General features: G+C 60.6%; 50 protein-coding genes (1 of these 50 cut by a window edge). 37 read left to right on the top strand and 13 right to left on the bottom strand.

Annotated features, from left to right (window positions below; translation table 11 throughout):
* The 25 genes from CLG94_RS06370 to CLG94_RS06250 all read left to right on the top strand — a co-directional run.
* The coding region (locus tag CLG94_RS06370) for a sigma-54-dependent transcriptional regulator (protein ID WP_239993147.1) at nt 1-1,440 on the top strand (1,440 nt) is incomplete at its 5' end.
* A gap of 482 nt (nt 1,441-1,922) precedes the next feature.
* Nucleotides 1,923-3,428, top strand: a complete 1,506-nt coding sequence (locus CLG94_RS06365; protein ID WP_107562015.1) for a PAS domain-containing protein — start codon at nt 1,923-1,925, stop codon at nt 3,426-3,428.
* On the top strand, nt 3,421-3,795 hold the full coding sequence (locus CLG94_RS06360; RefSeq protein WP_107562014.1) for a response regulator: 375 nt from the start codon (nt 3,421-3,423) through the stop codon (nt 3,793-3,795). The genes CLG94_RS06365 and CLG94_RS06360 overlap by 8 nt, the downstream gene beginning before the upstream one ends.
* Before the next feature lie 61 nt (nt 3,796-3,856).
* Complete coding sequence (gene gvpA, locus CLG94_RS06355; protein ID WP_107562013.1) at nt 3,857-4,072, top strand: gas vesicle structural protein GvpA; 216 nt, start codon at nt 3,857-3,859, stop codon at nt 4,070-4,072.
* 136 nt (nt 4,073-4,208) lie between these two features.
* Complete coding sequence (locus CLG94_RS06350; RefSeq protein ID WP_107562012.1) at nt 4,209-4,703, top strand: hypothetical protein; 495 nt, start codon at nt 4,209-4,211, stop codon at nt 4,701-4,703.
* A gap of 61 nt (nt 4,704-4,764) precedes the next feature.
* Nucleotides 4,765-5,361, top strand: a complete 597-nt coding sequence (locus tag CLG94_RS06345) for a hypothetical protein (protein ID WP_133174653.1) — start codon at nt 4,765-4,767, stop codon at nt 5,359-5,361.
* Nucleotides 5,362-5,656: 295 nt separating this feature from the next.
* Complete coding sequence (gvpN, locus tag CLG94_RS06335) at nt 5,657-6,577, top strand: gas vesicle protein GvpN (RefSeq protein ID WP_107562009.1); 921 nt, start codon at nt 5,657-5,659, stop codon at nt 6,575-6,577.
* 15 nt (nt 6,578-6,592) lie between these two features.
* Nucleotides 6,593-6,760 (top strand): hypothetical protein, encoded by a 168-nt coding sequence (locus CLG94_RS13415; RefSeq protein WP_193450639.1) that lies wholly within the window; start codon nt 6,593-6,595, stop codon nt 6,758-6,760.
* Nucleotides 6,761-6,773: 13 nt separating this feature from the next.
* Entirely contained in the window at nt 6,774-7,094 is a 321-nt protein-coding gene (locus CLG94_RS06330) for a hypothetical protein (RefSeq protein WP_107562008.1), read from the top strand.
* 29 nt (nt 7,095-7,123) lie between these two features.
* Entirely contained in the window at nt 7,124-7,525 is a 402-nt protein-coding gene (locus tag CLG94_RS06325; RefSeq protein WP_239993146.1) for a hypothetical protein, read from the top strand.
* A 5-nt stretch (nt 7,526-7,530) separates the two neighbouring features.
* Complete coding sequence (locus tag CLG94_RS06320; protein WP_161954057.1) at nt 7,531-8,574, top strand: GvpL/GvpF family gas vesicle protein; 1,044 nt, start codon at nt 7,531-7,533, stop codon at nt 8,572-8,574.
* Entirely contained in the window at nt 8,567-9,319 is a 753-nt protein-coding gene (locus CLG94_RS06315) for a GvpL/GvpF family gas vesicle protein (protein ID WP_107562006.1), read from the top strand. The genes CLG94_RS06320 and CLG94_RS06315 overlap by 8 nt, the downstream gene beginning before the upstream one ends.
* A gap of 19 nt (nt 9,320-9,338) precedes the next feature.
* On the top strand, nt 9,339-10,082 hold the full coding sequence (locus CLG94_RS06310; protein WP_107562005.1) for a GvpL/GvpF family gas vesicle protein: 744 nt from the start codon (nt 9,339-9,341) through the stop codon (nt 10,080-10,082).
* An 11-nt stretch (nt 10,083-10,093) separates the two neighbouring features.
* Nucleotides 10,094-10,426, top strand: coding sequence for a gas vesicle protein GvpG (locus tag CLG94_RS06305; RefSeq protein ID WP_107562004.1), 333 nt, complete (start codon nt 10,094-10,096; stop codon nt 10,424-10,426).
* Nucleotides 10,410-10,625, top strand: a complete 216-nt coding sequence (locus tag CLG94_RS13875; protein WP_333783539.1) for a double zinc ribbon domain-containing protein — start codon at nt 10,410-10,412, stop codon at nt 10,623-10,625. Before CLG94_RS06305 ends, CLG94_RS13875 begins: the two co-directional genes overlap by 17 nt.
* A 9-nt stretch (nt 10,626-10,634) precedes the next feature.
* Nucleotides 10,635-10,928 (top strand): gas vesicle protein, encoded by a 294-nt coding sequence (locus CLG94_RS06295; RefSeq protein WP_107562002.1) that lies wholly within the window; start codon nt 10,635-10,637, stop codon nt 10,926-10,928.
* 16 nt (nt 10,929-10,944) lie between these two features.
* Entirely contained in the window at nt 10,945-11,460 is a 516-nt protein-coding gene (gene hsp20 / locus CLG94_RS06290) for an archaeal heat shock protein Hsp20 (protein ID WP_107562001.1), read from the top strand.
* Nucleotides 11,457-12,413: an ArsA family ATPase gene (locus CLG94_RS06285; RefSeq protein WP_107562000.1), complete on the top strand. Its 957-nt coding sequence runs from the start codon at nt 11,457-11,459 to the stop codon at nt 12,411-12,413. The genes hsp20 and CLG94_RS06285 overlap by 4 nt, the downstream gene beginning before the upstream one ends.
* Complete coding sequence (locus CLG94_RS06280) at nt 12,413-14,557, top strand: CDC48 family AAA ATPase (RefSeq protein ID WP_107561999.1); 2,145 nt, start codon at nt 12,413-12,415, stop codon at nt 14,555-14,557. The genes CLG94_RS06285 and CLG94_RS06280 overlap by 1 nt, the downstream gene beginning before the upstream one ends.
* Nucleotides 14,554-14,928: a response regulator gene (locus CLG94_RS06275; RefSeq protein WP_107561998.1), complete on the top strand. Its 375-nt coding sequence runs from the start codon at nt 14,554-14,556 to the stop codon at nt 14,926-14,928. Before CLG94_RS06280 ends, CLG94_RS06275 begins: the two co-directional genes overlap by 4 nt.
* 4 nt (nt 14,929-14,932) lie before the next feature.
* Nucleotides 14,933-15,547, top strand: coding sequence for a hypothetical protein (locus CLG94_RS06270; RefSeq protein ID WP_107561997.1), 615 nt, complete (start codon nt 14,933-14,935; stop codon nt 15,545-15,547).
* Nucleotides 15,547-16,350 (top strand): GvpL/GvpF family gas vesicle protein, encoded by an 804-nt coding sequence (locus tag CLG94_RS06265; RefSeq protein WP_107561996.1) that lies wholly within the window; start codon nt 15,547-15,549, stop codon nt 16,348-16,350. The genes CLG94_RS06270 and CLG94_RS06265 overlap by 1 nt, the downstream gene beginning before the upstream one ends.
* A complete protein-coding gene (locus CLG94_RS06260; protein ID WP_107561995.1) occupies nt 16,340-16,549 on the top strand; it encodes a gas vesicle protein in 210 nt (69 codons plus the stop codon). The genes CLG94_RS06265 and CLG94_RS06260 overlap by 11 nt, the downstream gene beginning before the upstream one ends.
* Nucleotides 16,550-16,552: 3 nt before the next feature.
* Complete coding sequence (locus CLG94_RS06255) at nt 16,553-17,281, top strand: GvpL/GvpF family gas vesicle protein (RefSeq protein ID WP_107561994.1); 729 nt, start codon at nt 16,553-16,555, stop codon at nt 17,279-17,281.
* Nucleotides 17,253-17,597: a gas vesicle protein K gene (locus CLG94_RS06250; RefSeq protein ID WP_107561993.1), complete on the top strand. Its 345-nt coding sequence runs from the start codon at nt 17,253-17,255 to the stop codon at nt 17,595-17,597. The genes CLG94_RS06255 and CLG94_RS06250 overlap by 29 nt, the downstream gene beginning before the upstream one ends.
* A 258-nt stretch (nt 17,598-17,855) precedes the next feature.
* Here CLG94_RS06250 and CLG94_RS06245 read toward each other — a convergent pair whose 3' ends face one another.
* The 10 genes from CLG94_RS06245 to CLG94_RS06200 form a co-directional block, all read right to left on the bottom strand.
* A complete protein-coding gene (locus CLG94_RS06245) occupies nt 17,856-18,680 on the bottom strand; it encodes a class I SAM-dependent methyltransferase (RefSeq protein ID WP_107561992.1) in 825 nt (274 codons plus the stop codon).
* A 167-nt stretch (nt 18,681-18,847) separates the two neighbouring features.
* The gene (locus tag CLG94_RS06240; protein WP_107561991.1) at nt 18,848-19,996 is read right to left on the bottom strand and encodes a multicopper oxidase domain-containing protein; all 1,149 of its coding nucleotides are present in this window, start codon (nt 19,994-19,996) and stop codon (nt 18,848-18,850) included.
* A 25-nt stretch (nt 19,997-20,021) separates the two neighbouring features.
* Nucleotides 20,022-20,522: an Aq_1264-related membrane protein gene (locus CLG94_RS06235; RefSeq protein ID WP_193450637.1), complete on the bottom strand. Its 501-nt coding sequence runs from the start codon at nt 20,520-20,522 to the stop codon at nt 20,022-20,024.
* Nucleotides 20,522-21,070, bottom strand: a complete 549-nt coding sequence (locus CLG94_RS06230) for an FMN-binding protein (protein WP_107561989.1) — start codon at nt 21,068-21,070, stop codon at nt 20,522-20,524. Before CLG94_RS06230 ends, CLG94_RS06235 begins: the two co-directional genes overlap by 1 nt.
* A 112-nt stretch (nt 21,071-21,182) precedes the next feature.
* Complete coding sequence (locus CLG94_RS06225) at nt 21,183-22,628, bottom strand: hypothetical protein (RefSeq protein ID WP_239993145.1); 1,446 nt, start codon at nt 22,626-22,628, stop codon at nt 21,183-21,185.
* Between the two features lie 44 nt (nt 22,629-22,672).
* Nucleotides 22,673-23,779, bottom strand: coding sequence for an FAD:protein FMN transferase (locus tag CLG94_RS06220; RefSeq protein WP_107561988.1), 1,107 nt, complete (start codon nt 23,777-23,779; stop codon nt 22,673-22,675).
* Nucleotides 23,780-24,304: 525 nt separating this feature from the next.
* On the bottom strand, nt 24,305-25,372 hold the full coding sequence (locus tag CLG94_RS06215; protein WP_432264759.1) for an ABC transporter ATP-binding protein: 1,068 nt from the start codon (nt 25,370-25,372) through the stop codon (nt 24,305-24,307).
* A gap of 116 nt (nt 25,373-25,488) precedes the next feature.
* Nucleotides 25,489-27,126 (bottom strand): ABC transporter permease, encoded by a 1,638-nt coding sequence (locus CLG94_RS06210; protein WP_107561987.1) that lies wholly within the window; start codon nt 27,124-27,126, stop codon nt 25,489-25,491.
* A gap of 286 nt (nt 27,127-27,412) precedes the next feature.
* Nucleotides 27,413-28,447, bottom strand: a complete 1,035-nt coding sequence (locus CLG94_RS06205) for an extracellular solute-binding protein (RefSeq protein ID WP_161954056.1) — start codon at nt 28,445-28,447, stop codon at nt 27,413-27,415.
* Nucleotides 28,448-28,536: 89 nt separating this feature from the next.
* Nucleotides 28,537-29,010, bottom strand: coding sequence for a Fur family transcriptional regulator (locus CLG94_RS06200; RefSeq protein WP_107561985.1), 474 nt, complete (start codon nt 29,008-29,010; stop codon nt 28,537-28,539).
* Between the two features lie 146 nt (nt 29,011-29,156).
* On the opposite strand from CLG94_RS06200, the gene CLG94_RS06195 reads away from it, so the two are divergent.
* On the top strand, nt 29,157-29,459 hold the full coding sequence (locus tag CLG94_RS06195) for a BrnT family toxin (protein WP_107561984.1): 303 nt from the start codon (nt 29,157-29,159) through the stop codon (nt 29,457-29,459).
* Nucleotides 29,456-29,743, top strand: a complete 288-nt coding sequence (locus CLG94_RS06190) for a BrnA antitoxin family protein (protein WP_107561983.1) — start codon at nt 29,456-29,458, stop codon at nt 29,741-29,743. The genes CLG94_RS06195 and CLG94_RS06190 overlap by 4 nt, the downstream gene beginning before the upstream one ends.
* Before the next feature lie 312 nt (nt 29,744-30,055).
* Here the strand turns inward: CLG94_RS06190 and CLG94_RS06185 are convergent, their stop codons facing one another.
* Both CLG94_RS06185 and CLG94_RS06180 read right to left on the bottom strand, forming a co-directional pair.
* Complete coding sequence (locus CLG94_RS06185; protein ID WP_107561982.1) at nt 30,056-30,865, bottom strand: GNAT family N-acetyltransferase; 810 nt, start codon at nt 30,863-30,865, stop codon at nt 30,056-30,058.
* 54 nt (nt 30,866-30,919) lie between these two features.
* Nucleotides 30,920-31,714: an alpha/beta fold hydrolase gene (locus tag CLG94_RS06180; RefSeq protein WP_107561981.1), complete on the bottom strand. Its 795-nt coding sequence runs from the start codon at nt 31,712-31,714 to the stop codon at nt 30,920-30,922.
* A 171-nt stretch (nt 31,715-31,885) separates the two neighbouring features.
* Between CLG94_RS06180 and CLG94_RS06175 the strand changes: the two genes are divergently transcribed.
* The 10 genes from CLG94_RS06175 to CLG94_RS06130 all read left to right on the top strand — a co-directional run bounded on the left by CLG94_RS06175 (nt 31,886) and on the right by CLG94_RS06130 (nt 42,317).
* Complete coding sequence (locus CLG94_RS06175) at nt 31,886-32,164, top strand: metal-sensitive transcriptional regulator (RefSeq protein ID WP_107562031.1); 279 nt, start codon at nt 31,886-31,888, stop codon at nt 32,162-32,164.
* A gap of 15 nt (nt 32,165-32,179) precedes the next feature.
* Nucleotides 32,180-33,373, top strand: coding sequence for a geranylgeranyl reductase family protein (locus CLG94_RS06170; RefSeq protein ID WP_161954055.1), 1,194 nt, complete (start codon nt 32,180-32,182; stop codon nt 33,371-33,373).
* Complete coding sequence (locus tag CLG94_RS06165; RefSeq protein WP_107561979.1) at nt 33,373-35,982, top strand: heavy metal translocating P-type ATPase; 2,610 nt, start codon at nt 33,373-33,375, stop codon at nt 35,980-35,982. The genes CLG94_RS06170 and CLG94_RS06165 overlap by 1 nt, the downstream gene beginning before the upstream one ends.
* Before the next feature lie 291 nt (nt 35,983-36,273).
* Complete coding sequence (locus tag CLG94_RS06160) at nt 36,274-36,711, top strand: CYCXC family (seleno)protein (RefSeq protein ID WP_267462327.1); 438 nt, start codon at nt 36,274-36,276, stop codon at nt 36,709-36,711.
* Nucleotides 36,712-36,725: 14 nt separating this feature from the next.
* Nucleotides 36,726-36,875 carry a YHS domain-containing protein gene (locus tag CLG94_RS06155; protein WP_107561977.1) on the top strand — a complete coding sequence of 50 codons (150 nt, stop codon included), beginning with the start codon at nt 36,726-36,728 and terminating at the stop codon, nt 36,873-36,875.
* A 320-nt stretch (nt 36,876-37,195) separates the two neighbouring features.
* Nucleotides 37,196-38,173, top strand: coding sequence for a S1C family serine protease (locus CLG94_RS06150; RefSeq protein ID WP_239993143.1), 978 nt, complete (start codon nt 37,196-37,198; stop codon nt 38,171-38,173).
* Nucleotides 38,170-38,640 (top strand): DUF192 domain-containing protein, encoded by a 471-nt coding sequence (locus CLG94_RS06145; protein WP_107561975.1) that lies wholly within the window; start codon nt 38,170-38,172, stop codon nt 38,638-38,640. The genes CLG94_RS06150 and CLG94_RS06145 overlap by 4 nt, the downstream gene beginning before the upstream one ends.
* A gap of 18 nt (nt 38,641-38,658) precedes the next feature.
* A complete protein-coding gene (locus CLG94_RS06140; protein ID WP_239993142.1) occupies nt 38,659-40,011 on the top strand; it encodes a M16 family metallopeptidase in 1,353 nt (450 codons plus the stop codon).
* 171 nt (nt 40,012-40,182) lie between these two features.
* Nucleotides 40,183-41,541: a M16 family metallopeptidase gene (locus CLG94_RS06135; RefSeq protein WP_107561974.1), complete on the top strand. Its 1,359-nt coding sequence runs from the start codon at nt 40,183-40,185 to the stop codon at nt 41,539-41,541.
* Nucleotides 41,542-41,567: 26 nt separating this feature from the next.
* Complete coding sequence (locus tag CLG94_RS06130) at nt 41,568-42,317, top strand: cytochrome c biogenesis CcdA family protein (protein WP_107561973.1); 750 nt, start codon at nt 41,568-41,570, stop codon at nt 42,315-42,317.
* A gap of 98 nt (nt 42,318-42,415) precedes the next feature.
* On the opposite strand, the gene hpnA is transcribed toward CLG94_RS06130, so the two are convergent.
* Nucleotides 42,416-42,734 carry the 3' end of a hopanoid-associated sugar epimerase gene (hpnA, locus tag CLG94_RS06125; RefSeq protein ID WP_107561972.1) on the bottom strand. The gene runs 674 nt beyond the window's last position, so only the last 319 of its 993 coding nucleotides appear in the window; its start codon lies beyond the right edge, outside the window; the stop codon is at nt 42,416-42,418.

Raw genomic sequence — 42,734 nt, 5'->3', positions numbered from 1 at the left:
GGGGGGGGGGGGGGGGGGGGGGGGGGGGGGGGGGTAACAGAGCGGTCGATGCCTAAGGTCCTGGTGGTGGATGACGAGCCCGACATGCGCTGGTTCCTCAGCGGTATTCTCGAAGCCGAGGGACTTGAAGTGGTTACGGCGGAGGACGGGGCGATCGCCCTGGAAAGGGTCCGGCAGGACGCGCCCTCAGCGATCCTCCTCGACCTCAAGATGCCGAATCTCGGAGGAATGGAGACCCTCGCGGAGATAAAGAAGATAGACCCTCACGTGCCGATAATCATCCTGACTGCCTGTGGGGAAATCTTCACAGCAGTGTCTGCCATGCGGCTCGGAGCCTACGACTACATCACCAAGCCGTTTCAAAACGATGATGTCATCCTCACCATACGACGGGCACTGGAGCAGCAGGCGCTCCTGGCCGAGGTGGAGTCGCTGCGGAATCAGCTCGCCAAGGGCGGTTCCCTCCGAGAGCTGATGGGCCCGAGTCAGCATGTCCAGCAAATCATCCAGCAGGTCAATCTGGTGGCCCGATCTCCCTTGACGATCCTGCTCCAGGGGGAGACGGGGACTGGCAAGGAGCTGCTGGCCCGGGCCATCCATCAGCAGAGCGCCCGCCACCAGCAACCCTTTATCGCCGTGGACTGCGGGGCCATCCCCGAGACCCTGATCGAGTCGGAGCTGTTCGGCCACGAGAAAGGCGCCTTCACCGGCGCGGATAGGAAGAAAGAGGGCCATTTTCAACTTGCCGAAGGAGGAAGCCTGTTCCTCGACGAGATCATCAACCTCCCCCTGAGTACCCAGTCAAAGCTCCTGCGGGTGCTCCAGGAGCGACAGGTGCAGCTCCTGGGAGGGAAACGCGCGCGCCCCGTGGACGTGCGCATCATCGCGGCCTCCAATGTCCCGCTGGAGAAAGAGATGCGAGCAGGCCGGTTCAGGCAAGACCTCTATTACCGCCTGAATGAATTCACGATCAGCCTGCCACCCCTTCGGGAGCGGCCGGAAGACATCCCCTACTTGGCCAAGCGCTTTTTTGAAGAAGCCAGTATGGAGTTCAAGCGGCCCGTCCGCGGGATATCGGACGAGGCAGCCCAGATCCTTCTCCAATATCCCTGGCCCGGTAACGTACGGGAGCTCAGGAACGTGATTCGCCAGGCTGTCCTGATGAGTCCGGGCCTCATTCGGCCGGAACACCTCCCGACCCTGGGCGCCAAAGACCCTGGTGCAGCTTCGGCCATAGAGCCTGGCCCCGTATCGGCGGGTCTCTCCTTAAAAGAGGCGAGCGATAAGGCCGCCGCCGAGGCGGAGCGGCAGGTGATCCACCAGGCCCTGCAAGCGACCCGTGGGAACAAGAGTGAGGCGGCCCGGCTCCTTCGGACCGACTACAAGACGCTTCACATCAAGATGAAGCGGTATGGCATTTCGGCTCCGGAGTTCCGGTAACCCCAGACTCTCCACTCCTCCTTGCTAATATCACGACATAAGTCTCGGGCGTTTTGTCATTCCGGACTTGATCCGGAATCCAGTCTTGCAGCGATGGATTCCCGCTCCCCGCTTAAAACATGCGGGGACAAGCTTCGCGGGAATGACGTCCATTGTTGCGATTTATGACGCGATATATAGCTCCTAGACTCACAGCCGATAGCTGACCGCTGAGCGCTCCGCTATGGCATCCATGCCATGGAGTCTCCGCCATAGCTCTGGCGTCCCCTCCAGACTCTCACCAGGTTGCTTGCCACACACTGCCTAACGCCCCTGCTAGGTATCCCCTTCATCTGGCGTCTCGTTGCGTTGGCTGCAACCAGTTGTTGTGCTCTCTCGAAGCAGGGTGCAGGGGGCCTCAGGTCTGGCACCACGCTTGCTAGTAATAGTAGTGGACGCAGTGGCAAGGCCAGGGCTTCTGTTCAGGGAAAAAGGAGTTCGCTGTGAAACCGCAGAATACGACCCTTTGTGAAATGACCGCCACGCAAGCTCCCGCCGCGAATCTGGAACAGGAGATCGTTGCTCACATTCCCTCCTCCATCCTGGTCATGGATACAGTCCTGAGGGTGATCTTTGCCAACGAAAACTTTCTTCTCAAAATGCGGAAGGAAGAGAGGGAGGTGCTGGGGAAGAGGCTCAACGAGATTTTTCCTCCTGCGATCCTCCACTACACCGACCTTGAGGGGCGGGCCCGGACAGTCTGCCTGACCGCGCAGCCTTTTGAGGGAGGCGAGATGGAGTATCGAGCTCCGGGACTGGCCGCCCGCATCTACTTTTATAGTCTGACACCCCTGAAGGACGAGGCGGGGCGAGTAGAAAGCGTCATGCTCTTCATGGACGACGTCACGGAGAAGAAGAGTCTGGGCAAGAGGGTTCGAGAAGTTGAGCGCCATTTGGCCAGCGTAGTGGAGAGCGCCAACGACCTGATTGTTTCCCTGGATTCGGCCGGCGCAGTGATGACCTGGAATAGCGCTGCTCAGCGGATCCTGGGTTTCTCCTCTCAGGAGGTGACCAAGAGGCAGTTCGCCGATTTCTTCACCGAGCCCGATCGGCCTCAGCTTCAGGCCCTCCTCATCCACCTCGCCAGGGAGGGGAAGTCCCAGGAGATGGAGACGGGGATACAGGCGAAGGGTGGCGAGAGGCGCCTCATCTCCTGGCGCTTTTCGGCTATGAAGGAGGAGGGCGGTCGGGTGGTGGCCCTGGTAGGGGTGGGGCGCGACCTGACAGAAAAGCAGCGCCTGGAGCTCCAATTGATCCAATCAGCCAAGATGGCCAGCCTCGGAGAGATGGCTGGCGGCATCGCCCACGAGATTCGGAATCCTTTGGCCATCACCGCTTCGGCTGCTCAGATTCTCCTGAAAAAGGGGAACGACCCCGAGCTTCTGCAGGAGTGCGCGGAGAAGATCCGCCTCGCCGCCGCTCGGGCCGCCGCCATCATCGAGACCCTCCTCAGGTTCGCTCGACCTTCACAGGGGCTGTCCGAGCTAGTGGATGTGAACAGCGCTGTCGAGGAAACGCTCTCCCTCATCGGTCATCAGATCTCGCTTCAGTCTATCGAGATCGTCAAGCAGTTGTCCCCGGCGCTTCCGAAGGTGAAGGGCAACAAGAATCAGCTCCAGCAGGCGTTCATGAATATCATCATGAACGCCTACTACGCTATGGAAGAGGGAGGGCGGCTCGCCATCGAGAGCCGACTTGCCCCGGCGACTCTGCCGCCGGCAATCGAGATCAGATTCGCAGACAGCGGGCGTGGCATCCCTGAGCAGCACCTTTCCCGCCTCTTCGATCCCTTCTTCACCACCATGCCAGTGGGGCAAGGGACGGGGCTGGGTCTCTCTATCGCCTACAGCCTCGTTCACCAGCATGGGGGAACGATCCGAGTCGAGAGCGAGGTAGGGAAGGGCTCGACGTTCACTGTCATCCTGCCTGCGGAGGGTTCAGATGCTTGAGGTCCTCGTCGTGGATGACGAAAAGGACATTTGTTGGGCCCTACAGATAGGCCTGAAGGACGAGGGGGTCCACATTACCCACGTCTACCGTGGGGAGGATGCGATGCGTCAGGTGCAAGGGCGGAGGTTTGACGCTGCCATCATCGACGTGAAACTCCCCGGCATGAGCGGTATCGAGGTCTCTCACGTCATCCGGCGGCTTGTTCCCCGGCTGCCAATCCTGATGATCTCGGGTTACCACTACGAGGAGGATCAGCCAATCGTGGAGGGGATAAGGAGAGGCGATTTCCAGGGCTTCATCAGCAAGCCCTTTGAACTCCATCACGTCACGACCCTCCTGAAGCGTGCCATCAGGGAGGGCGTATAGAGCCCTTTGCCAGAGCCGGTGAACGGTGGCAAGGGGAAAAACCGAAAGGAGGTGATTGACAATGGCAGTGGAGAAGGCAATCGCGTCGTCAAGTCTGGTTGAGGTGATCGATCGGATCCTGGACAAGGGTGTGGTCATCGATGCCTGGGTGCGCGTCTCCCTGGTTGGGATCGAGCTCCTGGCTATCGAGGCCCGGGTGGTGGTGGCCTCCGTCGAGACGTACCTGAAGTATGCTGAGGCCATCGGCCTGACCGCTACAGCGGCGGCACCGGCGTAAGGTCGGCCTGGAACCAGTGAGGGGTGTCTGCCGGGGCATCCTTGAGCGGACAACCGCAGAGAGTATGCCTCGCCAGGATCTCCCTCTAGTCCAACCTGAGGACACGTGGGGCGTGTTAACGCCCTGGGAGGGGAACATGGGATCGAAGAAAAAAGGAAAGAGAGCTCCTGAAAGGGTTCACTTCTTCCCCCAGGAGGGGATGACGCAAGAAGGGAGGGTCGGCACAATGACACTGGCCGAGGATATGCGGGATCTGGCCCAGGAGATCGTCAATTCGTTCGACACACGAGTGGCAAGGGTGGCGGCGCTGAGGGATGAGACCGCGGCAAAGCTGAAGGAGTTTCGCCACGACCTCAGGCGGAAGGCAGCGGACCTCAAGCGATTCCTCAGCACTTCCGAGTCTACCCGGCTGAGAGACTTCCGGGCGATGCACCAGGGTATTCGGGCTCGCCAGGAGGAGAGAAGTGGGGAAACCGCCGAACTCATGAATCGCTTCTACCGCGGGAGCGAGCAGCGGGCCCAGGAGGTCGGAGGCATGCTGGCTGGCTTTCGCCGGGAGCAGGAGGCCATGGCTGGTCATTGGCGGAATATGACCGCCACGATGGCGGGGAAGCGCGCCGGCGGCAGATGAGAGGGAAGAGTTGAGAGGAAAGAGAAGCGTTCAGGTAAGCCCGATGGGAAGGGGGGAGGAGATGGCGCTCCTGGCCCGGGAGGTCATCGCCTCCTACGAGGCCAGGGTCTCGTCGGTGGAGCAGATCGTCGAGTCCACCCACGAGATGCTGGGAACGTTTCGAAGCCAGCGAGAAGAGATGCGGGCCCAGCTCAAGGAGGCCCTAGCCAGGGCCGCCTCCCTCCGGAGGCGGGACTTCGATGCCATGATGGAGGGGGTCCTCGCCCACCAACGGGAGCGGGAGGAAGCGGTCAGGGGGACGATGAAGCACTACCTCCATGAACAGAGGACACTGGCCGCCACCCTGCGGGAAGCCCTGGCCAGGGGTGAAGCGCAACGGGTCGGCGGTCTCAAGGAACTGCTGGAAGAGATCACGGCCAGGCGTGAAGAGCGGGAGCGGGAAGTCAAGACCCTCCTGGCCGAGTTCCAAGGCGAGCAGGAGGAGCTAACCCGGGCCTTGCAGGGGCTTCTGTCCAACGGTGGCCCCGTCAGGGTCAAAGAGTTCAAGGCCACCCTCAGAGCCATTCAATCCCGGTGCTGCGCCGGGAGAGTAAACGGGGGAAGAGATGACGGCAATCCGGTGCGCCTTCTGCCAGGGGAAGGGGTCCGACCCCTTTAACTGCCTCTCGCGCCTGTCCAGGTGCCAGGTCTGCGGGGGAAAAGGTACGGTCATGGTCGAGGAGCCCAATGGGATGTGCGTCTACTGTCGCGGGAGCGGGATCCAGCCCTATGGCATGAGGGTCACGTGCCAGGTCTGCGGGGGAAAGGGAGTCGTGCGATTCGGGGGACCCGGAGAAGCGTGCCCTGACTGCCGGGGAAGCGGGCGCACCGCTGGGAATGGCCTTCCATGCACTCACTGCCGTGGGAGAGGCGCGATCCCCCGCCGTCCTGCGCTCCCTGTATAGGAGGTATCCATGAGAGGTATAGAGGAACTCAGCACGGTCATCGAGCCTGCCCCGTTGCCGGATTTTGTGGAAACAAAGCATGTCAAAGACCTCACCGAACGGGCCATGGGCTATATCAAGGCGGGCTTCCCGATTCACTTCCGGGGGGCCTCCGGCACGGGCAAGACCACCCTGGCCCTCCATGTGGCCTCGAAGCTCGAACGTCCTGTCGTGCTAATCCACGGCGACGAAGAGTACACCACCTCGGACCTGGTGGGAGGAGAGTACGGCTATCACCTGAGGAAGGTCATTGACCGCTTCGTTTCCCGGGTCCTGAAGGTCGAGGAAGACATGGTCAAGCGGTGGGTCGATAACCGCCTCACCATTGCCTGCAAGTACGGCTTCACCCTCATCTACGACGAGTTCACCCGCTCCCGGCCCGAGGCCAACAACATCTTTCTCGCCATTCTCCAGGAGCGGATGCTGGACCTCCCCATCCGTCGTGGGGGGGAGGAGACCTACTTGAGGGTCGATCCGAACTTCACGGCGATCTTCACCTCGAACCCCGAGGAGTACGCCGGCGTCCACCGGAGCCAGGATGCCCTCCGCGACCGAATGATCACCATGGACTTGGACCACTTCGATGAGGAAACGGAGGCCGCCATCACCCAGGCTAAGTCCGGTCTCCCCCGGAAGGAGGCGGAGAAGATCGTCAAGGTCGTCCGGGCCCTCCGGGAGTCGGGAGCGTGTGAATTCTCTCCCACCGTCCGCGGCGCGATCATGATCGCCAGATCCCTCACGGTGCTCAATGGCCACGTCAAGGGGTCCAGTGGAGTCTTCCGGCAGGTCTGCCAGGACATTCTGGCCTCGGAGACGAGTCGGGTGGGGAGCAAGAGCAATCAGGCCAAGGTCAGGGAGCTGGTGAAGAAGATCGTCAAACAATACTGCTGAGGGGAGGTGGCTCTGATGCTGATGCGAGCCTTTGCAAAGGTAGACGCCGATGGGAAGCTCTCCATCCCCAACAACATCCGGCTGGAAGTGGGGCTCAAGGCCGGCCAACTGGTGGAGTTGAAGGTGGTGGGGGCCAGCAAGAAGAAGCAGCTTCTACTCTCCGCGCGCGAGAGCGCCCGGTGATCGGGAGGCAGCCATGAGAGGGGTCACGGACGTCACTGGGCTCCGGGACATCCGGAGCCTGCACACCACCGGCCAGCGCGCCATACCCCGGAGGCAGGGGTCCACCTACCTCGAGCTCTACATGCTGCGGGTGGAGAAGGGGCGGCTCGACAAGGAGGCGGCCCTCCTGGCCAAGCGCAGCCAGGGAATCCAGAAGCGTCTCTCTGATATCCATCGGCAGATGGAGGACCTGGAGCGGCCGGCTCAGTCAGAACGCCCCAGCAATGCAGGGGAAACGGCAACAGCGCGGAACGCCCCCGCGAAGAAGTGGAAAACGTTCTCCATGAACTACTGATGAGATCACTGGGGAGGGGATAGGGTATCATGATGAAGCTGATGGAGTGGGGCTCCTGGCGGAGGGGGACGGCCGCAAAGAGGGGGCGAGAGGTCGTCCCGGGGAGGATCTTCTCCTGCGCCTTCTGTCGCGGGACCGGAGTCCTCCCCCGCTCGAAGGGGATCCAATGCCCCGTCTGCCGGGGTGCAGGCAGTGTGGAAGTTGACCCACCGGCTATCATCTGCGCCTATTGCGGTGGAAGGGGTGAGGCCAATCCCCAGACCAACATTACTTGCATTGTCTGTCGGGGCAAAGGGGTCGTCCCCGTCAAAGAGCCCTTCACCGAATGCCGCCAGTGCCGGGGCAGCGGGATTGAGGCCAACAGCAAGCTCCCCTGCCTGGCGTGCCGCGGCAAGGGCGTTGTCCAGGCACTCGTCCAAGCGAAGGGATGATAATTATGGAAGCCCTCCACCTCTACTGTGTTCTCGGGAATGGCGTGCAGGTAGACTCCGGCCTGATCGGCCTCGATGGGCGTCAGGTCTCAGACGTCTGCCATCGCGGTCTGACAGCTCTCGTCAGCCTCACTCCTATCCGGGCCTACAAGTCCATGAAGAAGGAGGAGGTCATCCCATACCTCTTCACCCATCAGGTCGTCCTCGAGCAGGTCATGAAGCGCCAGACAGTGGTACCCGTGAAGTTCGGGACTATGGCTCGGGATGAGGCCCGGGTGCGGAAGATCCTGGAGTCAGGCTACCCCCAGCTTACGGCCGCCCTGGAGGCTATGGAGGGGAAGATTGAGCTCAACCTGGTGGCCCAGTGGCGCGACCTCATTTCGGTGTTACGGCAGATCGGCGAAGAGCCGGAGATCAGGCAGAACAGGGCCGCAATCGCGGACCGGTCCCCGCAGGAGACCACGGAAGAACGGATCAGAGTCGGTCAGATGGTCAAGGTCCGGCTGGATCAGCGACGGGAGGCCCTGGGCGCTGAGATCGCCCTAGCCCTCAAGCCCTTGGCCCACGGCCTCTGCCCTCATGCTCTTCTGGACGATCGAATGATCCTGAACACCGCCTTCTTGGTGGACAGGGACAGGGAAGGAGAAGTCGGCAAGGCTCTGGAGCGGCTGAACAACCGATACGACAACGCCATCGATTTTCGCTGCGTGGGGCCACTTCCCCCATACAGTTTTGCCACCGTTGAGGTCAGGTCATTCGAGTTTGAGGAGATTGACTCCGCGCGGCGGCTCTTGGAACTGGGGGAACAGGCCACCCTTCAGGATGCCAAGGAGGCCTACCGGCGGCTCGTCCAGCAGTGCCATCCAGACCTTATCTCCGATGGGGGCAAGGTCGGCCAGAAGGCCAACGGCGCATTCGAGGCGGTGACGCGGGCCTACCGGCTTCTGGGGGAATACAGCCAGGTGGGCTCATCCTTTCGCGCGCCAGACGTCCTGGACACTGTGGCAGTAAAACTCTTTCAATTGTCTCAGGAGCCCGCCGGTGCGTGAGGAGGGGAAGTACCTGTATGCGATCATCGGGACCAACGAGGAAAGGAACTTCGGCCCCATCGGCCTGGGCGGCCGGGAGGTCGAGACCATCGCCTACCGGGATCTCAGCGCGGTCATGAGTACTGCACCCTTGCGCAAGTATGAGGTCAGCAAGGCGAACCTCCTGGCCCATGAGCGGGTACTGGAGCGAGTCATGAACGAGCATACTGTCCTCCCGGTCAGATACTGCACTGTCGCCCAGAACGCTGAGGAGATCCGGCAGCTCCTGGAGCGGCGGTACCAGGAACTGAAACATCTCCTGCGAGACCTGGACGGGAAGGTGGAGCTGGGGGTGAAGGCCTTCTGGCGGGAGATGGATCTCCTCTTCCAGGAGATCGTGGATGAGAACGAGGCGATTAAGCATCTGAAGGCGGAGATCGCCAGGCAGCCGTCCCGTCAGACCCATCCTCAGCGGATCGCCATCGGCAAGATGGTCCAGGCCGCCCTGGAGGCGAAGAAGGAGGGGGAGGGAGAGCAGATCCTCTGGGTATTGAGGCGTCTGGCTGCGGAGCACCGTCTCAACGCGACCGTCGGCGACAGGATGTTCCTCAACGCTGCATTCCTGGTGGATCGGGCCAGGGAGAAGGAGTTCGACGACCAGATGGAGCGGCTGTCCCTTCGATACCGGGAACGCGTGAAGTTCGCCTACGTGGGGCCAGTCCCCCCTTACAACTTTGTCAACATCATCCTCCACCCTGACGAGTGACTCAGAAGGGATTTCCTCTATGGGAAAGTACATCTATTGCGTCACGGATGAGGCTCGAGAGGAGAGCTTCGGCCTTTTAGGAATCGGCGGCCGGGATGATGAGTTGACCGCCATCGCGTATCGCGACATTGCAGCCATCGTGAGCGACTCCCCCGTCATGCGCTATCCCGTCTCTCGGGAGAACTCGCTGGTTCACGAGCGGGCCATTGAGGCCGTCTTCAAATGCCATACTGTCCTGCCCGCCCGATTCTGCACTATTGCCGAGAACGAAGCGAGGGTGCGGGCCATCCTGGAGCGGGAGTATGTCGAGTTCAGGGGCCTCCTGGAGCGGATGCGCGGAAAGGTGGAGGTGGGGGTGAAGGCGATCTTCAACGAAACGCTCATATACCAAGAGATTCTCGAGCGATACGGGGAGATCCGGAGGCGGAAAGAGGCCATCGCCAAACTGCCTCCCCAGCAGGCCCACTGGCAGCTTGTCGAGGTTGGGAGGATGGTGGAGGCGGCCCTTAAGGTCGAGAAGGATAGAGTCCGGGAGGAGATCGTGGAGGCGCTGAAGGGGGCCTGTCACGACTTCCGCCTGACCAATCGGCTCCTGGGGGAGCGGATGATCATGAATGCGGCCTTCCTGATAGACCGGGACCAGGAGGCGGCCTTTGATCGGAGAATGGACGAGCTGGCTGAGCGGTATCGGGAGATGGTCAGGTTCAAGTATGTGGGGGGGTTCCCCCCCTTCAACTTCGTGAACCTGGTCATTCAGGTCTAGGAGAGGAATTCATGCTCCTCATTGACGATCTCATCGCGCTCCCCTTCAAGGGCCTCATCGGCGTCTTCGAGAAGATCCACGAGATGGCCGACCGGGAGCAGAACGATGAGGGGTACATCCAGGAAAAGCTCCTGGAACTCCAACTCCTCTACGAGATGGACGAGATCGGCGAGGCGGAGTACACTGTGCAAGCAGCGGAATGGGAGGCGAGGCTCAATGCCGTCCGGCAGGCCGACGAAGAGGTGGAGTTGGCGGGAGGTGAGGCGGTGCCAGGCCCTGCGGAGACCGGTGGGGGCGATGCCGTGACTGGCAGCGGTGGGCCCCCGCATGAAGGGGAGGTGTAACGCTATGGTAGGGTCATTCAAGTGTCCGGGGTGTGGGGAGACGACGTGGGGGGCGCTCAAGCATTGCACGAAGTGCGGGGAGCCGTTAACACGGCGATGCCCCGAGTGCGGGGGAACGTGGCGGTACATCTACAAGGATGACTACAAGTTCTGTCCGTCCTGCGGGGCGAGGGTCGAGCCGGCCAGAGTGGGACGGTAGGGGGACGACATGCCACAGAACATCCCCCACAGCATCCAGACCACCAGCCTGGCTGACATCCTGGAACGGGTCCTCGACAAGGGGATCGTCATCGCCGGCGACATCAAGATCTGCCTCGCCGACGTCGAGTTGTTGACCATCAAGATCCGGCTCCTGGTCGCCTCGGTGGAGAAGGCCAAGGAGATGGGAATCGACTGGTGGCAGAGCGACCCCGCCCTCTCCTCGAAGGCCAGGGTCCTGGAAGAGGAGAACCATCAACTCAAGGAGCGGCTTGACCGACTTGAGGCCCGCCTCGGCGGGTAAGGCATGGGAGGAAGATATGACAGAGCGAAAAGGTGGAGCGGGATTCGGCCTCGGCGACCTCTTCAAGGGAATTGGCGACCTCATCGAGCTCCTCAAGGAGATGGAGGCGGAGGGGAAGACCGAGACGACTCGCACGGGGGAGCTCAGGGGGAAAGGGCGGCTTAAAGATCTGAGAGGAGTGTACGGCTTCAACGTCAAGGTCGGCCTGGGGGGCGAACCCACCGTCGAGACCTTCGGCAACATCAAGAAGGGCGAAGCGGGGGCCGTGGTCGAGGAGGTGCGGGAGCCGCTGGTAGACGTCTTCGATGAGAACGAGGCCATCCGAGTGATTGCCGAGATGCCCGGAGTGGATACCGGTGACGTCCGGGTAGAGCTGAAAGATGACATTCTCACCATCTCCGCCGAGGGCAAGGACCGGAAGTACAGCAAAGAGATTCTCCTCCCTGCCAAGGGAAAGCAGGAATCGCTGAAGACCTCCTACCGGAACGGCATCCTGGAGGTCACTGTCGCTAAGGCCGGCAAGAGCGCGTGAAGCTGATCCTCTTCGGCGGCAAGGGGGGGGTCGGTAAGACCACGTGTGCCTCGGCCGCGGCCGTCCAGCTCGCCGACGCTGGATGCCGGACGCTCCTGGTTTCGACCGACCCGGCCCACTCCCTCTCCGACTGTCTCGAGCTGGAGATCGGCCCTGAGGTTCAGAAGATCGAAGGGGTCGCGAACCTCTCGGCGTTGGAAATCTCGGCCCAGCGGCTCTTCCTGAAGTTCAAGGAGGAGCATGGCGAGGAGATCAAGCGCATTCTGGAAACCGGGACCTATCTGGACGAGGGAGATATCGACGACCTCTTCCCCCTCTCCATCCCCGGGCTCGACGAGGTGATGGCCTTTAAAGAGCTGGTGGAGCTGATGGATCGGGGCGAGTACGACTTCCACATCCTGGACACGGCCCCCACGGGCCACGCCCTGCGCCTGCTGGCCCTCCCCGAGCTGCTGGATGAGTGGATCCGGGTCCTGGCCCGGATGCGGTATAAGTACCGCTACGTCGTCTCCCGCCTGGCTCGACGGGACATCCACGAGCCCGCGGATGACTTCCTCTTCACCATGAAGCGGGCGGTGAAGAAGATCCAAGGGCTTCTCCGCGACCCCACCCGCTGTGAGTTCGTCGTCGTCACCATCCCGGAGACGATGGCCATTGCCGAGACCCAGCGGCTGGTCGGGGAGCTCGACCGCCTGAAGATCCCCGTTCGGCGCCTGGTCGTGAACCACGTGGTCTCCTCGGAGGGCGGGGCCTGCCCCTTCTGCTGCGAGCGGTGGCAGGAGCAGCGAGGGTTGCTTCAGGAGTGTGAACACGCCTTCCCCCAGCTCACGATCTTCAAACTGCTGGCGCGTCCCAAGCAGGTCAAGGGCCTCCAGCGGCTCAGGGAGATTCTATTTCCCATCCAGTGGTTCAGCGCGGATCCCGTGGTCGTGACGGATCGGGGCCTTGCGTGATGGAAGAGCGGCCTCCGAAAACCCTCACCCTCCGGGTGGCCGAAGCCCTTCCCAAGGACGTAGGGCGGGGGCTCGCCCGCCTTGATCCTGACGACATGAAGGCCCTTGGCGCCGAGGTGGGCGACATCGTTCAGATCCAGGGGAAGCGCCAGACCGTGGCCAAGCTCCTGCCAGCCTACGTAGAAGCCCGGGGGAAGGGGATCGTCCAGGTGGACGGCCTCACGCGGACCAACGCTCAGGTGGGACTGGCCGAGAGAGTGACAGTGACGAAGGTCTCGGCCCGGCCGGCGGCGAGGCTCACCCTTTCCCCCCTTTCCCCGATGCGTCCGACCAAGGGAGAGCGGGACACCCGCTACCTCGCCCGGCTCATTGAGGGCTTGCCGATGCTATCCGGTGACCGGATCCGGGCCACCATCCTCGGCACCACGGCTCAGGAGTTCACCGTTTTGGAAACCGTGCCCGGAGGGCCTGTCATCGTCCAAGCCGCCACTCTGCTCCGCGTCCGCCAGCCCGAGGGCCCTGTGGAGGCCTCGAAGGTTTCCTACGAGGACATCGGGGGGCTCCGCCGGGAGATCCAGCGGGTCCGGGAGATGATCGAACTCCCACTGAAGTATCCAGAGGTCTTCGAACGCCTGGGGATTGGTGCGCCCAAAGGAGTGCTGCTCCTAGGCCCACCCGGCTGTGGCAAGACGCTCATCGCCAGGGCTGTGGCCAACGAAACAGACGCCCGCTTCTTCGCGGTGAGCGGGCCGGAGGTGATCCACAAATTCTACGGAGAATCGGAGGCCAAGCTCAGAAAACTCTTCGAGGAGGCGGAACGTCAGGCCCCCAGCATCATCTTCCTCGACGAAATAGACGCCATTGCCCCCAAGCGCGAGACGGTGGTGGGGGAGGTGGAGAAGCGGGTGGTGGCTCAGCTCCTGGCCCTCATGGATGGCCTCCGCGGGAGGGGCCAGGTGATTATCATCGGGGCCACCAATATCCCCAACGCCCTTGACCCGGCTCTTCGACGGCCAGGCCGCTTTGATCGGGAGATTACCATCGGGATCCCGGACAAGAAGGGTCGGCTGGAGATCCTGGAGATCCACAGTCGGGGGATGCCATTGGCCGAGGATGTGAACCTTGAGGAGCTCAGCGAGATCACCCACGGTTTCGTGGGCGCGGACTTGGAGGCCCTCTGCCGGGAGGCGGCCATGGCGGCGCTGCGCGCTCTCCTCCCTCAGATCGAGTTCGAGGTGGGCGCCATCCCTTTTGAGGCCCTCATGGAGCTCAGGATCAACCGGGCCCACTTCTTAGAGGCCCTCAAGGAGGTGGAGCCCTCCGCCCTCAGGGAGATTACCATCGAGGTCCCCAGCGTCCGTTGGGAGGCGATCGGCGGCTTGGAGCAAATCAAGAAGGAGCTACAACAAACCATGGAGTGGCCCTTGAAATACGCTCCCCTCTTCAAGCACGCCGGGGCTATGCCTCCCAAGGGGATCCTCCTCTACGGTCGCCCGGGGACTGGCAAGACCCTGCTGGCCAAGGCCGCAGCCACGGAAAGCCAGGCGAACTTCATCAGCGTCAAGGGGCCTCAACTCATGTCCAAGTGGGTGGGGGAGTCGGAGAAGGGGGTCCGGGAGGTCTTCAAACGAGCCAAGCAGGCGGCTCCCTGCCTGATCTTCTTCGATGAGATCGATGCCATTGCCCCGATGCGAGGGTCGGGAGGAGACTCGCACGTGACGGAGCGAGTGATCAGCCAGCTCCTCACGGAGCTGGACGGGATCGAGGAACTGCGCGGCGTGGTGGTGCTCGCCGCCACGAACCGGCTGGATATGGTGGACCCCGCCCTGCTTCGTCCGGGGCGGTTTGACCTCCTTATCGAGCTACCACTGCCCGACGAAGCAGCGAGGCTGGAGATCCTCCGGGTCCACACCCGAGGCAAACCCCTGGCCCCTGATGTGGATCTGGCTGCGCTGGCACGGCAGAGCGAGGGCCGCTCGGGCGCCGACATCGAGGCCATCTGCCGGAGAGCCACGATGTTTGCCATCGAGGAGTACCTGGAGGCTCACCCATGGGAGAGCGATCCGGGCTTTCGGAACTACGCATTGAAGATGGCTCATCTTGAGGAGGCCCTGAAGGCCCTGGCGAAAGGAGGAGCGAGGTGAGGGGGAAGATCCTTTTGGTGGATGACGGGGAGGACCTCTGCCGGCTCTTCACTGAGAGCCTGGGGCAGGAGGGATTTCAGGTGGTGGCGGCCAGGAGCGGCCATGAGGCCCTGGCCCTCGTGGAGCTAGAGCCTCCCGACCTCATCGTTCTGGATTTGGTCATGCCGGAGATGGATGGGTTGGAGATCCTGAGAAGGCTCCGAAAACGGGCCGAGGCGGTCAAGGTGGTGGTCCTTACCGCTCACGGGACAGCCCAGCGAGTCAGGGAGGCCATGGCCCTCGGGGTGAGGGAGTTCCTTGGTAAGCCGTTCGATCCCAACCGACTGCTCAGGATCGTCGCCGAAGAGGTGGGGGGAGGAGCTTGCAGTTAGCGCGATGAGGCGGCTCATCTACGTCCCCATCATTCACACCATGGCGGATATGGGGTCCAAGTCGGAGGCGCTCCGGCAGGAGTCCATCAGACGATTCGGGGTCGAAAGCTGGGAGCGGAGCCGACGGGTCATTGATGATGTCTGGGAGGGGATCAGGGCGAAGCTCCTGATCAGGAATCTCCCGTGGGAGCGGGTCAGGATCTATCAGGACGGCCTGCCCGTCTCGGGGAAAGAGCTGGAGATTGCGCGGGGTGTGGCAGCCCAGGGGAGTAAGAACTACCAGATCGTCCTTGAGCTGGTTGACAAGGGGGCGAAGCTGATTGGGACCGAGTCACCAGAGCTCTTACTTCGAGAGTACGCCCACGTTAAGCAGATCACCGAGGCCCAGACAGACGCCGAGCGGGAAGAGGCCAAGCGGAGCTACGCTGCTGAGAGCGCGGAGATCCTGAAGGCGCGGGACACCTTCATCGCCCAGCGGATTGCCGAGACCCTGGAGGAGGGTGAAGTGGCTCTCCTCTTCCTGGGGATGATGCACGAAGTGGATCGGCTCCTGCCAGAGGGAATCCAGGTGGAGTTTCTCATCGATCGGCTCCCACTGTGGGACGCAAAGGAGCGCTGATGCCTTCCGAGATTGGCTGGTACCTCTATGCTTTTTCCCCCCACGGAGACCTGCCGCCAATGATGGGAATCGACGGGCACTCTCCTTTGAGCCTCATCGCCGAGAACGGGATCGTGGCACTGTCCAGCCCGGTCCCCCTGACCGAGTTCGGGGAGGAGGCTCTCCGCCGCAACCTGGAGGACCCCTCTTGGCTGGAGGAGAAAGTGCGCCTTCACGAGTCGATCGTGGAGTCGGCTCTGGCCACGGGTCCGCTTCTCCCGATGAGGTTTGGCACTATCTTCCTTGACGCGGGGACGATCCGGTCGGTCATTCGGAGGAATACTCGGCGCATCCAAGAGGCCCTGGAGTTCCTGAGAGATAAGGTCGAGTGGGGCGTGAAGGGGTTCGCGGACCGGACGGCCCTTCGAGCCGCCGTGCTCAAGAACGATGCGGCGCTCCTTGCCTTGGCCCGCGAGGCAAGCACTAAACCGCCCGGGCTGGCATTCTTCCTCAAGAGAAAAATCGAGGAGAGCGCCTCGACGAAATCCCAGGAGCGTGAAGATGCGCTTGCCAGTCAGGCGCTGGAGGCCCTCCGGGGGAAAGTGGTGGAGCTGGTGGAGTATCCTTCCATCCTCCCCGAGGCCAGAGAGGGGGAGAGGATCGTGCTTAATCTGGCCTGTCTCGTGAGGCGGGAGGGAGTGGAGGACCTCCTCTCCGGGGTGGAGCAGTGGAACCAGAGCCATGCCGAAGAAGCCTTCAGGCTCGTTGTCTCGGGCCCCTGGCCACCATACCACTTTGTCCCGAGGCTTGACGATGAAGGATAACGGCCGGCCTGCTTCCAGCCTGGAACGGCAGGTCACGCTCCTCGAGACGCTGGACCGCCTCCTCAACAAGGGCGTCGTGGTAGCGGGGGATGTGACCCTATCCGTAGCCGATGTGGACCTCATCTATGTTGGTCTCCGGCTCCTCCTCTGCTCTGTGGAAACGGCTAGGGAATGGGGTGTTAAGAGCGTCGAGGAGTGAGCCATGGAGGGGATCTACCTTTACGGGATCGTCGCCTTCCCCCCGCCGCTGTTACAGCAGATCGTTGGGCTCGGGAGGCGTCCCGTCTTCCTTGTTCCGCAGGGGGACCTAGCCGCTGTGGTCAGCCGGTCGCCGCTCACCCTATGGCCCGTCGACGAAGACCACCTGACCCTCCACGAGACGGTGCTAGAGGAGGTGATGATCTCCCGCCCTGTCCTTCCCGCCCGCTTCAACACGCTCTTCAGAACTGAGGATGCTGCGATCGCGCTCCTCAACGAACGCGCTCGGCCATTCCGCTCTGCGCTGGAGCGGGTGACAGGAAAGGTGGAGCTGGGGCTCAGGGTGCTCTGGGAACCGCCTGGTGACTCCGCCACGGCGGTGGATCAAAAGACTAGCGATGAAGGCCCTGGAACGGAATACCTCCACAGGAGGCTTACGGAGGAGCGGCATCGGGCTAGGTTTCGAGCGGCGGGGGAGCGGTTGATTCAGGAGCTCCAGGCCTCTTTCCCCTCCCTGGCTGGGGAAAGCCGGCTCCAGCGGTTCCCCACAGAGCGGCTGCTTCTCACCGGGGCCTATCTGGTGGAGCGGGATCGAGTGGACGCCTTCCGTGAAGGCGTGGCAAAGATCCGGGAAGAGTTTCCCCGCCTTAGCTTCCTCCTCACCGGCCCCTGGCCTCCCTACCACTTCGTCAACGGAGCCCACGATGAAACCAAAGACACTCTCGGCGCCTGAGAGCTCTCTGGCGGAGTTTGAGGGGGAGCTGGAGCAGCTCACCCAGGCCCTGCCGAGACGGATCAACGCCGACCCTGAGAAGGTCGAGCAGGGGCTGGCCAAGCTCGTGCTCACCCTCATCGAACTCCTCAGAAAGCTTCTCGAGCGTCAGGCCCTTCGAAGGATGGAGGGGGGCTCCCTCACCTCCGAGGAGATCGAGCGGATGGGGGTGACCTTCATCCGGCTGGAGGAGAAGATGGTGGAACTCCGGGCACACTTCGGCCTCGCCGAGGACGACCTCAACCTGTCGCTCGGGCCGCTCGGGGACCTGATGTGATCACGCCAACCCGTCAACGGATAGCTCTCTCCTGACATCTCGATAGCGTAGCCCATCCAACGGTGGGACGGCGCTCACCGTACTCTAACTTTACATCCTCCCGAATGACTAGTGGGGTCGGGATCTCATGGGCATAGGGCTCGTGAGGACCGAGGAGATCGGTGCTCCCAGCCTTTTCCCCACATCTCATACAGCGGGCGGAGTATCAACGCGCCATACCCCAACCACCCATGCGCACAACAGAGCTACTAGGCCGGTTCAATCCAGACCCTTCTGCGCGATGAGGAAGATCGCGCTCAGGTTGTTACGATAATGCTCGAACACCCGTCGCATCGCGACTACCCGTCGCCGCGCCGCGCCATCGAGTAGGAGGTTCTTCGCGAGCCTCAGCGCTCCGAATACCCCCTCATCCTGGACTAGGCGCCGCGGCCTCAGCAGGTGCATCGGCGCGTATCCGGACGCTACGACGCGGAATCCGACTCCCTCCAACAGGGCCCTCCACTCGTGTTCTGGCAAGGAGCGGGTGCCAACATGGATCACCGACGACAACATACCGTCGATCTCCTGCTTTTGGTCGGCCGGCATATCGTCGGGAACAACAGCGAGCTCATGAATGCCGTAGCGGCCCCCAGGACGCAGGAGCCGGAACGCTTCCGCCGCGATCAGGCGCTTTCGCTCCTGGGTGTGCATGCTCAACATGGCCTCGCCGATGACGACCGATGCCGAGCCGTCAGGTTGATTCGTTTGATCTGCGGCGCCGACGATAACTGATACATTCGGGCTGCGGGGGAGTTGTCGGGCCGTCCACTGCATTGCCTTTGCGTCCCGCTCGACGCCCACATAGCGCCGAGGCTTCCGCTCCAGGATCATACGCGCCGTCACGCCCAGGCCGGGTGCGAACTCGACTACGTCGTCGTCCGGTCCGATCGCCAAGCTATCGAGCAGCGCTCGCGTTAGACCGAGACCTCCGGGGCGCAAGACGCGCTTGCCAAGTCGGGCAAGGAGCCAGTGACCCGGCATTTTCGCCGGATCCAACTCGCTGCCCGGCAAATCCGTTGATTGCGTCGATCGTTTCGCGGCCATCGGTATCTCCATTACACTAGTTTTTGGGGAACGTTATAATCTATTCTTCGACCAGGCGTGTGAGGTGTGTTTTGCAAAACTCCGCCCATGAGGCCTTGACCTGGACAATTTGTCTTTCTCCTGACATTTTCATAAACCTTTATCCCTGTCATTCCAAAGCGTTCTGGCTACTCAGTGACCGTAAAGAGCGCCATCATCCCAGCGGTGATGTGATCGTTCACGTGGCAGTGATACAACCATGTTCCCGGGTTGTCCGGTGCCATGTCGATCGTCTTCATACTCCCCGGGAGGAGCTCCACCATGTCCATGCGACTCCCCATCCAGAGGACGGTCTGGCCATGCCAGTGCGGCGTGTGCAGATCGACCTCAGTTCCAATACTCAGCACGTACCAGCGCACGCGTTCGCCCTGCTGCATGGTTAATCCAGGCAAGTTGCCATAGACGTAGCCGTTGACGGAGTGCATCAGGTTACTCTCCTGAAACTCGGGATCATCCAGGTTCTTCATCGTTTTCTTAGGCTTGCCGGTAAAGTGGTTGACATTGTGCTCCAGATAGTGGCTGGCGTTCTCATTAAAGACGGTGAACAGCGTGACAAACTCCCGGTCGATGTCTTTGGGGGAACCGTCAGGGTTTGCGTTTCCCTTGCGTGTGACGATGAGCGGCCCGACCAGGCCGGTATTCGTGTCCGCCGGCTCATCGGTGTGGGCGTGATACATCCAGAGGACGGAGCTTCCGTCCATCGGGCCCGGGCCTGCCCGTTCTGGAACCTGCCAGATATAGGTGTGGGTCCCGCCAGAGGGGACAGCATCGTCAGCCATGTCGGCCCCAGAGGTCCCATCGTTGTACGGAGCCCCCTCGGAGTTCTTGAGATATGAGACGCCATGCGGGTGGATGCTAGTGGGAAAGCTGGTCATGTTCTTGAAGACAACCTGGATGGTATCACCAACCTCCCCGCGGATGACGGGGCCCAGAGCACCCAAATGCTCCCATTGCGGCGCGACAGCTTTTGCGGCGGTAAAGGCGGCATCGGTGTACTCGCGGTAGACCGCCTTGCGGTACACTTTGCCGATCCGCTGTTTGCCGCTCTGAACAAAGACATTTTCGCTCTCTCCAAACGCGTTCCCGCTGATCTGGTTGATGCCGGTCGGCGCGTAATCCCAGTCCACCTCGATAGCCGCGATGCGATAGGTGCGGGTCTGTTGAGCTATGGCGGATGTACACCCAATCAGCATCGTGACGAACAGCAGTAAGAGAACCTTCAATCCCTGGTATTGACCCAACCGGTAGTAGGTAAACGATTGTCGCGAGTTGTTCATGATATCCCTCCTGATCTCAAGTTTTTCAAACGTCCTCTGTGTATGCACTGCGCGCCTTCAGGCGCACAGCGAGTAGGACAGCTATAATCAGTACTGCCATGGTTGTCTGGAGGAGAACAAAAGCCCCGATCTTGTAATAGGCGAAGAGGGGATGTACGAATCGGGTCAGCCAGCCCGCGGCCTCGTCTGAAATCGCGGATAGGAAGGTCAGGTGGATCAGCCAGTACTTGACTCGAGGCGTAAGGGGCACGAATAGCACCAGGTGACTCAGCGTCAAGATGAAGATGCCCATTGCCAGGAGATGGAAATGACTGATCTCGAGCAAGACCTTGTAGCTGCGTGGCAGCAAATACTGCGTCTCGGATCCCCGGTAGAAGGCGACGACGGACTCGTAACGAAGCCCCATCTGATTCAAGAAGAGTAATGTGTTGGTCAGCCAAAGGCCTGCACTGTAGATGAGAAACCACAATATGATGAGACGAAGGAGGCGATTCTGGGTCCACTCCCCCGTGACGACGAAACGCATCAGCGCCCTCCTTTTTCGATCAAGACCTGGTAGAGGGCCAGAACCTTACGGACCGACTCAGACATAGCCCGAGCCGTCAAGGTCGCCCCGGTGATCCCCGCGATCTTTCCTCCCACCCGGAGGTCCGGGGTGAGCCTTGCCTGATCGAACTGCTTGAGCCAGCGTTCATTTGGGAGGTATTCCAGTGGCTCATAGAAGGCTAGAATTAGTGTGGAGGCCACCCGCCCTTCCGGGGAGAGCACAACCATGGCAGCCTCCGGCAGGGTCCGTACCGTGTGAACGTCAATCATTGCATAGCCGAGTAGCTTCTGGCCTCGTTTTCCGATGTACATCGTCACAAGCTTGGAATCTAGCGGCGTGCGTGCGAGGGTCTCGATCTGCTTTTTCTGGTCGTTTGTCAGAAAAAATGTCTGCTTCTCGATGATGTCAGCCTCTGGGAACGCCGCCTTGACGGCCTCGTCCTTGGCGTAAAACACCTTGGCGAGGAGGCCAACGGGTGCGCAGAGGTGCAAGACGAGCAGTAAGGTCAGGCCGGCCAGGGTGCGCATAACCTTATCTCCTTGACAGCGTTAGGGATGGGGTGAGGGGGGCGCGAGGCGACCAACTGGTCACTCTTCGGTTCCCCCGCCTCACCCAACTCTCAGGATTGCCCGGCTTCGGCTAAAAGATGAAGCCGAGGCCGACGTTGAGCTCGTCGGCGATCTGGCCCGGCCCTTTCCCATCCATGTTCCGGTAGTCGAGCTTGAGCACCACGTTGGGGATCGGTTTGAAGCTCAGGCCCGTGTTGATCACTGTGGTGTTCTGTAATCTGTCGGGGGTGAAGCCGGATGGGACATCAGCCTGGGTATTGAGCCGCTCGAATCGGAAGAACGGAGACAGCGACATGTCGGTCCCAGGGAAGAACAGCGGCAGGATATCATAGCTGGCCTCCGCGTAACCCCCTACGATACGCCGGCTGATGGGTGTCTTTAGCTCAGTGCTCAGAACATCGGCGTCGCTGATGTGCCCCTGGGCGAACAGCGCGCGTAGTTGCAGCCCTCGATACTGATACTGGCCATGGAACTCGTAGAGCCTGAGGTTTGCAGCGATTTCTTTCCCGGCGAACAGTTGATCCTGTCCGGTATCGCCCCAGAAGACCGACCCTCCGAGCAGGAGGCCCGGCATCGGGGTGTAATCGAGGCGCGTGGTCCAGGCGAAGTCTTCAAACAGGGCTCGGTTCCCGTTCTGGCGGGAGCTCCGGATATCGCTCTTGGAAAAGCCCTTGGCGTTCAGACTGTTTGTGACATAGGTCCGGTAGGTCAGCCCCGGCAGGATCGTGCCGTGGAGCCCCACCCCAAGCTCCCGCCAGGTGCTCGGGAGAATCCGCCGCTCCACCTCCGGGCGGAGGTTGCCGAAGTAGGTTGTGGGCTCGTGCATCTCGTTGATGAATCCCATCGGCATCAGGAGTAGTCCCGCCCTGATGTTTGCCCGCTCAGTCAGGAGGAAGTCCAAGGTGAGAAATTCTACTGAGACCGAGCCCGAGGAGGCGGACTTGGTTGTGCTGGTCGTTGCATGCTCATACTCGATCTCTGAGTTCAAGATGATCCGGTCCGAGAACTTGTACCCAATATAGGTGATGAAGCGCGCGAGGTCGCCGACATCTCTCTTCTTGTCCGGTCCCTCATTATCGCCGACGAAGAAGTTGGCGTTGGCCTCGCCGTAGCCGCCGATTGACAGCCCTCTCGGCATCTGGTAAACCTTCGAGGCTGCCGGACCCAGGCCGTAGAGGCTCTTGTACTCGATCGTTTCAGGTAGGGTGATCTTGCTCTTGAGCGTCTCCATCTCTTCGCCGAGGATGACGGTCTTTCGCTCCTGTTCTTCTCTCCGCTTCGCCTGCTCCTGTTGAGCCTCGGCCTCCTTGGCAGCCCTTTCCTTCTGAGCGGTTTCGATCTCGCGCACCCTTCGATCCTGTTCTACCTTGTCCTGCTTAAGCCGTTCGATCTGCGTCTGAAGATCTTTGAGTTGCCTCTCCAGATCCTCCAATGGGGCCGCCGCGACCGCCATGTTGGGCGAGACCATCCAGACCATCAATGCAGCCATGAAACATCGCAACAGTTTTATGTTCATGTCTTCCTCCTTTAGGTTCCTCGACGCCTGTTTGGGTCAGTGGATCAACGTTCAAGTTCTGCCGAGCGATCCAGAAGCTCCACCCGGCCACGAAGTCCCGGCGTAATTTGAACCGAGACCTTCCCTGGATGGCGAGCGAGGGGGTTGACCACGATCCCTTCGACCCCGCTCACGCGTTGTATGAACGCCATTGCGCCTGCCCCGTGGATCATGGCGGCGGTCGCCAGGCCGTCGGCGCGCATGGCGCTCTTTGCGATGATGGTCGCGCTCAGCGCGCTATCTGCTGGCGTTCCGGTTCGAGGGTGTAATAGGTGGCCGTAACGCATCCCGCCGACAGTGAAGTAGCGAAAGTAATTTCCGGATGTCGCCGCAGCCTCATCCTCGGCCAGAACCGAGAGCAGCAGCCTCGAAGGCGCGAGAGGATGCCGCAGGCCGATCCTCCAGATACCCCCATCCCGGTTGCGGCCGACAACTCGGAGGTCGCCCCCAGCATTGACCAAACCACTGTGAACGCCTTGCTTCGCGAGAGCCTCCGCCGCGACGTCAACGGCATAGCCCTTGGCGATGCCCCCCAGATCGATGCCCATCCCAGGCTGTTGTAGTTGAACGCTGCGGTTGTTGGGATCAACGGAAAGGCCACTATGGGCCACCAGACCGAGGGCTGCCTCAATCTCCCGCGATGATGGAAGGCGGCCTCGCTGCGTCGCGCGGCGCCAGAGCTGCATCAACGGGTGGATGGTGACATCAAGGGCGCCACCGCTCATCAGCGCGATATCCTTAGCTTCCGTCAGTACGCCGAAGGTTTCCTCCCCGACCGAGACAGGGAGTGTGGCGGCCAGACGGTTCACCAGACCGATCTCACTGTCGGACCGAAAGATACTCATCAGACGATCGACGTCCACCATTCGTTGCAGGCCGGTCTCAATCGCCTCCCTGGCGATCGAGAGGTCAGGATGATTTGCCTCGATCTCCACGGCCGTGCCCATCAGTAGACGGCCGAGTGTGAGTGTCTGCATCCTCGATCTGCCCCATGCTCTTCCGGGTGAGAGGGACCCGAAAAGCGTCCCCACAAAGCCTCCGGCGATCGCCAGGAGGAAGCGTCTTCGGCGGAGGCCGAACTCGTCAAGGATCTGCAGATCGCGTTCAGCCATAAGGAAATCCCTCCCTCAAGTTTCTCCCCTCCATTTTACGGTTGCCCCTGTGTCTTCTAAGTGAAACGAAACTAGACTTCTCCTCAGGAGGTTGCTAAAATCACAAAGCCAGGAAGGCCAAAAGTGGAAAGGCCCCATGGGGTCGCTTGACACAATGGCCATCCGAGGCGTCAGGCGACTCCACCGCGCCGGCCGGCAAGCAGGGAGCGGTGGAGTCGCCTTCTCTTATTCCGTGAAATCTTGGAACCGTTAAAAGCTCGTCTTCAGTTTATCTCCTCAAATCGCGACTTCATTTCGTTAAGGGTTGATACCCCGCGGCTTGCCGCGAGTTCGTCATACCGGTGGACCCCGGATCGGAGTCCGGGGCAGGCGCCGGTATCCAGAGGGTCCGACTGGATTCCGTGTCAAGCACGGAATGACGGGCCAGAACAGAAGACGATACCCCGCAGCTTGCTGCGCGGTCGTTCATTAGCCAACTCGCATGTCCACGGTTTTGTGTGATCACTGCGTTACCCATCAAAACCTTCAGCCTTCAGCCTTCAGCCTATCCACCTGAGTTGTTACATCGAAACAGACCACATGGGTCGGATTGGCTTTTACGGTGACCCTGGTCCCCGGCTCGATGAGCTTCGTTGAACCCTGGCTGCTGTGAATCTTCTGGCCGGATGGCAGGCGCACGCAATAGAGGTTGTCTGGGCCACGGAACTGCCTGGTGATCACGGTCGCCTCGCTCGCCTCATCGGGGATCAGGTCGATATCGTCTGGCCTGATCATCAGCTCCACCGCCTGCCCTACCGAAAGCCCCTGCTGGTTCGGGAACGTGCCCAGCTCCGTGGTGATTCTCTCGCCTTGGACGAGGCCGGGGATGAAATCGGCCGAACCGACGAACTGAGCGATAAAACGGGTGACCGGCGTATGGTAGATCGCCTCCGGATGGTCGAGCTGCTCCAGGCGCCCATGGTTCAGTACCCCAACACGATCGGCGATGACAAACGCCTCCTCCTGGTCATGGGTCACGAAAATGGCGGTAGTCCCGGCTTGGCGGAGGATCGAGTGGACATCTTCCCGTATCTGCGTCCGCATATCGGCATCCAGGTTACTGAACGGCTCATCCAACAAGACGACCTGCGGGCCGGGGGCCAGCGCACGCGCCAGAGCAACCCGTTGCTGCTGCCCGCCGGAGAGCTCATACGGGTACCGTCCCTGAAGGGTTGAGAGTCCTACCAAGTCCAACGCCTCCGCGATTCGGCTCCGTTGTTGCTCCGCATTATAGCGGCGTAGGCCAAATGCGACGTTCTCCAGGACTGTCAGGTGCGGGAAGAGCGCATAGTCTTGGAAGACCATGCCCACGCCTCGCTGCTCCGGTGGCAGCAAGATCGTGTCGTGGGCTACCGTTCGGCTACCAATCTCGATCCGCCCGCTATCAGGGGCCTCAAACCCGGCGATCAGGCGTAGCGTCGTGGTCTTTCCGCAGCCGCTCGGTCCCAACAACACCAGGATCTCTCCTCGCTCAACGGAGAAGGAGATTTCCTCTACCGCGGGGATCGTGTCGTCCCCATAGTGCTTGCTCACCCGATCGAGCCGGATAACCATGGGACGCGGTGGTGAGATCGGCACGGCATTCACTGCTGTCTCACGCGGGATGACCTTCGTTCCTGCCGCCACGATCCCTCCTGTCATCTTTCCCGCCCCGTTATCCATCGCTGCGCTCAATCGAGCTGTGAGACGGTGGCGTCAAGTCGGCTGATGAGGAAGAGGGGGAGCGCGGTGATGGCGATGAGAATCAGTGAGGTCGCCGCAGCCCCGGCGTAATCAACCTCAATGGAGGCGATCCATATCCTGACCGACAGGGTGTCGAACCCGGCCGGGCGGAGGAGGAGCGTGGCGGCCAGCTCCTTCATCGAAGAGATAAAGACGAGCATCCATCCTGCTGCAATCCCCGGTCGGATGAGGGGGATGGTGACCTCTCGAAGCGCTTGCCAGGTGGACCGGCCAAGGCTACGGGCCGCCTCCTCCAGGTTCCGATTGACCTGAATCATCGCGGCCGTACTACCCTGGACCGCTTGTGGGAGAAACCGCAGGAGGTAGCCGATGATCACCATGGCGGCGGTTCCGTAGATCCATGGCAGGTACGCATTGTAGAGGAGGATCAGGCTCAGCCCAAGGACTGTGCCGGGGATGGCATACCCGAGTTGGGTCGCGGACGTGAGGATGAGCGGCGCCAACCCCTTTCGGCGCTGGGTAAGGTAGGCGACGAAGAGCCCAAGTCCCGATGCCGCCGTCGCCGCCACGGTCGCCGTCCAGAGACTGTTCCAAAGATAGCGGTGGCCGGCGATGAGCGTGCGCAGGAAGCTCATCGGTGAGCCGGTTTGGTAGAGGAGTAGCGCAACCGGCAGAAAGACTGAGCCGGCGATGATGAGATAGGTACAGCAAAGGACCGGCACCTTCCATCGCCCGAGAGGGTAGATGGTGGGTGGTCTGACACCGCTTCGCCGCTGGACGAAACCGCGGCGGCCCAAGCTTTTCCGCTGGGCCATCAGGACCACGGCCGTCAGGATGACCAGGATAATGGAGAGGGCGGCCGCATTCCGCTGGTCGAAGCGGGTATTGAGCTGATGGAAGATCTCGGTGGTAAAGGTGTCGACCCGGAGCAACGAGACGGCGCCGAAGTCCGAGAGGGCGTAGAGAAAGACCAGCAGCGCTCCGGCCAGGAGGCTAGGGCGCAGCAGGGGGAACGTGACCCGAAGGAAGATACCAAACGGCCCAAGACCTGCGGCTCTGGCCGCTTCTTCGAGAGCCGGATCGCTTCCCTTGAGGGCACTGCCGACAATGAGGAGGATGTACGGATAGGTAAACAGGCCGAGCACCAGGACCCCGCCCCACAGGCCATAGATGTTCACGATCGGCCCGCTGGTACCCATAGCCTGGAAGATCTTATTGACCCACCCGACGGGACCGAGCAGCGTGATGTACGTAAAGGCGCCGATGTATGGGGGGATCGCCAGCGGCAGGACCCCCACGATCCGGAGAAAACGTCGCCCCGGGATGTCCGTGCGGGTGAGGATCCAGGCGGGTGGCAACCCAAGGATTATAGCCCACAACGTAGCGAGGGTGGCGAGCAACACAGTCCGCGCGATCAGCGAAAGTACGGAGCTGTTCATGAGGATCGAAAAAGCCTTCGGCCCTCCGGTGAAGGCAGAAGTCAAGAGACTGACCAAGGGAGAGGCGGTCAGAAGGATAATCAGGGCCGTCCCGGCGGCGATTGCAGGCTGAAGCCCCACTGCCTGCGACCGCCACAGCGTGGCGAACTGTCTCGGGCCTACGCGTCGCACGTCGCTGCCGGCCATGTCTTGCGCTTCACCATGTTGTTAGATGGTAACTACTCAGGTGTTTAGGCTGAAGGCTGAAGACTGAAGGCTCTGAATTATCCCGCAAGGCACGAATCAAGCCGTTCAAGACCTCCTCGGTTTCTATGACTTCTTGTTCAACCCGATAAACCAATATTGCTACTTCATCCGCCAACTCAAATGCCCGAAGTTTTGTGTGATCGCACATGATTTGTCACTAAAAACCTTCAGCCTTCAGCCTTCAGCCTGTCTACCTGAGTAGTTACGTTAGATGTTCGGCCGGCCCTTACAGACCGGGGAAGAGGGCGATGGTTTTATCCTCCAGGTCAGCCAGGCGCTCTTGACTGATCTGGAGCGCTTTGAACCCCGCGAGCGGCCGGACCGGGCCAGGGTCTATCCCGGGAAGGAGCGGGATCTCGAAGGCGTGGTGAACCAGGAGTTCCTGGGCAGGCTTACTGAAGAGGAAATCGACGAATTGCCTGGCCTGGTCGAGGTTCTTTGCGCCCTTCACGATTGCTACAGCATTCGGGTTGACCATGACGCCCATGCCTGCAGGCCCTTGATCCGGATACACGACCCCGATCGGCAGCTTCGCTTCAAGGGCCAGGTGGTAGTTGGGTGAGTTAGTCAATCCCACGGCGAACTCACCGCTCCCTACGCCGCGCCAGACATCGGAGTTGTCAGGCAGGACCTTCAGACCGTTCTCGATCAGCTTATCGATGTACGCCTTGGCCTTCGCCTCGCCCATGACCTCCACCAAGGCGCTCAGCCAGGCGAGGGTCGTCCGCTCGCGCGTACCGGCGATGGCGATCTTCCCCTTCCACCTGGCCTCGGTCAGGTCTAATATCGAGTTCGGGGTATCGCTCTCCCTCACGAGGTTCTTGTTGTAAATGATGACCCTGGCGCGTCCGGAGATACCGGTCCAAAGCCCGCGAGCACTCTTGTGCGAGGCCGGCATCGCGCGGGCGCCGGGAGAGGTATACGGCTCCAGTAGCCCTTCCTTCGCAAGGATCTCGCAGACACCGGCCTCGGTGGCGATAAAGATATCGGCCCTCGGCCGCTGCCGTTCCTGGAGCATCTCGTTCGCGAGGCCGGAGGTCTTGCCCGTTTTCAGCGCAACCTTGATGCCGGTCTGCCGCTCAAAGAGTTCCACTACCGGCTTAATCGCGCTCTCTTTACGGCCGGAGTAGATGACTAACTCGGAGGCCGATGCAGAAGCGTGTACGTGTAAGAGCAACGATACGGTAAGGAGTAAGACCCAAGAGGACAGGAGTCGTGTTGAGAGGCGCCTACTACGCACCAGCCTTCTGAAACGTGCCATTACACCTCCTAGCTGCGGATCTCGGGACGCCGCATGACAAAGACAATCATTTTCAATAAGGTCGCCTAAAAAGGCTTCTTCCGGGGGCCTCATCCGGCCACAATCGCAGAGACCTTACCGGGTCCTCTGCTGACGTTCGCGCCACAGTCGCGACAGAGACCGTACAGCTCCAGCTTGTGGTACTGAATGGAGAAACCCAACCTACGGACGATCTGTTCCTGCAGCGCCTCGATCTCGCAGCTTGCGAACTCGGTGATCTTGCCGCACTCGGTGCAGATAATGTGATCGTGGTGGCGCTCACTGGATGCGTGCTCGAACAGGCCGCGCCCATCGCCGAACTGTCGCTCATGGGCAAGCCCGGCGTTCTTCAGGAGTTTCAGTGTCCGATAGACGGTGACGAGCCCGATCCGTGGGTTCCGACCCCCCACCTGGCGATAGAGGCCCTCGGCGCTGACGTGCGTCGTCGTGGCGAAGAAGGCCCGTGCGATCAACTCGCGCTGGCGGGTCGCCTTCAGCCCGGCTCGATGAAGGTACTGCTGGAATTGGAGAAGTTTAGCCTTCATAGCATAAGAAAATGAAAACGATTGTCAATGTCGATTAACCAGCCCAGGATAAATGTTGACCGGAGCAGTGTCAAGAAAAAAATTCAACAGCCCGTCTGTTGGTCTATCCTCTTGACATGTGTATACTGTCATAATATACATATCGTATGGACGTATACGAGCAGATGGCCAAGTGTACAGGATTTCTTTGGGACGAGGGAAATGTCCTCAAGAGCTGGGTAAATCACCGCGTGACGGCTGCGGAGTGTGAGCAGATATTTTTCAATTGTCCGCTTATTGTTGTCGAAGACCTGGTGCATTCCCAGGTCGAGGAACGATTGTATGCTCTTGGCCAGACCGATGCCGGGAGGCTGTTGCTGGTGGTCTTTACGCTCCGACGCAATCTGATCCGTGTGATTTCGGCCAGAGACATGAGTAAGAAGGAGCGAAGGGAGTATAAGGCGTCATGAAGAAGATCCCGAGGTTTTCGTCGGAAGATGAAGAGCGCGAGTTTTGGGCGACGGCCGACTCGACGGACTACATCGATTGGAAGAAGGGCAGGAGGATGCTCTTTCCCCGGCTTCACCCTTCTGTAAAAACGATATCGTTGCGGCTGCCGGAAATCATGTTGGAAGAGTTGAAGCTCCTGGCGAACAAACGCGATGTACCATATCAGTCATTGCTCAAGGTGTTCCTGAGCGAACGCATCGACCATGAATTGAAGTCAGCCGGTCATAGACCGGCGAAGATCTAAGGTAACTACTCAGGTGTTTAGGCTGAAGGCTGAAGGCTGAAGGTTCTAAATTATCTAGCAAGGCACGAATCGAGCCATTCAAGACCTTTTCTGAGTTTTCTTTGATCACGCGTAACTATTCAGGTGGATAGACTGTAGTCTTTTAGACTGTAGGAACGCGCACAGATGAGCCAGGCGTTTTCTGAATGCGACGCGAACATGATGGAGGCCGAAAAGGTTCTGGGCGCCTTGATTCGGTCCATGCGCAATGGCTAACAGCCTTCAGCCTACAGCCTAAACACCTGAGTAGTTACGATCACGCATGACTTACCCCTAAAAGCCTTCAGCCTTCAGCCTATCTACCTGAGTAGTTACACTATACTCAACTCGTTCTACCGCGCGCCTGAAGCCGATGCGCGCGTACACACGCTCCGCGTCCGGCGTGGCTACCTCGAGCGCGACGAGCGTGGCGCCTTCTTCGCGGGCGAAGCGTGCGGCGTACGCGGTGAGCAGGCCGGCCAGACCGCGCCCGCGGAACTCCGGAGCGGTGGCTACCCCGGTAATATGTCCCACACCGACGCCCGTGTGCAGATGTGCCGCTGCGGCAAGCTGTCCATCCACCCACGCGCCGAGCTGGTGCATGCGCGCCGCACGCATACGCGCAACCAGCCGGATACGCACCGTTGGATCCTGCCACGCCGACTCGCCCGAATCGAAACTGACGCCCAGGATGCGCCCCGCGGCCGGCATGTCCTCAGGCCCTGTCTTGCCCAGCCGCACGTCTGCCGGTACCGACGGGTCGACCGGCTCGTACTGAAACATGACGTACTTGTGGGACTCGAGCGCACAGCCCGCCGACTGCAATGCCTCGGCCAGTCCCTCCGGCGCTGTCTCGAGCGTGAACGTGAAGTGCGGGCTATAGCCCCGCGCGCGGTAGTGCGCCATGACCTCCTCGATGCACTCGCGCCCTGGGATCTCGCTCCACGGTACGACGCCGGCATAGTTGTACCAGGGCACGGCGATCTCGTCGTTCGTGAAAAGCACGAACGGGTGCCTGATGGTCACCATGCACCCCATGGAGCGGTTGTGCTCGACGAGGTAGGTTTCGTAAGAATCCAGGGTAGTGCGAATCGACGCGTCCATAATCTCTCCAACCCCCCTTTGATAAAGGGGGGCGAGGGGGGATTTGATCGAGGCTCAGGACTCTTTGAGGAACGACAGGACGATGCGGTTAAACTCCTCAGCGTGGGTGAGGACCAAGGCGTGTCCGCTGCCCCGGATCACTGCCAGCTTAGCGCCGGGGATTCCCTCGTGGAGCGTCCCGGCAAAACGCATTGGGGTCATGAGATCTTCATCGCCGGCCACAATCAGCGTGGGGGCCGTAATCCGGCTCAAGCGATCTTCGGTGAAGTGACTGCGTGCGGCCTCGATTTGGCGGGCGTAGACGTCGGACGGGAGAAAGTATGGATCCTCCAGGAATCGGGTGATGACCGACTCTGCCAATCCCGGGATAAGATAGTCCTCGTACGTGAATACCCATGGACTGGTAGCCCGCGCATACTCTTCCCGGCTGAAGCGGGCCCGCATCAAGGCGAACGAGTTCAGTATGTCAGTGCCGCGTCGATCGGCCGAGGTGTAGGTCGAGACAAGGACCAGTCGCTTGACCCTGGTAGGATGGGCAATAGCCAGCTCCTGGGCGACCGCCCCGCCCATGGAAATACCCACGATGTGGGCCTGATCAATGGCGAGTGCGTCCATCAGGCGGATGGCATCGTCGGCCATGTTCTGTATAGTATAGGAACCCTGTGAGCGGTCACTTTGGCCGGCGTCGCGGTTGTCGAAGGTCACGCAACGGAAGTGCCGGCTGAACAGCGGTATCTGCAGCGCCCAGATCCGGTGGTCGATGCCGAGCCCGTGGATCCAGAAGACAGGCTCACAGTGGCCGTCTTCGTGGTAAAACATCTCAATCTCGCCGACCCGGACTTTTGGCATAGAGGCGATTGTAAGGGGGCAGATTATAGATGTCAATCAATCTGGCGAGGGACGGATGAAGCGAGACGCAAGACACCTGATTACCGGGTTAGTTTTGACTGGATCGCCATGCGGGCGTATACTCTACCGGAGTAGGGTAGTTGTCGCTTAGACTGAATTGAGGTGGAAGAGATGATCGACGAGGAGACGAAGCAAAAGGCGATGGGCCGCCTGAGCCGGATCGAGGGCCAGGTGCAGGGCGTGCAGCGGATGGTGGAGGAGGGGAAGTACTGCGTCGATATCCTGTTGCAGCTCTCCGCCGTCCATGGCGCGTTGGAGCAGGTTCGTAAGATTCTCCTGGGCCGTCATATTGAATCGTGTGTTGCAGAGGCGATAGCCTCCGGGCGGGCGGAGGATCGACAGAAGAAGATTGAGGAACTTCTGGAGGTCTTCGCGCGCTACGGCCGGTAGCGCCTGAGGGATCTGGTGCGATACGATACGATCGTAGTTGGTGGCGGGCCTGCCGGGGCGACGGCGGCGATGGCGCTGGCAAAGGCGGGCGCCAAGGTGCTTCTGCTGGAACGGCGAAGGCTGCCTCGCTATAAGGCGTGCGGCGGCTGCCTGTCGCGGCGGGTGGAGCGGCTGCTGCCGTTCGATCTGGGCGAGCTGAACGAGGAGTCGATTACCAACCTCACCTTTACCTGGCGCGGTCGCAATCCGGTCGAGGCGACCTTTTCGGAGCCGGTGGCCTATATGGTCTGGCGCGACACCTTTGATCAGGCCCTGTGCGGCCGTGCGGTTGACGCCGGAGCCGAGTTACAGGATGGACAGGCGGTGCGATCTGTCAAAGAATCGGCGAACGGTGTCGAGGTTGATCTCGGCGGGCGGACGGAGATCGCGGACTTTGTGATCGGGGCTGATGGCGCCTGCGGCGTTGTCGCCAGGGATCTGTTTCCGGATCGCGCGCAGCCAATGGCAGTGGGGCTGGACGCGGAGATTCCCTTGACGAGCGCTGGTGAGGCAGCGCTCCGGGGCCGGGTGATCATCGATGTGGGTAGGACCCCAGGGGGCTATTGTTGGGCCTTTCCGAAGCGTGGGGTGGCCTCTGTCGGCGTATCGATCGACCGGAGGTCGGCGAAGCGGGCCCTACCGTGCCTCACGGCCTTCCTCAGCGCCGGCGGCTTCAGCAACGGCAAAGCGGTGCGGACCACCGGGGCGATGATCCCGGTCTATCATGACGGGACCGGCCCGATTCACCGGGGACGCGCGCTTCTCACAGGTGACGCGGCATGTCTGGTCGATCCCTTTCTAGGGGAAGGGATCTACTACGCCATCCAGAGCGGACAACTGGCAGCCAGGGCCATTGTCAGGGCGGGGAGCGATGGCGGTGATCTCCAGTGGTATCAGGCGGCCATCTCGACGGAGATCACACCGGCGCTTGAGGCGGCTGGCCGGCTGAGCCGTGCGGCCCATCGGCTTCCCTGGCTTTGGTTCCAGGTGCTCAGACGACGTCGCGGGGTGATCGATCTCTACAGAAAGGTCTTGATAGGCGAGGAGAGTTACGAGTCGTTTGAGGATCAGGTCTGGGCGGGGACGCCTCGTTCCATTGTCATGCTGTTTGATCTTTTGGCCGGTCGAGGAGGCTTCAGCGGCAGACGCCAAGAGTTGGGAAGCTGGTAATGGCAAGAGACCCGATTTGTGGTATGGATGTGCTCCCCGAGGAGGCCGCAGGCACGAGCCGCTACCGAGGGGTAGAGTACTATTTCTGCGCGGTGGGCTGTAAAGAAGCCTTCGACAAGTCGCCGGAGCAGTATGTGACTAAACCCCCCCACCCCCCCTTTACGAAAGGGGGGAATATGGGGATAGGGCGTGCAGAGGCAGAGGGGCAAAGTCCAAAACCACCTGCCCCCCCCTTTAGCAAAGGGGGGCAAAGGGGGGTTTTGAGTGTAGCGCCCGAGGTGCAACGTGCGAACACGAGGGTAGTCGAGATCCCGATCCGGGGGATGTCTTGCGCCTCGTGCGTGCAGCGCATCGAGCAGACGTTGCTGGAAGTCCCGGGGGTGGTCTCCGCCTCCGTCAACTTCGCAACGGAGCGGGCGAGCGTGACCTACCTTGACGCCGTCACCCAGCCGGCTGATCTGCGCAACTCAATCGAAGCGGCCGGGTATGTTGTCCCGGACATGGATGCTGTCCCAACGCCCGATCAGGAGAAGGCGACAGCAGATGCGGAGATCCGCCTGCTTCGGACCAGATTTCTGGTTGGGGCGGCCCTGAGCGTCCCCATCCTGCTTGGCAGTTTTCCGGACTGGTTCCCGTGGGCGCCTTCGCTGCTCGCCAACCCCAACCTGCTCTTTGTTCTTACCACACCAGTACAGTTCTGGGTCGGCTGGCAGTTCCATCGAGGGTTCTGGATGAGTCTGAAACACCGAACCGCCGATATGAACACCCTGGTGTCGATCGGGACGAATGCGGCCTACCTGTACAGTGCGGCGCTCACCTTCTTCCCTGCGGCCATCGCTCCGACGGGGATGGAGGCGATGACCTACTACGACACAGCGAGCATCCTCATGACCCTGATCGTCATGGGAAGGTGGCTTGAGGCCAAGGCGAAGGGTCGGACCTCTGAGGCGATTAAGACACTGATGGGACTTCGGGCCAAGACCGCTCGGGTAATCCGTGGGGACCTCGCGCAAGACATCCCGGTGGAGGAGGTTAGGGCCGGCGACCTGGTATTGGTCAGGCCGGGGGAGAAGGTGCCGGTGGACGGGATTATCCGCGAGGGTCGATCGGCGCTTGATGAATCGATGCTGACCGGGGAGAGCCTCCCTGTGGAGAAGGGGCCGGGCGATCAGGTGGTTGGCGCAACGATGAATAAGATGGGCAGCTTCAAGTTCGAGGCGACCAAGGTGGGACAAGAGACCGTCCTCGCCCAGATCGTCCGATTGGTCGAGCAGGCCCAGGGATCAAAGGCGCCCATCCAGCGACTGGTCGATAAGATCGCCGGGGTCTTTGTGCCGATCGTCCTGGTTATCGCGGTCGTGACCTTCGGGGTCTGGCTGCTGCTCGGGGGTGAGCAGGCGTTTCTCGTTGCCCTCTCGAACTTCGTGGCCGTGCTGGTGATCGCCTGCCCCTGTGCCCTGGGTCTCGCGACGCCCACGTCGATTATGGTCGGAATCGGGAAGGGGGCAGAGTACGGTATTCTGATCAAGAACGCCGAGAGCCTTGAACGAGCCTACCAGGTGAACGTGATCATTTTCGATAAGACTGGTACGCTGACCGTCGGCCAGCCGGTAGTTACGGATGTTGTTTCGAGTTTCGAGTTTCGAGTTTCGAGTTCTTCATCGAATTTGACCAGAAACCCGAAACCCGAAACTCGAAACTTATCGCTGAGCCCGGATGAGCGGGAGCTACTTCGGCTTGCGGCATCGGCGGAACAAGGCTCCGAGCACCCGCTTGGACAGGCGATCATTGATTACGCCAAGGCAAAGGGGCTCGACGTGGCCGAGCCGCAGGAGTTTAAGGCGATCCCTGGATATGGGATCAGGGCCGTCGTAGAGGGGCGGGAGATTCTCCTTGGCAATATCGCTCTGATGCGGGAGCGCGGGATTGACCTCGCCGGGATGGGCGAGCAGGCGGAAGCGCTCTCGGGGGAGGGGAAGACGTCGATGTTCGTCGCCGCCGATGCCCGGCTCCTCGGCATTGTGGCTGTGGCCGACGTCGTGAAGCCGTATTCGCAGTCGGCCGTAGTTGCCATACGTCACCTGGGCATTGAGGTGGCCGTGATCACCGGAGATACCCGTCGGACCGCCGAGGCTATCGCCAGGCAGGTCGGAATCGACCGGATCATGGCGGAGGTTCTGCCGGAACATAAGGCGCTGGAAGTTCGCAGGCTCCAGGAGCAGGGGAAGCTGGTGGCCATGGTGGGCGATGGGATCAATGACGCCCCCGCCCTGGCCCAGGCCGATGTCGGGATCGCCATCGGAACAGGGACCGATGTGGCGATGGAAGCGGCCGATATCACCCTGATCGGGGGCGATCTGCGAAGCGTCGTGACAGCGCTACAGTTAAGTAGATTGACGATGCGAAACATCAAGCAGAACCTGTTTTGGGCATTTGCCTATAATGTGGTCCTGATCCCGGTGGCCGCCGGCGTCCTGTACCCGTTGTGGGGGGTGATGCTGAGTCCGGTCCTGGCCGGCGCAGCCATGGCGCTCTCCTCGGTCACCGTGGTCAGCAATGCCCTCCGCTTACGGAGATTTCAGCCCACAGCCGTGCCGGCGTCCTCATAGCGGGATCGGCGAATATGCTCTATAGCGTGCAGCGTAAGGCGCTAGACGCCATGAACGCCATGAAACACCCCGCAGCAAGCCGCGGGGTATCGTCTTATGTTCTGGACCGTCATTCCGTGCTTGACACGCCTGCCCCGTACTGGATACGGGGGAATCCAGTCTGGCCCGCTGGATACCGGCTTCCGCCGGTATGACGAACTCGCGGCAAGCCGCGGGGTATCGACCCTCAACGAAAATGAACGCAATAGACGCAATAGACGCAACACACACAAGGGAGGAGGGTGAAGGCGTATGGAACGGGATGAAGGAGAGCAGTCTGACCGACGAGCGGTTCTCAAGATCCTTGGCGGAGGCCTGGTCGGCCTATTCGTCGGGCTTGACGTTGGTTGGCGCCCGGGCGTGAGGAGAGCAGAAGGCGCCGGTAGCGTGCTTCAGGTAATTCCGAAACGGCCGCGGCCGGTTACGCCGTCACCTGCGCTGTTCAGTGGAAAAACAGCGCAGGCCTATCGGATCGCCAAGGAAGCGCCGGAACTGATCGAGCAGATGCCCTGCTATTGCGGTTGCGTCGCGTCGGCCAACCATCAAAGCAACCTCGATTGTTACGCGGATCGGCATGCCGACGGGTGAGGGATGTGCCAAGACATTACGCTGGATGCGTATGCCATGCACAAGCAGGGAAAGACAGTTGCAGAGATCAAGACGGCAATTGACCGAAAATACGCAAGGTGAGCGGAGGGGGAGCGATGTCGAAAGATCCCGTATGTGAGATGATGGTGGATGAAAAGCGGGCGGCGGCCACAGCCGTCTATCAAGGGGTGACCTACTATTTCTGCGCTGTAGGCTGCAAACGAGCCTTCGAGCAGTCGCCGGAGAAATACATTTCGAAACAGTAGTGCGAGGTGCGAGACAGGAAGTGCTATGGGCCTCTCACTGTAGACTCTGATTTGCTCGCAAAGTTGGATTAGCCACCTTGGGCGTTGACAAGCCCACGGTGGTGTTTTACAGTCGTCGAAGTGGACGGAGGATCCACTTTTCTTTTTGGGTTGCTGACGTAATCGAAGGAGCGAGGCATTTGTCTGATAGCTTTTCCGGTCAGGTTCGGCGCGCAGTGTTGGCTGTGCTCTTGACTGCTGGGTGCCTCGTCGTTGGGGTTGACGCCCTGGCACAAAAAACCCAAGCGGAAAATTCTGGCCTTAGCCCTGAGGAACAGATTGTGATATCAGTCTATAAACATGCCAGCCCAGGCGTCGTTCACATCACCAGCACCGCCCTGGCGTACGATGTATTCTCCAATCCGGTCCCCCAGAAAGGTACTGGTACGGGCTTCGTAGTGGATGACCGGGGATATATCCTGACGAATAACCATGTGGTGGAAGAGGCTGACAGTCTAGAGGTGACGTTACCCGACAAGAGTAAGGTTTCGGCAAAGTTGATCGGCCGTGATCCCAGCAATGATCTGGCAGTCATAAAGATTTCTGTTCCGAAGGAGAAGCTTTTCCCTTTGAAGTTGGGAAGTAGCGATACCGTGCAGGTGGGGCAGATGGCCATTGCCATCGGCAATCCGTTCGGCCTGGATCGAACCGTCACCCGCGGCGTGATCAGCTCGATGGGTCGGACGCTCCGCTCTGAGAGTGGACGCCAGATTCGAGGCGTCATCCAGACCGACGCGCCGATCAATCCCGGCAATTCAGGCGGACCGCTGCTGAACTCCAGGGGCGAGGTCGTCGGGATCAACAGCGCCATCTACACACCGAGCGGCGGGTCTGTCGGAATCGGTTTTGCCATCCCAATCGATACGGCGAAGCGACTGCTCCCCCAGTTGATCGCCAAGGGGCGGGTCAGTCATCCCTGGCTGGGCGTCGCCGGACTGGACATCACGCCAGAGTTGGTCAACGCCCTGAAGCTTCCGGTTCGGCAGGGGATCGTCGTGATGCAGGTCTCTCCAAAAGGTCCGGTGGACCGTGCGGGCATCAGGGGAAGTACAAGAAAGGCGCGGGTCGGTAACATGCTGGTCAATGTAGGAGGGGATATTATCGTTGCGGTCGATAGCCGAAAGATGATATCGATAGACGATCTGACGGCCTTTTTGGATGGGGAGCGGAAGGTGGGAGACCAGGTGAAGATCGAGATTCTTAGGGATGGGCGGCCACTTGCCCTCTCGGTTCGGCTGGGAGAGCTGCCTGAGAAATGAAGACGGTTCAGAATTTCTTCATCCAGGGGTTCCCTTTCTTCTTCTCTCTTCTGCTCTACCTGCTCCTGGTCTCTGATGCCTCGGCCCTTCAAGGGGGCGAGGTGGTCATTGACGGCCGGGTGACGATTACCGTTGAGGTGGTGCGAACCGCACAGGAGCAGGCGAGGGGGCTGGGGGGCCGATCGTCGCTTTTAAAGGGTAGAGGGATGCTCTTCCCTTTTGACGCGGCGAAGCCCAGAGTATTCTGGATGAAAGGGATGCTGATCCCGATCGATATTCTCTGGATCAGGGAGGGTAAGATGGTGGCCATTGATGCGAACGTTGCTCCGCCGCGCCTGCATGAGGCGCCTGCCGTCGTCAGTCAGGTAGCCGATATGGTGCTGGAGGTTCCGGCAGGATTCGCCCAAGAGATGAGCGTTACGGTGGGTCAGGTGGTCCGTGTCAAATATGAAGGATCGAGTCGTTAGCGCGCCATGGCAGCGGTAATGAGACAGCGGATACAGCGACTGCAAAGACTGGGATTGGCGATAGCCTGGATGATTCTCTGTGTCATCCTGGCCCCAGGTCTAGTGGACGCGCAGGTCACGGCCAGGGTGAAGGAGTCGGCGCTCGAGAACGGGCTGAAGATCCTGTTGCTTGAAGAGCACAAGGCGCCCGTGGTAACGATCCACATCTGGTATCGGGTTGGCGCGCGCAACGAGCAACCTGGAACCACCGGCCTGTCTCACCTGTTGGAGCACATGATGTTCAAGGGGACATCGAAGCTAGGCCCCGGCCAGTTTTCGAGGGTCATCAAGAGAAACGGCGGTCGCGACAACGCCTTCACCAGCGATGATTACACCGGCTACTTCGAGACGTTTGCCTCGGATCGGGTCGAACTGGCCCTGGAGCTCGAGGCCGATCGGATGCGGGGTCTCCTCATTGATCGGAAGGAGGCGGAATCGGAGAGGGCAGTCGTCATGGAGGAGCGCCGGCTGCGGACAGAAGATGAGCCTATCTCCGCCCTGAGGGAGGTGATGGGGGCTGCTGCGTTTCAGGTGCACCCGTACCGGCAGCCTGTCGTTGGCTGGATGTCTGACATCGAGAAGCTGGACCGGGAGGATCTGGTACGCCACTACAACACCTACTATGTGCCGAATAACGCCGTGCTGATCGTGGTCGGTGATTTCAAGAGCGACGAGCTGCTTCCAAAAATTCGACAGCACTTTGGCGCGATTCCACGGGGCGCTGACCCGCCCGCAGTCCGCGCCATCGAACCGGAGCAACGGGGAGAGCGGAGGCTTGTCCTGAAGAAGGAGGCGGAGCTACCGTTTGTGTTTATGGGGTACCATGTCCCGAATCTGAAACATCCCGATAACTTTGCCCTCGAGATTCTGGCCTATATCCTGTCTGGCGGCAAGAGCGCCAGGATTTACAAGAGCCTGGTCTACGAGAAACAGCTTGCGCTGTTTGCCGGCGGGGGGTATTACCGGGAAAGTATCGACCCGAACCTTTTCCCGTTTTACGCTAGCGTAATGCCTGGTAAAACGGCTGAAGAGGTTGAACAGGCTCTGACGGCAGAGATCGAGCGCGTGAAAAACGACCCTGTCCCGGACCGTGAGCTGCAGAAGGCGAAGAATCAGATCGAGGCCGGTTTCCTCTTCGGGCAGGATTCGGTGTTCAGCCTGGCCAGGCAACTGGCCGAGTATGAGATCGTGGCCGGCTGGCGCGCATGGGAGGCATACCTCCCCGGTATCCGCGCCGTCACGGCAGCGGATCTGCAACGGGTCGCGAGGCTCTACCTGACCCCGGATCATCGCACCGTCGCTGTACTGATCCCGGAGAAAATAAAGAAGTAGGGGCGCTGCTTGCTGCGCCCAGCATGGAGTAAACCCCCCTCACCCCCCTTTATCAAAGGGGGGAACGGAAAGATTTAGTGCAGCGCGGGGTGTAGGGGCAGCCCTTGTGGCTGCCCTCAGTACCCTCAAGTCACCCCCCTTTAAAGGGGGGTGAGGGGGGTTTGGTGCAGGATGCGAAAGGCGATAAATAGCGCGATGCGACGATACCGACTGATTACGATATTGGGTCTTCTGCTGCTCCTGCTGCAGCCTGTAATCGTGGCGGCGGCCCCGTTAGCCGAACGACAGGTTCTGGAGAATGGGCTTACGCTGCTGGTCAGGAGCAGTCGGGCGCTCCCGATTGTGACCATCAAGGTGATGGTGCAATCGGGCTCCCTGTGGGAGCAGGAGGGGCGTGCGGGGCTGGCCAATCTGACGGCCCTGCTGCTGACGAGGGGCACGGCGACTCGCACAGCCGCCCAGATCGATGAGTCGGTGGACTTTATTGGCGCCTCCCTCTCTTCATCCGCTGGTCGGGATCTGAGTGAACTGGATCTGACCGTGTTGAAGAAGGATTTGCCAAAGGGGCTGGAGCTACTGGCGGACGCCCTGCTTCACCCGGCCTTTGAGCAAGGGGAGATCACCAGGAAGGTACAGGAGATCAGGGCGGCGCTACGGAAGCGGCAGGAGGAGCCTGGCGAGGTGGCTCAGGAGGTATTCGACGATCTGGTCTTTGGGAGCCACCCATACGGTCGTCCGCTGGAGGGACGCGAGGCGACCCTCACCGCGATCACCAGGGATGAGATTGTGGGGTTCTATCGCGATCACTATACTCCGGAACGGACCTTTGTGACCGTGGTGGGCGACGTCGACCGAAGCGAGATCACCGGTCAGATTCGCGCACTACTTGGTTCGTGGCCGAAAAGCAAGGCAACAGTGAAGCGGGCGACAGAGCCCACGCCGCTTCAGGGGAAGATCGTCGTCAAAAAGGTAGAACGGAGCGTGACGCAGGCGAATATCATCCTCGGTCATCAGGGAATCCGGCGGGATAATCCGGATTTCTACGCCTTGACGGTCATGAACTACATCCTGGGAGGAGGCGGGTTTTCCTCTCGCCTGGTAGAGCGAATACGTGAGCAAAAGGGCTGGGCCTATGATGTCAGCTCCCAATTCTCTCCCGGCCTGGAGCGAGGATCGTTTCAGGTGGTGCTGCAGACCAAGAATGAGACCGCCGGTCCTGCGATACAGGAGGTGGTGCGTGAGCTTCAGCGGATCCGGGAGCAGGGGGTGACCGATCAGGAGCTGGCTGATGCGAAGGCCTACCTGACCGGAAGCTTTCCCCTTCGGCTCGATACTAACGCAAAACTCGCCGGGTTGATTTCCTCGGTGGAGTATTACAAGCTCGGCTTGGACTATGCGGACCGCTACCGGACGCTGATCGATGGTATCAGCAAAGAGGACATCCTCCGAGTGGCGCGCACCTATCTCAGGCCGGATGGTTACGTCCTGGTCGTCGTGGCCGATCAGGCTAAGGCAGCGCTCTCCGAGTAGGGCAGGGCCAAGACGATAGGCTGCTGATGTTGGGGACCGACGGAGCATTGACCATCTGGATGGCCCTGGGGGCCGGGATCCTTTCCTTCCTCTCACCCTGCGTGCTTCCGATCTTTCCCTCCTACCTCTCCTTCATAACCGGCCTCTCGTTCAGTGAACTATCGGGCTCAGTGAACAATATAAGAACACGCCGGGCGATCATCCTGAACGCCCTCTGCTTCATCTTCGGCTTTTCCGTGGTGTTCATGTCGTTGGGCGCCTCCTTTAGTCTGCTGGGTCAGCTCCTGTTTGACTACCAACAGATTCTCAGGAAGGTCGGGGGCGTGCTGGTCATCCTGTTCGGCCTGTACATTGCCGGTTTCCTCAAGTTCCCTTTTCTCACGCGGACCTTCCAGTTTGAGCTAAAGGATCGACCGGCCGGATATCTGGGCGCGTTCATCGTGGGGGTGACCTTTGCTGCCGGATGGACCCCGTGTGTCGGCCCGATTCTGGGTTCCATCCTGCTGTACGCGAGCACGGCCAAGACTGCCTATACGGGGATCATGATGCTCGGCGCCTACTCGCTCGGCCTCGCCATCCCGTTCTTTTTGAGCGCCCTCGCCCTCAATCGCTTTCTCGACTATTTTGACCGGTACAAACGGTTGATACCGGTTGTGAGTACCGTTGGCGGGATCTTCCTCGTTTTTGTCGGCGGCCTCCTGCTCACCAACTATTTCACGATCCTCTCGACGTATGCGCTTCGCCTGACGCCGCAATGGCTTTGGCAGAGGCTATGAGGTTCGCACAGAGGGCAGCCACGAGGGCTGCCCCTACATTCAAAACCCCCACCCCCCCCTTTTGTAAAGGGGGGGGTGGGGGTTTTGTGCCCCGCACGTTATTTCGTGACATATCCGTGATCGGTGAACCAGCGGACGGCCTCCTCAAGCGCCTGCTCGATCGGCGATTGCGGTAGCCCCAGCTCCCTTACAGCCTTGGAGGCGTCAAAAAACATGCGCCGCTTGGCCATCTTCACCCCCTCTAAGGGGATTCGTGGCGGCTTCTTGGTGATGAGGGAGGAAATCCAGTGGTTCCCATAGGCCAGCGGTAGAATCAGCCGGTATGGCAGACGAACTCTTGGCGGCGGGAGCTTCGCAATCTGTCCCAGGGTGGCGAAGAGCTGCTGAAGCGTCAGGTTGCTCCGGCCGAGGATGTAC

This window comes from Candidatus Methylomirabilis limnetica (genome assembly GCF_003044035.1).
Lineage (GTDB): Bacteria > Methylomirabilota > Methylomirabilia > Methylomirabilales > Methylomirabilaceae > Methylomirabilis > Methylomirabilis limnetica.
The sequence above is the reverse complement of the archived record's forward strand: the minus strand, read 5'-3'. Positions and strand labels throughout refer to the sequence as shown.

What these genes read in the sequence shown, in the direction of transcription:
- CLG94_RS06360 (WP_107562014.1), top strand. Translation starts at nt 3,421, where the DNA reads ATGCTTGAGGTCCTCGTCGTGGATGACGAAAAGGACATTTGTTGGGCC.
- gvpA (WP_107562013.1), top strand. Translation starts at nt 3,857, where the DNA reads ATGGCAGTGGAGAAGGCAATCGCGTCGTCAAGTCTGGTTGAGGTGATC.
- CLG94_RS06350 (WP_107562012.1), top strand. Translation starts at nt 4,209, where the DNA reads ATGGGATCGAAGAAAAAAGGAAAGAGAGCTCCTGAAAGGGTTCACTTC.
- CLG94_RS06345 (WP_133174653.1), top strand. Translation starts at nt 4,765, where the DNA reads ATGGCGCTCCTGGCCCGGGAGGTCATCGCCTCCTACGAGGCCAGGGTC.
- gvpN (WP_107562009.1), top strand. Translation starts at nt 5,657, where the DNA reads ATGAGAGGTATAGAGGAACTCAGCACGGTCATCGAGCCTGCCCCGTTG.
- CLG94_RS13415 (WP_193450639.1), top strand. Translation starts at nt 6,593, where the DNA reads ATGCTGATGCGAGCCTTTGCAAAGGTAGACGCCGATGGGAAGCTCTCC.
- CLG94_RS06330 (WP_107562008.1), top strand. Translation starts at nt 6,774, where the DNA reads ATGAGAGGGGTCACGGACGTCACTGGGCTCCGGGACATCCGGAGCCTG.
- CLG94_RS06325 (WP_239993146.1), top strand. Translation starts at nt 7,124, where the DNA reads ATGATGAAGCTGATGGAGTGGGGCTCCTGGCGGAGGGGGACGGCCGCA.
- CLG94_RS06320 (WP_161954057.1), top strand. Translation starts at nt 7,531, where the DNA reads ATGGAAGCCCTCCACCTCTACTGTGTTCTCGGGAATGGCGTGCAGGTA.
- CLG94_RS06310 (WP_107562005.1), top strand. Translation starts at nt 9,339, where the DNA reads ATGGGAAAGTACATCTATTGCGTCACGGATGAGGCTCGAGAGGAGAGC.
- CLG94_RS06305 (WP_107562004.1), top strand. Translation starts at nt 10,094, where the DNA reads ATGCTCCTCATTGACGATCTCATCGCGCTCCCCTTCAAGGGCCTCATC.
- CLG94_RS13875 (WP_333783539.1), top strand. Translation starts at nt 10,410, where the DNA reads ATGAAGGGGAGGTGTAACGCTATGGTAGGGTCATTCAAGTGTCCGGGG.
- CLG94_RS06295 (WP_107562002.1), top strand. Translation starts at nt 10,635, where the DNA reads ATGCCACAGAACATCCCCCACAGCATCCAGACCACCAGCCTGGCTGAC.
- hsp20 (WP_107562001.1), top strand. Translation starts at nt 10,945, where the DNA reads ATGACAGAGCGAAAAGGTGGAGCGGGATTCGGCCTCGGCGACCTCTTC.
- CLG94_RS06280 (WP_107561999.1), top strand. Translation starts at nt 12,413, where the DNA reads ATGGAAGAGCGGCCTCCGAAAACCCTCACCCTCCGGGTGGCCGAAGCC.
- CLG94_RS06270 (WP_107561997.1), top strand. Translation starts at nt 14,933, where the DNA reads ATGAGGCGGCTCATCTACGTCCCCATCATTCACACCATGGCGGATATG.
- CLG94_RS06265 (WP_107561996.1), top strand. Translation starts at nt 15,547, where the DNA reads ATGCCTTCCGAGATTGGCTGGTACCTCTATGCTTTTTCCCCCCACGGA.
- CLG94_RS06260 (WP_107561995.1), top strand. Translation starts at nt 16,340, where the DNA reads ATGAAGGATAACGGCCGGCCTGCTTCCAGCCTGGAACGGCAGGTCACG.
- CLG94_RS06255 (WP_107561994.1), top strand. Translation starts at nt 16,553, where the DNA reads ATGGAGGGGATCTACCTTTACGGGATCGTCGCCTTCCCCCCGCCGCTG.
- CLG94_RS06250 (WP_107561993.1), top strand. Translation starts at nt 17,253, where the DNA reads ATGAAACCAAAGACACTCTCGGCGCCTGAGAGCTCTCTGGCGGAGTTT.
- CLG94_RS06245 (WP_107561992.1), bottom strand. Translation starts at nt 18,680, where the DNA reads ATGGCCGCGAAACGATCGACGCAATCAACGGATTTGCCGGGCAGCGAG.
- CLG94_RS06240 (WP_107561991.1), bottom strand. Translation starts at nt 19,996, where the DNA reads ATGAACAACTCGCGACAATCGTTTACCTACTACCGGTTGGGTCAATAC.
- CLG94_RS06235 (WP_193450637.1), bottom strand. Translation starts at nt 20,522, where the DNA reads ATGCGTTTCGTCGTCACGGGGGAGTGGACCCAGAATCGCCTCCTTCGT.
- CLG94_RS06230 (WP_107561989.1), bottom strand. Translation starts at nt 21,070, where the DNA reads ATGCGCACCCTGGCCGGCCTGACCTTACTGCTCGTCTTGCACCTCTGC.
- CLG94_RS06225 (WP_239993145.1), bottom strand. Translation starts at nt 22,628, where the DNA reads ATGAACATAAAACTGTTGCGATGTTTCATGGCTGCATTGATGGTCTGG.
- CLG94_RS06220 (WP_107561988.1), bottom strand. Translation starts at nt 23,779, where the DNA reads ATGGCTGAACGCGATCTGCAGATCCTTGACGAGTTCGGCCTCCGCCGA.
- CLG94_RS06215 (WP_432264759.1), bottom strand. Translation starts at nt 25,372, where the DNA reads ATGGTTATCCGGCTCGATCGGGTGAGCAAGCACTATGGGGACGACACG.
- CLG94_RS06210 (WP_107561987.1), bottom strand. Translation starts at nt 27,126, where the DNA reads ATGGCCGGCAGCGACGTGCGACGCGTAGGCCCGAGACAGTTCGCCACG.
- CLG94_RS06205 (WP_161954056.1), bottom strand. Translation starts at nt 28,447, where the DNA reads ATGGCACGTTTCAGAAGGCTGGTGCGTAGTAGGCGCCTCTCAACACGA.
- CLG94_RS06200 (WP_107561985.1), bottom strand. Translation starts at nt 29,010, where the DNA reads ATGAAGGCTAAACTTCTCCAATTCCAGCAGTACCTTCATCGAGCCGGG.
- CLG94_RS06195 (WP_107561984.1), top strand. Translation starts at nt 29,157, where the DNA reads ATGGACGTATACGAGCAGATGGCCAAGTGTACAGGATTTCTTTGGGAC.
- CLG94_RS06190 (WP_107561983.1), top strand. Translation starts at nt 29,456, where the DNA reads ATGAAGAAGATCCCGAGGTTTTCGTCGGAAGATGAAGAGCGCGAGTTT.
- CLG94_RS06185 (WP_107561982.1), bottom strand. Translation starts at nt 30,865, where the DNA reads ATGGACGCGTCGATTCGCACTACCCTGGATTCTTACGAAACCTACCTC.
- CLG94_RS06180 (WP_107561981.1), bottom strand. Translation starts at nt 31,714, where the DNA reads ATGCCAAAAGTCCGGGTCGGCGAGATTGAGATGTTTTACCACGAAGAC.
- CLG94_RS06175 (WP_107562031.1), top strand. Translation starts at nt 31,886, where the DNA reads ATGATCGACGAGGAGACGAAGCAAAAGGCGATGGGCCGCCTGAGCCGG.
- CLG94_RS06165 (WP_107561979.1), top strand. Translation starts at nt 33,373, where the DNA reads ATGGCAAGAGACCCGATTTGTGGTATGGATGTGCTCCCCGAGGAGGCC.
- CLG94_RS06155 (WP_107561977.1), top strand. Translation starts at nt 36,726, where the DNA reads ATGTCGAAAGATCCCGTATGTGAGATGATGGTGGATGAAAAGCGGGCG.
- CLG94_RS06145 (WP_107561975.1), top strand. Translation starts at nt 38,170, where the DNA reads ATGAAGACGGTTCAGAATTTCTTCATCCAGGGGTTCCCTTTCTTCTTC.
- CLG94_RS06140 (WP_239993142.1), top strand. Translation starts at nt 38,659, where the DNA reads ATGAGACAGCGGATACAGCGACTGCAAAGACTGGGATTGGCGATAGCC.
- CLG94_RS06135 (WP_107561974.1), top strand. Translation starts at nt 40,183, where the DNA reads ATGCGAAAGGCGATAAATAGCGCGATGCGACGATACCGACTGATTACG.
- CLG94_RS06130 (WP_107561973.1), top strand. Translation starts at nt 41,568, where the DNA reads ATGTTGGGGACCGACGGAGCATTGACCATCTGGATGGCCCTGGGGGCC.